This is a genomic window from Salegentibacter salegens, from assembly GCF_900142975.1.
Classification (GTDB): Bacteria; Bacteroidota; Bacteroidia; order Flavobacteriales; family Flavobacteriaceae; genus Salegentibacter; species Salegentibacter salegens.
The window spans coordinates 574,836-632,506 of record NZ_LT670848.1 but is presented as its reverse complement, the minus strand read 5'-3'; the positions used below and the strand labels follow the sequence as shown (position 1 = coordinate 632,506).

Below are 57,671 nucleotides of genomic sequence, written 5' to 3'. Positions count from 1 at the left end.
CGCTAAACTACTATGTTCAGAAATAAATGGGCAAGGCGTAATATCAATAATATCCATTAAAAGCAACGAAAATCATAATAAGAAGCTACAACTGCGTACTGAGGGTTTTAAAGAATATATTTATAACAGCGATTTTATCGATAATATTTCTTTGGTTGAATTTGATATCCATCAAGGTAGTTTAGATTGGAAGAACACTCTAAAAAATGCCTGCAGCCCTAATGGGGATACCGTTGGTATCTTTGTTCCAAGCTCAAAAGTATACTATGCGGCCGATTGTATTGTGGAAAATTTTGCGGAAATGAAGAAAATCAAACTTGTAGGTTATGATTTAATAAAAAATACCGTTTCACATTTAGAAAGTGGTGTCATAAGCTATGTCATCGGTCAGCGACCTGAAAGCCAAGGTTATGCTGCATTGGATGTTTTTTATAAACATCTTGTAAATAGGCAAGCTGTAGAATCCGAAAAATATTTACCGCTTGATATAATTACCCGAGAAAATTTGATGTATTATAATGCGAAAATAGATACGAATGAATGATGGAAAATCGTACTATTTATCTACTGTTAAATTAAGAGCATAAAGAACAGCAATGCGAATACAAAGCTCTCATGACCAAATAACTACGATCTACAAAAAACGGTGGGGAGTAGAGGCTTATCACAAATCCATAAAAAGCAATACGGGTTTTGGCAAAAGCCCAACGAAAACAATCAAGACCCAAACCAACCATTATGTGCTGTCCATCGTGGCCTACATAAAACTGGAATGGTTGAAACAGAGGACCAAAAAAAATCATTTTGCAATGAAAACCCAGATATACCTGGCCGCTCAACAAGCGGCTTATGCAGAACTCAATAAGTTATCAACACCAAGGGCAGCATAACGGCCCTTTTTGATTAATTTTTGCGTAAGGTGAGTTACTGATATGGAAACAGAGAAACTTAAGGAGAAAATCCTCTCGCTGCCCACCACAGAGCGGGATCGGCTATTGAAAAAAAATCGTGACACCATCCGCACGGCAGATTTGACCGTGCACGCTTCCCGCCGTCACGAGCTGGACAACAAGATGGGATCCTGTCCACACTGTTCGCACAAGAAGTATATACGCCAAGGCACTGACAACGGGGTGCAACGCTATAAATGCAAGTCCTGCAATAGGGGTTTTACGGAATACACGGGCACTTGGATAGCCGGCTTTCAGAGGCGCGATAAGGTGGGCGAATATCTGAAGTTAATGATAAACGAGAATAGCCTGGACAAAATAAGTGCCGCCCTCGGAATCAACAAGAAGACCGCTTTCGACTGGAGGCACAAGATACTTGCCTCGTTGGTGGGCGACGGTGGGGAGTTCACTGGGATCACCGAGAGCGGTGAGTTTTTTTCCTTCGGTCTGAAAAGGGCATGGAGGTAAAGGTCGCAGGCCCAGGGAACGGGGTGGCAAATCAAAGAAGAGGGACGTGAGCAACGAGCAGGTGGCGGTTGATGCAAGCCAATATGCTGCCACTTGTACTATTTATGAAGACCCGTTGCCTGGGAGAGTGCACGGGGATCTCCTTTATCGATTCCACTCCCGTGAGGGTCTCCAAGAACAAGCGCATAAAATCCAACAAGGTCTTTGAGGGAATAGCAACCACTGGGAAGTCCACAATGGGCTAGTCCCACGGTTTTAAACTCCATATCATAGTGAACGATAAGGGGGAAATTTTAAATTTCGTGATTACCCAGGGAAATGTGGACGATAGGGAACCTCTTAAAGAAGGGAATATATTGAACAAGATTTTTGGAAGCCTATATGCAGATAAAGGATATATATCAAAGGATCTCGCAGCGATGTTATTTGATGATGGGCTGCATCTGGTCACCAGGATACGCAATAATATGAAAAACGTACTGATGACAATGAGGGACAAGATATTGCTAAGGAAACGTTCAATAATTGAGACGATAAATGATCAGCTCAAGAATATTTGCCACGCCGAGCATTCGAGACACAGAAGCTTTGGAAATTTTATAACCAATCTGGTGGCCAGTCTAATTGCCTACTCTTTTCAAGAGAAAAAACCAGCAATAAAATTTGAAGGACAGCCTAACGCAAGTGGTCAACTCGCATTATTCTGCTAATTGCTTAGGTCGAACTCAGGTTATCAGTTAAAATACCGTGCTTTAAAACCTTAAAGTCATCAGTCACAAAAACATGGTCCAATCCCAAAATATGGACCGACCCATCTAAAAGTTTTTTCCAAATATTCCATACTAATTTTTTATTTTAACAATTAAACTCCTGAAAATGAACTAAAGCCTCCATCTACTGGCACAATTGTTCCAGTCACGAAAGACGCTGCATCGCTTAATAGGTAATGAACAGTACCATTTAATTCTGAAGCATCCCCAAATCTTTTCATGGGAGTTTTTCTAATCACGGTCTTCCCACGTTCTGTATAAGATCCATCCTCATTGATAAGTAGCTTTCTGTTTTGGTTTCCAATAAAAAAGCCAGGGGCTAAAGCATTAATCCTAATTTTATCATTAAACTTCATTGCCATTTCCATAGCCATCCACTTGGTAAATATCTCAATCCCAGATTTTGCCATAGAGTAACCTAAAACCCTGGTTATAGCCTGAGTAGAGGCCATTGACGAAATATTAATGATCACTCCAGAACCTTGTTCTGCCATAATCTTACCCAAAGCAAGTGAAGGCATTACAGATCCCATTAAATTTAAATCTAACACCTTCTTTAAATCTCCTGTGGAAATATCAAAAATAGTTTGGTCTGGATTTACCGTTGCACCTGGCATGTTTCCTCCTGCTGCATTAATTAAACCATCCAATCGTCCTTCTTTTTCTATAATTTTAGTTGCTATTTCAGCAAGTAGTTCTTCATCTAGGACATCGGCCGTATAACCTGAAGCCGAATTCGGCATTATGGCATTAAGTTCCTTTACACGTTTCTCAGTATTTTTAGGGTTATGTGCCAAAATAATTACTTTGGCTTCGTTTTGAACCAAATATTTGGCCATGGAACCTCCCAGTACTCCACCCCCACCCGTTATAGCGATGACTTTATTTTTAATTGAAAAATTATTGTTCATAATTATGTGTTTATATTATTTAATTTCTTAATTCTGACACTCAGAAAATGAAACATATTTTTTCACAACCATCCGAAAGTTGAAAAATAAAATAGCCTGAGAATCCCTTATTTTTGTTTTGGACAAAAAAAATAATTTTTATGGGACTCTTCAGGCGCACTAAAAATACAAACAAACCTCTTCTTCGACAAATAATTGACCTATGTCCTCGCTGGATGCTCACGCGTTGTGCCGATGAGCACAATGGCGACAAGGGGTGCAGCAGATATAAGACCTACGATCAATTCGTTGCCCAAACTTTCGGACAGCTGAATAAATGCTACACTCTTAGTGACATTTCCACTGGTATCGGGGTCAGCGAAACATTTATTTCGGATTTGGGTCTTGAGCAGAGCCCAGCGCGTTCTACCATGAGCGATGGCAACAAAAAGAGGAGTTATAAAGTCTTCGAGAGCTTATATTACCGGTTGTTAGGGCACTATGGCCGACTATTGTCGAAGCACGGACAGTCTCATATAATCAAGGAAATCAAAGACCGTGACATAAAATTGATCGACAGCACCACGATCAGTCTATGTCTGTCCATGTTCGATTGGGCAAAGTTTCGGACAGCTAAAGGAGGTATAAAAATACATACCTGCTGGGACGATGCCATGATGATCCCCGATATGGTCAATATAACAGAGGCAAAGCTCCATGACAGCAAAGGACTGGCCCAATCCGTTTTCCGAAAGGGAACGGTCATCGTGGAGGACAGGGCGTACTTCGATTTTCTGTTGATGCGCCAGAGGATCGCGGCAGAAAATGTTTTTGTCACTCGCATCAAGATCAATACGGTCTATCAAACCTTGGAAGAACTGGAGCTCCCCGAAGGTAGCGATCAGGATATCCTAAAAGACGAGATCATCGTTTTACCAAGCAAGAAGGCCGTGGAAACAGGCATTGCGGAACACCCTCTCCGGTTGGTGCACGTTTATAAGCAGGACGAGAACAAAGTGATAGAAATAATCACCAACAACTTGGATTGGAGCGCCAGGACCATCGCGGACCTTTATAAAAAACGATGGGATATTGAACTTTTTTTTAAGGCGATAAAACAGAACCTCCAAATAAAGACCTTCCTTGGAACCAGTGAGAACGCCGTAAAATCACAAATATACATCGCGCTCATAACCTATTTGCTGCTCCAGATAATTGTGAGGACAATAGCCAAAAAAGAACATGCATTTTCCAATTTCGTGGAAAAGATCAGGATCTGTCTATGTTTTTATCTTACCCTCGATTATGCCTGCAATACCGTAGGAGAAGGGGCGAAAAGAATAAGGGGTCAGACCAAACTCCACTATAGGGTAGATCCAGACTTATTTTCTCCCATTAGCCCTAATTGAAGCCTGAAAATAGGGGTGGCCGAAGGTTTTAGGTTTAAAGTCAAAAACTTTCGGATGAGTGTGATACAAAGAATAACATTTTTCAAAGTGGTAGAAGAAGGTATTACGGACTCAGGTGTTTCCGAAGCTTACTTTACAGCACCAATTTGCATAACGATATCATTTGGTCTACCGCGTGGACCGTCTTTTTGGAAAGCTTGCCTGTTTCCCGTATTTCGGTAAGGACACTTATGCTGCGGATTCACATCGCGTTCAGCGGGAGTTACCTTTGAAGAAATGGTATCATTGATGAACTCCTCCCCAATAGAACAATTGTAGTTTTTGATGCCCCTATCCTTCATATAGCGGCATATCCCATTTCTCCACATAGACTTGTACCATTCTACCCTGTGCTTAGTATAGCAGTTTTGCTCTAAATAGCGGGTACAATCTTCAATCATTGTCGTAATTGTTTGATTTTGTTTCATTTTATTGCTTATTAGTTTTTGTGGCAATGTTGCCACCTATGCAAATAGGCAATAATTTTATGCGCTGTGATTATAGAAAGTGAAGGCTGACCAATAGCCAGTCACACCGTTGTTTTTAAGAAAATGTTTTAGCATATACTTTGCATAAAGATATTCTTCACATAAAAGAAGCCTTCTATCACCCACCGGGTGCTGTAGATTTCCATGGTCTTATTAAAGCTCAATTTTGGTTAGTGGTAATTATGGTGTGCCAAGCCCACTCTATCGCTAGTCTCTTTGCTTGGCTATAACATAAAACCATCTTGATGTTTGAAAGGTAAAACTACGTAACGAGCTCCCGCTATTTTGAATAAGGGGTTCACTCATCAGCTTCAAATATTGAACTTTTTTCCAATATCGTAATAGGTAAAATCTTTGCCATACGCTTTAATATGGCAGTCGAACACCTCTTTTTATTGTAAAATCTCCGTTCCCAAAACTAGTTTTTCCTGCAACCATTATTGGTGCCATTCCGAATAAGCACGCTTAGACCAACAGACCGGTACCGAATAAGGCCGCAGTGAATAAAAATTCCGAATTTGATATCTTGAAACCAATCTGAGACAGGTCTGGAATCCAAAGATTTCTAGGCTGGTTATTAATGCTCTTGCACCTGTAAGGAACGATACAGACGCTCAAGCAGGCTAATAAATATAATAACATTCTTGTTTTAACTATTCGAGAAATCTTCATCCATTTTTTAATGATCTATACCACAATGAGTATTACTACTTTTACCGAGTTTTAAGATTAACATTATGCAGGAATATAAAGAATTTAATAAATGTGTTAATCCGTTCGTTTTATAACAAGCTAGAAACCTTTCAATCAAAAAATGGCAAAACTATGATTGACAATACTTCAAAGCTAAACAAGACGTCTATTTCTAAAAAAAACGAAAAACGATCTATAAACCAGTCGATTTCAAAGCAAAGTGTCTAAAAAGAATCCGTTCTTGAATAATTGAAATATACTTAAAAATAAGGTGTAAGTTTCATTAAATAAATTTCAAAGATTTCCGTGAAACGGAAGTAAACCCCATTCGGATTCAATCTGAAAATCCTATTTCGGAAATAAAATATACCTAAGGTTCTAAGCTAGCGTTTGGCGTAAAACAGCTATCTTGAAAAGAATTTGGATTATCTCTAAACCATTCAATTTATAGATATTTAGTTTTATAAATAGTAATAAATCGTGTTTTATCAGTATTTGTTACAAAATCCAGCGGTAGGATAAACTTTCATACCATATACAGCTTTCTGTAGGTTTTCTAAATCCAAATTTATATCATAACAGCAAAACTCATAAAATTTACTTGATTATAATTTGAAATATCCCGTATTCAAGGCACCTGTATTATATACTTATCTATACAATAAACTGGTATTAATTTTAAAAATATGGACTAGATATGGACTAAAATATCAAAATCAAAAACTCAACTTACTGTTTTACAGCAAATTGCGGTTTATTTAAGTGACCCCGGCAGGATTCAAACCTGCAACCCTCAGAGCCGAAATCTGATGCGCTATTCAGTTGCGCCACGAGGCCATTATTGTTAGCTGTTAGCAAAAATTAAAACTGCTAAACTTAAACTTCTAGATTAATTTTCTTTTTACAATTGTAGAAATCGTTCTACCGTCAGCTCTACCGGCTAGTTCGTTGCTGGCCATTCCCATTACTTTTCCCATATCCTGCATTCCGCTGGCTCCGGTTTTAGCGATAATCTCGTCTACTTTAGCTTCAATTTCAGCTTCGCTTAACTGCTCCGGTAAAAAAGATTCAATTACTGCGGCCTGTTTTTCCTCAGGTTCAGCTAAATCAGCCCTATTCTGTTCCCTGTAAATCGCAGCGCTTTCCTTACGTTGCTTTACAAGTTTCTGTAAAATCTTAAGTTCTTCATCTTCACTCAAACCGTCTTTTGCAGCGCTCTCCGTATTGGCTAATAAAATAGCACTTTTTACCGATCGTAAAGCTTCCAGTTTTTCACTGTCTTTAGCTTTCATAGCAGCTTTCATCTCTGCCATTACTTTATCCTGTAAACTCATAAATACATCATTGTCATTTCCGCGAAGGCGGTAATCTAAGCAGCGAAGATAAAATATTAAAATTAAAATCCCCACTTATTCTCCCTGCAAAATTAAGTATCTTGAGACGCTAAACTATAATTCACTTATGAAAAACCTAATTTCAATTATCCTCTTATTGCTAAGTTTTTCAATTTCAGCGCAACAGCGATTTATAGACAGTTCTTTTCAGTTAAAAAACACTGAAACTAAAACCTACGCCACCAAAAACGGCGAAGCTTTAAAGCTGGATATTTATCAACCTGAAAAAGATACCTTGCAACAACGGCCGGTCATTATTTTTATGCACGGTGGTGGCTTTGCAGGTGGAACCCGCACAAATTCGGCCGAAGTAAAATTTGCTGAGACTGCGGCAAAAAAAGGCTATGTCGCTGTTCAGATTTCATATCGGTTAACCCGAAAAGGACAATCTTTTGGTTGCGATTATAAAGCCTCCGGAAAAATGGAAACCTTTAGACTGGCTGCAGAAGACTTTATGGATGCCGTTCATTTTATGGTAAAAAATAAAGAGGAATATCAAATTGATCTAGACAAAATAATCGTTGGCGGAAGTAGTGCAGGGGCTGAAGCGGTTCTAAACGCTGTTTATAACGAAAATCTGATGTTTGATGATTTCTCAAAATATGAGAACATCAATTTTGCAGGTGTTTTCTCCCTGGCCGGCGCCATTGTAGATGCACGCTATATTACTGAAGAAAATGCAGTTCCCGGGGTATTTTTCCACGGAACCGAAGATAACCTAGTCCCATACGCTACCGCCCCACACCATTGGTGTACTCCTGACCAACCGGGTTATATTATGCTAGACGGCTCCAAAACAATTACTGAAAAACTGGAAAATTTGAATACTGCTTATATGCTTTATAGTTTTAAAGACGGAAAACACGAACACTCAGGAATGCCTTTTGACTATTTACCTGAAGTCTTCGAATTCTTTTATTCGGTGTTCCTAAATGAAGAAAACCGTCAAATTGAAGTCTGGAAATAATATTCTTTTAATGAAAGCATAATTTATGAAAACCGCATATCACCTTTTCGTTCTCTCCTTCTTTTTGAGTTTGAATCTTTTTGCCCAAAGAAATATTCAAACCATAAACTCAGCCTGGGAATTTTCTTCGGAAAAAAATGAGAAAACCGAAATTGTAAATATTCCCCACACCTGGAATGATGAAGATGCTTTCCGCGATGGGAAAGAATATTTCCGCGGAAAAGGGATTTATCAAAAAACGCTATTTGTACCGCAGGAATGGCAGCAACAACAGGCATTTTTAAAGTTTGAGGGCAGTAATCAAATCACCACTGTTTTTGTAAATGATAAAAAGATTGGTGAACATCGCGGCGGTTACACAGGTTTCGTTTTTGATATTTCTGAAGCACTAAATTATGGCGAAGCTAACCAGCTAAGAATTGAGGTTGATAATGCGCACAACACCGATATTCCCCCGCTGGATGCCGATTTCAATTTCTACGGCGGAATTTATCGCGATCTACAACTCATTCTCACTAACAAAATCCACTTTGAACTCGAAAATGAAGCTACCGGGAATATGATTATTAAAACTCCTGATGTTTCTGCGGAAAATGCCCAGGTTACTTTTGAAAGCCAAATCGTAAATCATTCTGAAACTACAAAAAACCTACAGGTGAGTGTAGATATTTTCAGTCCAGAAAAACAGAAAATCGAAACTTTATCCAAACAAGTTCAGCTTTCGCCTGCTGAAAATAAATCGGTTAGTTTCAGCAAAGAAATCAATCATCCGGAATTATGGTCGCCAGATGCGCCCAGTTTATATTATGCCGTAGCGAAGATTTCCGAAGAGAATTCCGAAGAAATTTTAGATGAAATAGATTCCAAATTCGGATTGCGTTGGTTTGAAGTGAGCACCGAAAAAGGCTTTGTTTTAAACGGAAAACCCATAAAACTCATTGGCGCCAACCGTCACCAGGATTTTAAAGGTTTAGGCAATGCATTGCCCAACAAGATCCATAAATCAGATTATAAAACCATAAAAGAAATGGGCGCTAATGTGATTCGTACGGCGCATTATCCGCAGGATCCAGAAGTTTACAAAATATGCGACGAACTTGGTTTATTGGTGTGGACTGAGGTTCCTGTAATCAACGATGTCACCGATACCGATGCTTACCACGATGTTTCACTTAAAATGCAACGCGAGCAAATTCTGCAGTTTTACAATCATCCTTCCATAGTAATGTGGGGCCTAATGAATGAGATCTTTATCAGGTTAGTTTTCAATAATCAGATCACTGAGGAAGAAAAAACTGCCAAGATCAAAACCTCGGTGGAACTGGCCGAAAAGCTGGAAAAAGAAACCAAACGCCTGGACCCCGATCGATTGACCGTGATGGCTTTGCACGAAAACGAATTATACAACGAATCTGGAATTGCTGACATTCCCGATGTAATTGGCTGGAACCTTTATTTTGGCTGGTATTCTCCCGGTTTGGATAGTTTCGGCGAGTTTTTAGATGATCAGCACAAACGTTATCCCGACAGACCCCTCTTCATTTCGGAATATGGTCCGGGTGCCGATTCCAGGATTCAGACCGATGATCCCAAACCCTGGGATTATTCTGAAAGCTATCAATTAAAACTCCATAGAAGTTATTTAAACCAGGTGCAGGAGCGGGATTTCGTATTTGGAATGACCGCCTGGAATTTCGCCGATTTTGGTTCTTCATTTCGGCAGGATTCTCGCCCTTATATCAATCAGAAAGGTTTGGTTAATATAGACAGGAGCAAAAAAGACATTTACCATTATTACCAGGCGAGATTACTGGAAGAAGCTTTTATATATATTGCCGGGAAAAATTATGAAAAACGCTATCCGAAAGACCAAAATGATAGTATAACAATTACGGTTTTTTCAAATGCTGAAGAGGTAAAATTGAAAGTAGATGATTCTGAATTCACCTCGGAAGTTGATGATGGTATTGCAGTTTTTGAACTTTCCCTTTCGGAAGGAAAACATCAATTAACCGCTACAGACGGAACAGTTTCACATTCCCGGGAAATTGAGGTGAAATACCGAAAAAACCTTGTTCCTGAAATTGATCAAAACGCGATAATGATAAACGTGGGAACCCACGTGAATTTCACCGATGAAATTACCGGCGAAACCTGGATTAGTGACCAGGAATATAGTGATGGTAGCTTTGGTTATGCTGGCGGAGAGGTTTACCAGAAAAACAGCAGCAAATTCCAGGGAACAGCTTCAGATATCCAAGGCACCGAAGACGATCCGCTTTTTCAAACGATGCGGGAAGGAATTGAAGCCTATAAATTTGATGTAAAAGAAGGAAATTACCGTGTGACACTACTCTTCGCCGAACCTGAATATAATGCTTCCGAAGAAAATATTTATAACCTGAGTGAAGCTGAGAAAAAGGAAATTTCCGGCTTAAGAAGTTTTGATGTAAAAATTAATGGAAAAACACTTTCCAGAGACTTCAACCTGGCTCGGGATTTTGGCAGACTTCGGGCAGTTGAAATTTCTTATGAGGTAATAACCGAGGATGGGATTTCAGTAGAATTTAAAGAGAATTCAGGAAAAGCATTATTATCCGGAATTAAATTAGAAAAATTGTAAGGGAATTATGCCGCTCCGATGGAGCTCTTTCTTTCTAATGAATATGTTGGTTATAAATATACCGCCTCGCTGAGGCTTGTTTGCAGATTCCCCAAACAATTTTTTAAACCGAAAAAAGTCTATCAGAACTCCATAGGAGTGGCATATTTATAGAAAAATGACAGTTAGATTTTTTTAAAAAAGCTCCAGCGGAGCGGCACAACTCAAAGCCTATATTTCTCAAATCACTCTGGAAACAAAAAATCCCGCCGAGGCGGGATTAATAACCTCCAAGACAGTAGGGTATCTTAGGGTTTGTGCATCAATAAAAAACTACTCCTCTACCGTAAATTCATTCGTAAATTCGTGGTCTGAACTTCCGGCAACGAAAAATTCGAATTCGCCGGGTTCTACTACAAAATCCAGATCTGCATTATAAAATTTCAGATCTTCAGTAGTGATCTCAAAACTCACTTCTTTAGATTCTCCTTTCTTTATTTCCACTTTTTTAAAGGCTTTTAATTCCTTCATTGGCGGTGTAATACTGCGAACTTTGTCGTGAATATATAGCTGCACCACTTCTTCCCCATCAAAATCACCGGTATTGGCAACTGTAGTGGTAATGGTGATACTTCCGTTTTCGCTTAATTTATCAGCGCTCGTTTCAGCTTCACCATATTCAAAATCGGTATAAGACAACCCATAGCCAAATGGCAATTGCGGGGTATTTTCAACATCTAAATAATTAGATTTGAATTTCTCGAATTCCGATGGTGATGCCGCCGGTCTCCCGGTAGTTTTCATTCGGTAATAAATTGGAATTTGTCCAACATTCCTAGGCCAGGTAGCGGTTAACTTTCCTGAAGGATTATAATCACCAAAAAGCACATCGGCAATTGCATTACCTGCTTCTATGCCTGGATGCCAAACCTGTAGGATACTCACCGGCATTTCCATCTCTTCCGAAATCACTAATGGACGACCACTCATTAATACTAAAACTACCGGCTTCCCGGTTTTCACAAGTTCCCTGACCAATTTTTTCTGACTATCAGGAATATTTAGATCGGTACGGCTGGCAGCTTCCCCGCTCATTTCGGTAGCCTCTCCCACCACAGCAACAATTACATCGGCATCTTTTGAAACCTCTAAAGCTTCCTCAATCATTGTTTCAGGAGTTTCTTCTGAAATCTCGATACGCGGTCCAAATACATTTACGTTTTTGGCAAAAGTTGTGTCATTACTAATATTGGCGCCTTTTGCATAAGTGATTTGAGCATCTGGAGCAACATTTTTTATTCCTTCTAAAACCGGAATTGAAAGTTGTGGATCACCTGTTGGCGCCCAGGTTCCCAACATATTATTCTTATTATCAGCCAAAGGTCCAACCAATGTAATTTTAGCATCTTTAGCTAAAGGCAGTGTATTTTCGTGCTTTTTCAACAGCACAAAAGAACGTCTTGCAGCTTTTCTTGCTACCGCCCTATTTTCTTCGGAAAGAATATCTTTTTCGGGCCTGCTTTCATCTGAATATAAATATGGATCGTCTAAAAGTCCCAGTTTATGTTTTGCTTCCAGAATTCTGCGAGCCGCTTTGGTGATCTGTTCTTCGGAAACCCTGCCTTCTTCAACAGATTTCTTCAGGGTGGTTAAAAAACCTTCACCAACCATATCCATATCGAGACCGGCGTTTATAGCCAATGCCGAAACATCCTGCAAATCTCCCATTCCGTGGGCGATCATTTCATTTACCGAAGTATAATCTGAAACCACAAAACCTTCAAAACCCCAACGCTCCCGGAACAAATCGGTAATCAACCATTTATTTCCTGAAGCAGGAACGCCGTGAATATCGTTAAAAGAAGTCATTGCGCTGGCAACACCTGCATCTACAGCTGCTTTATATGGTGGCAAGTATTCATTGAACATTTTAATCTTACTCATATCTACCGAGTTGTAATCTCGCCCGGCTTCAGAAGCTCCGTAAAGTGCCAAATGTTTCACCGTGGCGATCATCGTATGTGGCGCAGTAAAATCGTCGCCCTGGTAACCTTCTACCATCGCTTTTGCAACCTGGGAACCCAAATAAGGATCTTCCCCGGCACCTTCAGCAATTCGTCCCCAACGCGGATCGCGAGCGATATCTACCATTGGCGAGAAGTTCCAGTTGATTCCATCAGCCGTGGCTTCTTTAGCCGCAATTTGCGCGGTTTCCTTTATTAACTCCATATCCCAGCTGGAAGAAAGTCCCAATGGAATAGGAAACGTAGTTTTATACCCGTGAATAACATCAGACCCGATAAGCAATGGAATTCCCAAACGTGAATTCTCTACAGCAAGCTTCTGGGCCTGTCTAACTTTTTCGGGGCTGGAAACACCAAAAACTCCACCTACATTTCCGGCTTTGATCTTCGCTTCCACATCTTCACTTACTACTGATCCCGTAGCAACGCCACCACCCGGAGTAAGCAAATTAAGCTGACCAATCTTTTCTTCCAGTGTCATTTTTTCCAGTATATCCTCTACCTGCTGGATCTTTTCCTGTGCGTACAAACTTGAAAGTCCTATAAAAAACAGCAAAGCGACTGACAGATTAAAATTTTTCATATTGGTTATTCTTTAAAATTGATAATTTTCTTTATTTCACTTCCTGAACTTCAGTTTTTTCTGAAATTCCATTTTCGTTAAAGGCTTCAATTTGGAAGTAATACTTTGTATCACGGTCCAGGTTGCGCATAAAATGTTCATTTTCATCATAAATTAACCAGGCGTGGTACAATTTATCTGGCGCAATCCCCCAGCGAATGTTATAGCCCTGGGCTCCTTTAACCGGATTCCAAGAAAAAGCAGCATCCCTCCGGTCTTCCTGCCGAGAAATTTCAAAGTCTTTAACCTTAGCAGGCTTCTTACCTAAACCTTTCCCAAAAACCCTTATCTCAGATAAAGCCAGGTTATTACCCGGAACTTCAATATTATTATAACGCACATATTTTCCTTTTACAGGTTGATTAAGGGGGATATAGGCATTCGGTGTATCTTTAAAACTTTTGCTTCGGTCTACAACTGTTTCCCAGTTTTCACTATCTTCTGAAACTTCCAGGGTGAATCGGTGTCGCAAACCTTCGGTACGGGTATAAATGCCCGATTCTTCATCGTGAAAATTCAGTTGAAAAGCATAAATATTTCCTGGGGAAAGCATTTCGATCTCTACCCATTGCTTATCATCATTGGCTTCAGCAACCCAATAAGATTTCGGACTTTCATCGGTTAACAACTTCGAAATAATTTCACCTTCATTATTTCTTTCCAGCGGCATTTCGGTAATATCAAAATCATCATAAGTAGAAGTACTTTTCCTCACCTGCATTTGCGAAGAGGAGACTCTTGTTTTTCCTTGATAAGAAAGCAACATCCAGCCATTATGCAGTCCTGCTTTTGTAGGGTGATCTGGACCGTATAAGGGATAATCACCATAGCTTGTAATGGTGTACATTAAACCTTCATCATCAAAATAAGTTGGAAACATACTTAACCGACGTTCCCAATGAGAATTGGAAGCCAATGCCATGGTCGCAAAATGCCAGTATTGCCCATTTGTTTGTTTCATAGTAATCCCGTGGCCTGCTCCATTCGCGAAACCGCCCGGCTTAAAACTCATGGGATTATTTTTCATGTATTTAAACGGACCAAGCGGACTTTTTCCAACATAAGCGGCATCGGCATACACATTAAACTGTGTCCCGGGCGCCGCATACTGTAAATAGTATTTACCATCGTGTTTGGTCATTGAAGCACCTTCCATATAACCTTCCTTTAAAGTTGGATGGTAATTATTTTCGCCAAAACGTTCCCAACCGTGTTCTTCTTCAACCAGGTTGAAAAGTTCTTTTTCAACTCCGGTTTCTATAAAACGATCATCTTTATCCAGCATTTTCACACGCAGCGGATGTACATTTGACGAGCCCCAATACAGATAGGTTTTCCCGTCATCGTCAATAAATAATTCGGAATCCTGGATATTATTGGAAATTGATGCCGTTGGTGTCCACTCACCACTTTTGGGATCATCGGTGTACAGAATACTTCCATAGCCTGCCGGATCTCCCGCAAAATATACCAGCGAATCATTATAATTAAAAGCGGTTGGTGCATTGGAGCCTTCGAAAAACCATTGATCTGGCTTTATAAATTCCCAATTAATCAAATCTTTAGAATGCCAGTACCCAAAAGAACGGGTAACGAACATATAGTATTCGCCTTGAAATTCAATTACCGCGGGATCGGCACCCGAACGATAGGAAATATTCTTACTGGAATTATAAACCATATAGGTATAATCAATATCCAGCGGATTGATATAGGTTTCCGGGACTACTTCTTGTGCATTTAAAATTGCACCAAAAAGTATAGCTGTAATTGTAAATACCTTTTTGAAATTTTTCATCATTTCTTTTTTATATTACTTCCCTATTCTTCCTTATTATGAGAGAATAACCAGGGCAATAAATTAGGTTCTGCAAAGGCTGAATCCCAGCTGTTATGGTTATCATTTGGATAAAGCGAAAGTTTAGCATTTCCTCCGTAATGATTAATGGCGCGGGCCATTGCTTCTGAATATTCCGGGAGTACTACATCATCCTTTTTTCCATGGAAAAGCCAAATATTGAAACCTTCAGGATATTCTTTAGCGATTTCAGGATTGGCACCACCACAAATAGCAAAAGCTGCGGCAAACATTTCAGGTTTTTTGTAAATGAGTTCAAAGGTTCCCATTCCTCCCATTGAAAGTCCACCCACATAAATTCTATCAGAATTCACAAAGGCTTCAGCCTGCATTTCATCCATTAAATCCATTACTAATTGTAAAGATTTTGTTGCAGGTTTTTTATTCATAAAATCGAATTGGAAAGGCACGGTATCCCGATTCACCTCAACTTTTGCCCAGTAATCTTCTTTTGGTGCCTGCGGAAAAATAACTATCGCTGGAAATTCTTCCTGATGCTTCAGAAACAATTCACTGCCGTGTGTTAATTGTGATTGGTTATCGTCGCCCCTTTCTCCTGCACCGTGCAGAAACAATACCACAGGATATTCTTTATCTTCAGAAAAATCCTTCGGAAAAAGAATACGGTAATTCAAAGTATCAGCATTTTTAATAAAATGTTCTTTTTTAAAGGATTCCTTCTCCTGTGCATTTACTGAAAATGGAACTACGAGTAGAATCACCAGAAAAACAACCAATACGTATAAAAATCTTTTTTTCATTTTTTATTATTTAAACCTCACAGGTATTGAAAACCTGTGAGGTTTGTTTTTAATAAGAAAAACCAAGTTTATCTAATCCATTTTGAACTTCAGGGGCACCCATAAATAGATCCCAGATTAATCTTGATCTATAATTCTCTATCATTACTACTTGCGGTCCCTGATCTATCGCCAAATATTTTGGTGCTACCCAATCTTCACCTTCCAGGCTATAGGCATCATAAAATCCAGCTGGGCCCCAAAGCAATTCGTTTTGGTCCTCAAAGAAGTAACGCATTGCATTTAAAGAGAGCTCTGGCGTATAGGGAATAGAACTAATGGCTGCAGTTGGAGAAACCACACCGCGATCGGTGTCTGGGGAATGAGCAGTGTAACCTATTCCATCATCTTCATTACGGGTATAACTGGCCGTTAAGCCCCAGGAATTTTCGTTATAGGTTGCAGAATTATTCGGATTTTCCTGCGCGTACTCATAATTGATTTTTGTGTGGTTTACATTCAAATCCCAATAATTAGCGTATTTATCTTCAAGTCCCTTCGGATTCAATCCTAAATAAGAATAATGTGCCCAAAAAAGCGGACCGGCTTTATCACCACGGGTGTTATGCTTCAGTATTAACGGAATTCCGTAGGCTTCTTTATCGCTTACAATATTACCGCTACGAGCCCAACCATCGTGATAAGCTTTAGCATCAATCGCGTGATCTGGAGAAGAAGCAGCCATTACGTAAGTGATCAAACACTCATTATAGCCTTCGATCATAAAGTCCATTTCCCATTGATAATCTGGTGACCAGTGCCAGTAGAGTCCGTTTTTATTATTGGTGTACCATTCCCATTCTATGCCTTTCCAAAGCTCATCATATTTTGCAGCAACTGCTTTTTCTTCTTCATTTCCATTTTTTAAATATTCACGAACTACGATAAATCCCTGGGCTAAAAATGAAGTTTCCACAAGGTCTCCACCATTATCTTTATCACTAAAAGCTTGAGTTTCCCCAGTTTCACCGTTTAACCAGTGTGGCCAAACCCCGTGAAATCTTGGAGCATTATCTAAAAAATCGGCAATTTTATCTAAGCGGGAAACCGCTGAATCTCTTGGAATAAATTCTCGTTCTATACCTGCAACAATTGCCATTAACCCAAACCCAGACCCACCTGTTGTGACTACGTGCGAATCGTTTTTTGGGTAATCCCCATCTGGATGATAGCGTTCGCGGGCCATTCCGGAATTTGGTTCTGCATAATCCCAGAAGTATTTAAGGGTTTGCTTCTGAACCGTATCTAATAATGCTTCTTCTGAAAGGGTTCCAGTTTCTGCCTTTTCTAGCTCTCTCTCTTTTTTATCGGCTTCATTTTTACAACTAGAAAGTAATAAAGTGAATATAAAAAAACTTAGAATTGATTTATAGTTAGTCATTTTGTATAATTTTTAATTTTCGGAATTAATAATTAAACCCCAGTTTTTCTAAACCGGCCTGTATTTCTTCATCTTGCATAAAAAGATCCCAAAGTAAACCAGTTCTATGATTTTCTATCATTGAAATTATTGGCCCCTGGTCTATAGCGAGGTAACCATCGGCCACCCAGTTTTCTTCCTCAGAAAACGCATCGTAGAACCCATAAGGTCCCCATAGTTCATCACCCATTTCTTCATAAAAATAGCGTAGAGCTTTCATAGATTCTTCCGGGGCATATGGGAAAGAAGATAAAGCTGCCGTAGGCGTAATTACCCCCAAATCGTTTGCCGGGCTGTGTGCCGAATAACCTTCATAATTATCACTGGCGGTAAAACCCCAGCTGTTTTCGCCATATCCTTCAAAGTTTTTAGGATTATCTATCGCATAATTATAATGAATAAGACTATGCGCAACATTTTGTTCCCAATAATTAGCGTATTCATCGCTTAGATTTCGAGGATCAAGGCCAATAAAAGAATAGTGTGCAAAGAATAAAGGACCGCCATATGATGGCCCAAGCGGTAGATCAAGTCCGTAATGCTGACGATCATTTACCATAGCGCCATTTGATGCCCAGCCCTGGTGATAAACTTCAGGTTCAATGGAATGAGTAGGTGATGATGCAGCAAGCACATAAACCATAAGAGATTCATTCCAACCCTGAATTTTTAAATCTTTCTGAAAATTATAAGTTGGGGACCAGTGCCAGTAAAGCACATTTTCTCCCTGGGTGTACCAATCCCATTCTACAGCTTCCCACAGTTCAGTGATTCGTTCTGAAATACTTGTTTCTTCGGAAAAATACTGTCGGTTAATTAGTAAGCCCTGCATAAGAAAAGCAGTTTCTACAAGATCACCACCATCATCCATATCCCCGAATTGCCGGGTTTGAGCAACATCGTCTAAATACCAGTGAGAAAACGCGCCGTGATAGGTGGGAACTTCTTCCAAAAAGTCTAAAATTTTTTCCAGTCTTTCAACTGCTTCAGCTCTGTTTATCCAGCCGCGCTCTACAGCAACGGGAAAAGCCGCCAGGCCAAAACCGGAGCCTCCGGTGGTAACAATATTTCTTCCTTCACCTCCATAAGCATCGTCCTGGGAGCGTTCTCGGGCTAACCCGGAATTAGTGCCGGCAAAATCCCAGAAATATTTAAAGGTTTGTTCCTGAACTTTTTCCAGTAATTCTTCATCTGTCAATTTTTCTTCTTCTTCATTTTCTGAATCAGGATCAAAAGGTTCCTGGTAGCCGGGACCATCATCACCCGAGCAGGAAGAAAAAATAAGTACTAATCCTATAAAATATAAGGTTCTAAACATCACGAAGTTTTGATTATGGAAGAATATAAATTATGATTTCTAATTATTTTTTAGCCAATATCGCTTAGCTCACTAAAACTATATTAGCAAGACAAAAAGATGAAGCTGTCTGAAAAGATTGATTTTCGTCAAGCTGTCCCAAAGTTCTGGGACAGAATGACGATTTTTAAATTTTTTCAGACAACTTCGCTATTTTTATGTCTATTCTGCCATTGCAGTCTGGATCTCATCCTCAGTAAGCGCTTTATTGTAGAAACGCAGGTTATCCATATAACTTTGGTCAGCAAGGTGGCCCCATTCTGTAAACCTTGGAGCGCCAGACATAATGGAAACAATATCGGTTCCCGTCCAGTCTATTCCTCCTGAAATAGCACCGGTATTCACTAATTCACCATCTAAATAAATTCGGCTTTCAGAATCTGTGATCACAAGGGCAACGTGCACCCATTCTCCTGCAGCTACATCTATCACTCCACCATCATTCCAACTATCAGCAGAGCCATTTCCAATATTGGCCTTAATACGTTGTTCGTCGGCACTTCCTTCTCTAAAGAGACGGAAACCACTGGTTCTATTATTTTGTGCATCAGGATTATTTTCATCTTCCGGACTAATAGTTATAATTCCTGCACGATCTGGATCGGCATTAACTTTATACCAGAAAGTAGTACTGAATTCTTCGCTTAAAAGTCCATCAGAAGGTAATTGAAGATATGCACCTTCGGCACCTGCGTAAGCATTATTACCTTCTACACTTTCTCCTGCAAACCCTGGAGAACCTACTTCTGTAACTTCCCGATTGGAAACCATATCTCTATAATCTCCATTAAAAGGCATATCGAGGGTAATTGATGAGGCATTAATCAAGGCCTGAATATCTTCCTGAGTTAAGGTAGTATTGAAAAGTCTAAGTTCATCAATGTTACTGTTAATATCAGATCTGTGATCCCAATAGCTAAAGGTATCTCCACCTGCACCTATGGTAAGTTGTTCTACCCCGGTCCAGTCTATAGCTGCGGTCATGGTTCCTGTATTTACTGGCATTCCATTAATATAAAGCACAGTTTCTGTAGGAGTTACGCTGAACGCGATATGAACCCATTCGTTATTAGTAACATCTATTATTCCACCGTCATTCCAGCTTTCACCGGTACCGGTTCCAACGTTCATCTTTATGGTTTGCTCTTCAGCTGAACCTTCTCTAAATAGACGGAAACCCTGCTGACGGCTTTCACTATCCCCAGAACCTTCGGCGCCGGCTACAAGTATTCCTGCCCGGTCAGCTTCATCTGTATTTACTTTATACCAAAAAGCACCACTAAATTCACTACCAAGATTCTCATGGTCCAATGGCACATCTATATAAGATTCAGCTACCCCTTCATAGGCACCTGTTCCCAGATAAGCTTCACCGGAAATAGCCGGATCTCCTGTTTCATCGGCCATATAAATGTTTACCAATTCGGTAAAATCTGCATCAAAAGGCATATAAAAAAACTCTCCCGCATATTTTGGAGTATAAGGAGGTTCTTTACTAAAATTCACTGTTTTGCTTGTCGTATTTCCGGCAATATCTGTAGCATTAATGGTTAAGGTGTGTTCCCCATTGGTAACGTTATCAAAACTCACTTCTTCGTTTACGATACGATAGTCAAGAAACTCATTAAAAGTTGCAATTTGATCTCCGTTTACCAGCACTTCAATCATATCTACCTCGATATCATCAACTACCTCAAACCTAATATTTATTGAGGCTACCGCTTCAGGTACCTGGATTGTAGTGCCTTCGTTAGGATAGTTAATTGAAACCTCGGGGGCACCGGCATCCTCACCCGGATCTACCTGGGTTAGCGGATCTATTCCATCATACTCACAGGAAGTGAGCAGCAGGATGAATGAAAATATTCCGAAATAATATTTATTGATTTTTTTCATTGTTTTTTAGTTTAATTCAGACAAAATATCGTTCATCACAGTATTTCTGTCTACTGCTGTGGCCTCAATAGGTAAGGCGTCTAATTGTTCCTGCGGATATGGTAAATATTCCTTATCGGCAGAAAAATTTCTTCCGTCGTAGCTTAACTCTCCATATTTATCATGGCGAATCATATCATAATATCTAATTCCCCATTCCATCGCTAATTCAGCAAATTTCTCATCCAGAACATCTTGGTGCGTAACACCGCTTAAAGGCGACATACCAGCACGATCGCGCACTATGTTCACAGCCTCATCGGCAGAAATACTGGAACCGTTTGCTCCTAATGTTATAGCTTCAGCATACATTAGCAAAACTTCGGCATAACGAATTACAATCATATTTTTTCCTGCACTATATTGATTTCTTCCATCGGTAAGTTGAGTAGAAGGCAGGTAATGTTTTCCACTGGCAAATTTAGCACGGGCATAGTCGTTAATAACATCTCCTGAAGGAGTTATATTGGAGACGAATCCCGGTACTTCAACACCATCGGCTTCAAGTTCTGCTATTCCTCTATCGGTAAACAAGACACTTGTTTGCAGCCTGGTTTCCTCATCCCTATCTATCATGAATTCTATCCATTTATCACTTGGTTCGTAGAATCCCCATCCACTCTCGGCATTAGCACGAGCAGGAGACCAGTTTTGTGGACCAAAAGGAGCTAAAAGCTGATACAGTTCACCTCCCGCTTCAGTTCCATAATCTGAATATTGTATTTCAAGTAAACTCTCATTACTTAATTCGCCAGGTTTCTTAAAGAGCTGATAGAAATCTGGATGTAGAGAAAATTTTCCTGAGCTTATAATAGCTCCGGCAGCATCAGCTACTTCCTGGTAATTCTCTAATTCCTGATGTGCTAATGCTTTAAGGGCATAAGCTGTGTATTGAGTAACTCCTCCCTGGATATCGGTACGCTCATTTGGACGTGCGTCTGGAAGATTTTCTATGGCCATATCCATTTCATCAGAAATAAACTGCATTACATCTGCTTTTGAAGATACACCTTGTTCCAGTTCTTCTTCCGGCTGATTGGACGTAATAATAAAAACATCTTCCCAGGTTCTGGCCAGGTTAAAATGAAGATAGGCTCTCAATACTTTTATTTCAGCAATATATTGATCGGCTCTTGCGATATCATCAGCATCAGCAAACTCCTTAAAGCTTTCAATTTGCAGGATAGCGCTATTCATATTAACAATATCGTTGTAATGAACATTCCACAGCGAATTGTACATCCAGTAATCTTTATTGTACTCATACCTATCGGTATCTGCAAAGGGTTGCTGGTCTCCCAAACCACCTGCATTTACGTCATCACCTCTTACACCTAATAAGAGCGGTTCTTCCCAGCCACGGGTTGCAAATTCGTAATAAGCACCAATTAGGGGCTGTACCATATTGCTGGCATCGGTAACATCAAGATCACCGGTATCTAATTGTCCCTGGCGTTCATCAAGTTTTTCGGTACAGGAACTAACTCCAAAGCCTATAATGAGACACAGGAGGAAAATTTTTGTGAAACTATATCTTTTCATAATCATTTTTTTAGAATTTTAAATTAACACCCATCGTGTAAATTGCAGGAACCGGGTATGTTTGTCTATCTACCCCGTCTGATACTTCTGGATTAAAACCATTGTAGCTAAAGAATGAAAATGGTTTTTCAGCAGTGAAATAGATTCTTGTTTCCGGTAAACCTTTTGCTTCAATATTATAAGCTACCTGAATATTCTGAATGCGGAAGAAATCTCCATCTTCTACCCAGAAATCACTTAAACGCTGGTTCCAGGCTTTACGTAATCCTGCTGATGAAGGATAGGTATTACTCGTTCCTTCCCCGTGCCACCTGTTAATTGCAAGATCGGCATCAATATTTGTATCCTGGGTATAAATAATTTCCCCTCGTTTTCTATTTAAAATCTTATTACCGGTCTGGCCATAAAAGTCCATTGAAAAATCAAAGGCTTTATAACTAACCCCAATATTACCACCAAAAGTATATTTAGGTAAGAAAGATCCAAGGATCACCCTGTCGGAATCATCTATTACTCCATCGCCATTTTGATCCCTATAAATTAAATCACCAGGAACAAGGTCGTTTTCTACAGCTACAGGATCGGCATCAATTTCCTGCTGATTCTGGTAAACACCAACTCTTTCATATCCATAAAAGCCAAGTAATGGACCACCAACAGTAGTTCTTTGCCTAAATTCAGGTGTACCGGAATCGATATATCCTCTTTCATCTTCTATTTCAAGAGCTTCATTTTTAAGAGTCGTGAAGTTTGCACCTATTCTAAAACTAAAATCTTCGGAAACCTGTTGACTCCAGTTTGCCACAAGCTCTAGCCCTTCGTTTCTTATTACTCCCGAGTTCCTATCTATACTTCTATTTACAATAGGAATAAAAACAGGAAGAATTGCATCGTGGGTATCACGTATATAATAGTCGGCATCTATAGAAAGCCTTCTATCAAATGCTTCAAGATTTAACCCGAAGTTATACTCTTCAATTACCTCCCAGGTATTGTTAGAAAACACACTGGTAGAAGTTAAACCTGTACGGGGCTGATCGGCTATTGGTGCAGTTACGACTTCAATAGTGTTAGATCCGGCACTTGCCTCTACATTATCATTACCCAATTTACCCCAACCGGCTCTTAATTTAAAGAAATCTATAAGGTCGTTATCTACGAGAAACTCTTCTTCAGACACCACCCAACCCAGACCAACGGAAGGGAAGTAACCCCAGGGATCTAAGGTGAATTTTGAAGATCCGTCAGCTCTAAACGTACCATAAAAAATGTATTTATCTTTAAATGTATAGGCTACCCTACCAAAGTATGAAAGCCCGTAAAATCTTCTACCTACTTCCTCTACATTATTAGCAAAAGAATCAGGATCGGCAAAATCCAGGTACCAACTAGTTTCGAGGCCGATTCCCGATATATCAAACCCGGTAGCTTCAAATTCGTTGCTGGCTTCATCTCTAAATGAGGTACCAGCCATTAAGGTTAGATCGTGATCACCAAAAGTATCTTCATAAGTCAGCACGTTATCCCAGTATTGGTTAGAAAAATTGTTGTTTTCTCTTTTAATACTAGAACGTCTTTCAAAATTATTCCCAAGTGTATAAGGAAGATTCACTTCGCGTACTTCTAAACTAGAGTAATCATGACTGTAAGTAGTTTTAATGTCTAATTTATCTTCTATTAGTTCATATTGTAAAAATGCAGAGGTAAGTTGCTTTCTTATCTTTAACCTGTTCTCATTATACGCAAGATCCTGAAATGGGTTTTGCGTACTTCTATATCCTAAAAGTTGAGCATTAGAATAGCGCGTAGGACCGGCTTCTGTATTTGTCTCGTCTATAACCGGCATTGTTGGCACTGCGAAATAAGCCCTAAACCAGGCTCCATTCTCTGGAGCATGTTTAGTAGCGTTACTAAAAATAGAGTTCATACCAATTTTTAAACGATCGGTTAGATCTATATCTACTTTAGAACGAATATTAAAACGCTCGTAGTCATTTTTCATATCAAGAATACCTTCCTGACCAGTATAGTTGGCTCCAACAGCGTAAACCACGCTTTCGCCTCCACCTGAAGCAGAAATACTATGATTTTGGATCAAACCTTCTCTAAGAATTTCCTTGTACCAATCGGTATTTACTGCAGGAACATTAGGATTAATACGGCTACGGCCATAACGTTGAATTGCATTCTCAATAAATTGAGCATCCGGTGCAGACCCAGATTCTCTTGCCATAGTAGCAAATTGCTCTGTATTGGCAAGTTTCACAACATTCTGTGCTCGTTGAAAACCGGTGTAACCATCGTACTCAAATTGAGGTTTCTGGTTTTTTCTACCAGATTTTGTTTCAATAATCACAACTCCATTCGCTGCCCTAACTCCATAAATAGCCGAAGAAGAAGCATCTTTTAGAATGTTTATAGATTTTATGTCTTTTGTATTTAGAAAGTCAATATTATCATATAAAACGTCATCTACTACATATAGCACATTGGTCCCGTCTCCAAAGGTGCCCAGTCCTCTAATTCGCACGGTAGGAGAATCACCAGGAGAACCGGAGTTAACAATTTGCACTCCGGAAACTTTTCCCTGTAAAGATTGCATTACATTAGCGGTAGGTGTTTTTTCAATTTCTTCAGCAGACACAGTACTAATGGAACCCGTTAAATCTCTTTTCTCCTGGGTACCGTAACCAATCACAACAACTTCTTCAAGCTGATCGGCATCTTCTTCCAGTGAAATGGTATATGCAATATTCGCACCCACCGTAAATTCCTGCGGAAGAAACCCGAGGAAAGTTACTCTCACGGCATCACCAACTTCAACATTATCAAGACTGAAATTTCCATCAAAGTCGGTTACATCAAAAATCTCTTTGTCAATAACCTTTACTTCGGCTCCCGGTAAAGGCATATCGTTTTGGTCTGTTATTATCCCTGAAATAGATTTGGTTTCCTGAGCGAACCCAAAACTGGATAATAAGACCATACAAATGGCAAATAATTTTAATTTCATACGGTTGAATTTTTACTGAATTTTAACAGAAAGATACAACCAAGCTTAGTTTTAACGCAAACGATGTAGTACACTACTGCTACATCAAAAAAATTAAGGTTTTATAATGTTGGTTTACAGTATTTTAAAAGGTTTTTGAAGTAAAATTTTAACATTGCATTAAATCAATGATGTAGTAATGATGTATTCCTTGTATGTTAATTTTGGAGGTTTAAATTAAGAACTTAGAAATTTTTTATAAGAAAATTTGTTAGATTCTCCTTTTTATCCAAATCCATTTTCTTCCGAAGGCGATAACGATGTACTTCTACCCCACGTACCGAAATACCCATTAATGGAGCAATTTCTTTTGAGGTAAGATTCATTTTTAGATAAGAGCACAGCTTTAAATCTTTGCTGGTAAGGTGAGGGTAACTATCTAGGATATCTTTAAAGAAATCCTGGTGCAATTCATTAAAGTTGGTTTCAAAAACCTGCCATTCATCCTTGTTTTTAATAGCCCGGTTTATTTTATTTAAAATATGTTTCATTTTAAATTGATTGGGGAAACTACTTTTATCCTTATTCAATTCATTTTGAATTTCCATTAGCATTTCATTCTTCTTTGCAGCTACCATGGTGGTATTAGCCAACTCTTTTCTTTTTAAAGTAATTTGGTTTTTTAATCGTTCCTTTTCAAGATTATTAAGTCGTTCCTGGTGTTCCTTTTCAAACTTCTCCTCCAACACACGTTGGTGTTTCCTTAGTTTTAGTTGATTATACCAATAAACTAAGACCACCAGCGACAAAATGATAAGCATATAAACCAGTTTCATTATGTTAGACAAGTACCAGGGAGGATTAATACTAAAATTAAAACTGTTCTTTTTTGCAATTTTAGCTTGTGGCCCTACAGCCAGGAGTTGTAGCTGATAATCTCCATGGTTAAGATTCTGAAGATTTATAATTCCATTCTTAACCTCACCGCTTAAAGTATCTTCACCTCTTAAGCGATACCGTAAACCCATAGCTTCAGAAACCGGAAAAGAAGTGTAAATATTTAAATCTCTTGAACTTTTATAAGGAACCTCTGGATAATTTTCAAGAGAATGACGCCCATCAATATCTAAAAAACCTTTTACCGTGGGCGTACTAATGTGAACATTGTTCAAATTCTTTATAAATTTTGCCAGGTCTAACCTCGCAAAACCATCGTTTAAAGCAATATAGTAGAGCGAATCGCCATTTTTTAAAATCTTTTCGTAATTCTTTACCAGTCGGTTATTCAAATTACCGGGCGCAACTACGATATTATTATCGTCAAAATTGGTAAACTTAAGGGAATTGTTTTCGGTATGGCTAAACCAATAGGAATCTAAATCTTTGAGTAACATTTTATGCTTTCTAAAAGCCTGCAACTCTTCAAAAACAAATAATGAGTCTTTGAACGAGTTGTATTTAAACCATTGGTCTCCATTAAAAACAGCTACCTGATTGTTAATTATAAAAACATTTGTATTAATACTGTTTCCGCCATCTGGAATATTGATTTTATCAATAAACTGAGTATCCTTAAAATTATTTTTTAAACCTACCCTGTAGAGCCCTTCATACGGGTGAGCTGCCCAAAGGGTGCTTTCATTTTCAAAAACGATGTTTTTAACTGGAAAATTTAAACTGTCAAGGCTATAAATACTATCTTCCTTTCTACTAAAATTGCGAATTCCGGTATAGCTGCTAATTAGATATTCATTCCTGCTGTAGGGTAAATCACTAATTTTAAAACTTCCGGTAGAGGTTTCCACTGGTTCTAACTTATCCTCAAGCAGGTAGTAAGTTCCTGTGTTGTGATTTACGTATAAGGTATCGTTTAAGATTTCAAGGTTCCAGGTATGCCCTTCGGCCCCTTCAATAATTTCTAGCTGATTATTATTAAAAGTATAAACCCCGGTATTACTGGCCAGGAACATTTTATCATTATAAAAAACCAGATCATAAACAGCTCCTAATTCGCCGGTATCATCGGTGTAAAACTCTACAGGTGAATCAATTTCAATACGGTCTATTCCGTTATCCAGTCCTAACCAGATATTACCGTGTTTCTCAACAAAACCCAGGATAGTATTATTCTGAAGTCCGCTATTTCGATTAAAAATAGAATAAGTTTTGCTGGTTTCATCGTAGTTTATAATTCCATTCTTAACTGTACCCAGAAGTATTCTATAGTCACCTGAAGTCATTACATGGTTAAGTTCAGAACGTTCTAATTCCTCTAATAACTGAGGATCCTTAAGCAGTGTACAGCCTTCCCAGTTATACTTAAAAAGCTTCTCCCGGGTACCAATAATGAGGTTTTCTCCCTGTATGGCCATATCTACAATAACTTCATCATTTAAAATATCCTGATTTGGAAGTTTTTGTAATTCATTATTATCATCCAAAAAATAGATACCTTTCTTTCGCACGGCCAACAAAAGTTTGTTTTTATAAATCAACATTTTATTACTTACAATATTTTGAACGGGTTTGATGGCTTTATTATCGTACTTGTAAATGGCACCAAAAGATCTAAAATAAATATCTCCGTTGAATTCGAGAATTTCCCAAAACTCTTCGCTTTGCATTGCATATTTTCCCAGTTTTGGAATAAGAGAGGTATAATACAATTCTCCAGTATTATCCTTCTTCCAATATCCAAATTCCTTATAAGATCCTGTGAAGATTTTGTCCCCATAAACAAAAACTGAACGAATAATACTGCCGTTTGGCAAAGGAGATAATTCCCAGGTCTGTCCATCAAAACTTAGTAAGCCCTGATTATTTGCAGCGTAAATCACCCCTTCTTCATCTACATCAATATCCCAGTTCTGGCTGGCGGCTTTATAATCTGTAGAAGAATAGTTATGTATAGGCGGGGTAAGCTGCTGTGAAAACAGACTATAAGACTGAAAACCAATTAATAGTACAACTAATATTTTCAGTTTAAAATACTTCATAAAACGGAATTGAGCAGTTTGTGTATAGGTCTAATTTAAGACAAAATTACATACTTTTTGTACATTAGTCCTTACTCATCAAAATCTTCCTTTATGATTTCTAAGAAAATTTTCCTTTTATTTTTCAGCCTATTTATAATATCTGTTTCTTTTATTTCCTGTAAAAATAATACTCCCGAAAAAGAAGAAAATAGAGATCAGGAAACACAGCGTCCAAATATTGTCTTCATAATGACCGACGATCACGCTGCCCAGGCGATTAGTGCATATGGTCATCCGGTGAGTAAATTGGCCCCTACTCCAAATATTGATCGCATTGCACAAAATGGGGTGAAATTCAATAATAATTTTTGCACAAATTCTATTTGTGGTCCCAGCAGGGCGGTAATCCTAACCGGAAAGCATAGCCACGAAAACGGCTTTAGAATGAACGGAGAAGTATTTGATGGTTCCCAACCTACCCTCCCAAAGTTTCTTAAAGAAGTTGGTTACCAAACTGCACTGGTAGGAAAATGGCATCTCCACGGTTTACCTGAAGGTTTTGATCACTGGAATATACTTGTAGATCAGGGGAATTATTATAATCCAGATTTCATAAAAGGAAAAGATACTACCAGGATTGAAGGCTACGCCACCGATATTATTACCGAAATGGGCTTAGACTGGTTAAGAAATAACCGATCTAAAGAGAAACCCTTTATGCTTATGGTTCAGCATAAAGCACCACATAGAAACTGGATGCCGGCATTAAGACATATAAATAAATATGATTCTATTGAATTCCCATTACCTGAAAGTTATTTTTCAGATCACGAAGGGCAGGTAGCAGCACAGCAACAATTGCAAACCATTTATGAAGATATGTACGAAGGACACGATTTAAAGATGAGTGTAGCGAAAGGCAGCGATTCTTTAAGGCATAATCCCTGGAAAACAGATTTTGAAAGAATGACGAAAGAACAGCGCGATACCTGGAACGACTCCTACCGACCTAAAAATGATGCTTTTCACGAAGCTAATTTAAGCGGAAAAGAACTGGCTAAATGGAAAGGCCAACGTTACCTAAGAGATTATCTTGCCACCGTGGCTTCGGTAGATGAAGGGGTTGGGGAAATTTTGGATTATCTGGAAGAATCTGGTTTAGCTGAAAATACTTTACTTGTTTATACCACAGATCAAGGATTTTATCTCGGTGAAAAAGGTTTTTTTGACAAACGCTTTATGTACGAAGAATCTTTGGCTATGCCCATGTTAATGCAATTTCCCGGCGAGATTGAAGCAGGAAGCGAAATAAATGCACTAACACAAAACCTGGATTTTGCTCCAACTTTTCTCGATTTTGCCAATGCTGCAATTCCAGAAGATATGCAGGGAAAATCTTTACGAACTTTATTGAATAATTCGGTTTCAGATGCAGATTTTAGGAATGCCATTTATTATCATTATTACGATTTTCCGGCCTTCCATATGGTAAAACGACATTACGGCATCAGGACCAATCGTTTTAAATTAATACACTTTTATGATGATATTGATGAATGGGAACTATACGATCTCAAAGAAGATCCGAAAGAAATGACCAACATCTATAATCATCCTGATTATGCTTCAATAAGAGAAGAAATGCATAAGAGTTTAGATTCCTTGCAACAAGAATACAAGGTTACCGAAACCGAATTTAAAACCACCCCGGAAAAACAGGTAGAAAGAGCCTATCGCAACTTTGCAAAACTAGCCGGTGAAGATCCCGACACCTATCCAGATTTTAAAAATTAGTATTTAATCCATATTATCGGATTTTTTCCTATTTTTGAATCAAACTTCAAATAATATGATGTTTGATAGAATTAAGGAAAAGCTGGAAATTCTGGCCGATGCGGCAAAATATGATGTTTCCTGTTCCAGCAGTGGCAGCAAACGCTCCAACAAAAATAAAGGTCTTGGAAACTCTGACGGGATGGGAATTTGCCATTCCTATACCGAAGATGGGCGCTGTGTTTCCCTGCTTAAAATCCTGCTAACCAACCATTGTATTTTTGATTGCGCTTATTGTGTAACCAGGAGAAGCAACGACATAAAACGTGCTGCTTTTAAGGTGCAGGAAGTTGTAGATCTCACCATTAATTTTTACCGGCGCAACTATATTGAAGGCTTATTTCTAAGTTCTGGGATTTTTAAAGATGCCGATTTTACGATGGAACGATTAATCCAGGTAGCAAAAAAATTACGCCTGGAAGAAAATTTTAACGGCTATATTCATTTAAAATCAATTCCCGGCGCCAACGATGAGTTGATGTACGAAGCCGGACTATACGCTGATAGATTAAGTGTAAATATTGAAATTCCTACAGTTTCAGGATTAAAGAAATTGGCTCCAGAAAAAGATCACGCTGATTTTATAAAACCTATGGAAAAGGTGAAAAATGAAATTATTCAATATAACTCAGAGAAAAAATTAATTAAAAGCACTCCAAAATATGCACCCGCAGGCCAAAGCACGCAAATGATTGTGGGAGCAACAGGAGAAAGTGACCGGGAAATTATGCTTTCGGCAAATCATTATTATAAGAATTATAATATGAAACGGGTGTATTATTCGGGATATGTGCCTATTCGGAATGATCCGCGTTTACCTTCGCTTAGTTCGCAAGTGCCCATGCTTAGGGAAAACCGACTTTACCAAACCGATTGGTTAATGCGCTTTTACGGTTTTAATGTAAATGAATTATTAAACCAGCAATTTCCAAATTTAGATGTGGAAGTAGACCCAAAATTAAGTTGGGCGTTGAGAAATCCGCAGCATTTTCCGGTAGATATTAATCGTGCTGAAAAAGAGACTTTACTAAGAATTCCCGGGGTTGGTTTAAAATCGGTAAGTAAAATCTTAAATGCCCGTAAGTACCAAAAATTAAATTACGATCATTTAAAAGCAATTGGAGTGGCCCTAAACCGCGCAAGGTATTTTATAATTTGCAATTCCCGGGGTTGGGAAACACGAGATTTAGATTCTGCAAAAATTAAATCGCTTATTCTTCGAAATTCCGTAGGAAAATTCAGAAAAGAATATAGCAGTCAGTTAAGCTTGTTTTAAATGCACCCTGCAACTTCACTAAATTACGACGGCACTTTTAATGGTTTACTCACCTGCATTTTTATAAGCTTTGAAGAAAAACTAAGTGTAATTTCAATTAATCCGCCAGATGCGATTAATATAGATTTATTTAGTGAAAATATTCAGATTATTACCGATAGAATGAAAGCCAATCGCGTTTGGAAAGGCTTTAAAAATTTAGCCAGTGCTCGTGGTCAAAACGCAGTTTACTATGCTTATTTAAGTGAAGAACCGGGAATTGAATTAGAAATATTAAAATACTTTCAGCATACTTTTCAGCATAAAAAAAGTATAGATGGTGATTTTGCAAATCCGCACGTTCTAAAAATTGCTCAAACCGCTAAAAAGGTAAGTCGGGAAAAACACCGTATGGAAGCTTTTGTGAGGTTTCAACTTACAAAAGACACTATCTATTTTGCGACGATTGAACCCGATTTTAATGTGCTTCCTCTTATAAAGAAACATTTTTCCACCCGCTATAGCGATCAGGAATGGATAATATATGATTTGAAGCGCAAATTCGGTCTCTATTATAATCTAACTACCACCAATATTATCAATATTGATTTTGCTAAAAATTCGGGTTCTTCAGAAGAAAATGATTATTTTTTTGATTCCCACGAACAGGATTTTCAGAAATTATGGAAAAATTATTTTAAGGCCACCACCATTAAATCCCGTATAAACACAAGGCTTCATCAACAACATGTACCCAAACGTTACTGGAAATATTTGATTGAAAAGAATCCCTTGCATAATTAAAAAATAGTTTAAATTTGTTCTTTCAACTAATTAACATATTCTAAAATGAAAAAATTATTTTTACTTTTTGCTGTTGCAACAATGTCACTTTCTATCTACTCTTGTAGAGAAACTACCGAAGAAAAAACAGAAGACGCTATGGAGTCTGCTGGTGAAGATATCGAAAACGCTGCTGACGAGGCAGGAAATGAGATGGAAGAAGCTGGTAACGAAATAGAAGCTGAAGCTGAAGAAGCTGAGCAAGAAATGGAAAACGAAAACGACGATATGTAATCGTTTCTTTCAAAGAAAATCTAAAGCTGCTTTCTTAACCGAAAGTGGCTTTTTTTAGTTTAAACCAAAATCAAATTACAATGAAAAAGTTAGTTTTATTATTAGTTAGCATTTTTGCACTTAGTTTATATTCCTGTCGCGAAACTACCCAGGAAAAAACAGAAGATGCAGTAGAAGCCATAGGTGAAGACATTGAAGACAATGTAAATAAAGCCGGGGATAAAGTAAAAGAAGGTGCCAAAAAAGTAGAGGAAGGCGCAGAAAAAGTAGAAAGAGAAATAGATGAAGAAATTCACGAAGACGATAACTAATCTATAATTTTTCTAAAAACTAATAAGGCTGTTTCATTACTTCGTTAAACCTACTAAACAGCCTTATTTTTTACGTTCTATTACGTAATTTACCATAAGTTCCAGCGATTCACGATAAGGTGATGAAGGGTAGTCTTCCAGGATCAGCAAAGCTTCCCGCTGAAATTCTTCCATACGTTTTACTGCATAATCAAGGCCATTTTTGTCTTTCACAAACTGAATCACCTCTTTTACCCGTTTCTTATCTTTATTGTGATTTTTAACCGAATTAATCACCCAGTCCTTCTCTTTTTTCGTTGAATTATTTAAAGCGTAAATTAAGGGCAAAGTCATTTTTTGTTCCTTAATATCTATTCCGGTTGGTTTACCTATCTGTTCATCGCCATAGTCAAAAAGATCATCTTTAATCTGGAAAGCCATCCCAATTAATTCACCAAATCGTCTCATTTTAGCAATCGCATCAGAATCGGGTTTAACCGAAGCAGCGCCTAAACTGCAGCAAGCGGCAATAAGTGTAGCTGTTTTTTGCCTAATAATATCGTAGTAAACGGCTTCAGTAATATCTAAACGCCTGGCTTTTTCTATTTGAAGCAGTTCACCTTCACTCATTTCGCGAACAGCAACTGAAATAATTTTCAGTAAGTCAAAATCATTATTATCTATAGAAAGCAGTAAACCTTTAGAAAGTAAATAATCGCCCACCAAAACGGCAATTTTATTTTTCCATAAAGCATTTATACTAAAGAATCCCCGGCGGCGGTTAGAATCGTCTACCACATCGTCGTGAACCAAGGTAGCAGTGTGAATAAGCTCTATAACCGAGGCGCCTCGATAAGTACGTTCGTTCACGCTCCCGTCTGAAACCATTTTGGCAACCAGGAAAACAAACATAGGCCGCATCTGCTTTCCTTTGCGGTTAACAATATAATGTGTTATCCTGTTGAGCAGTGCAACTTTGGACGACATAGATTCCAGGAACTTCTTTTCGAAAAGTTCCATCTCTTTCTCAACCGGAAGTTTTATTTGGGAAATTACTTTCATTAAGCCACCAAAGATAATTATTTATAGAGAATATTCATCAGTGGTTTTTCTTTTGAAAAGAAAGTAATTTTAAAGATCAATTAAGCCGATTTATTTGCTAACTGACCACAGGCAGCATCGATATCTTTTCCGCGCGAACGTCTTACGGTTACTGTAATCCCATTGCGCTCCAAAATTTGTTGATACATATCTGTAGCATTAGAAGATGCCTGCTGAAAGTTCCCATCGTCTATAGGGTTGTACTCAATTAAATTTACTTTGCACGGCACATAGTTGCAAAAGCGCACCAGGGCTTCAGCATCTTTACGGGTATCGTTAATATCTTTCCAAACAATGTACTCGTAAGTAATTCGGCTTTTGGTTTTAGAATACCAATATTCCAAAGCTTCCCGAAGATCGTCTAAAGGAAAAGTAGCATTAAAAGGCATTATTTGTGTTCGTACTTCATCTATTGCAGAGTGAAGGGAAACTGCAAGTTTTATCTTCGCTTCATCATCGGCCAGTTTTTTTATCATTTTTGGAACTCCTGAAGTAGAAATCGTAATTCGTTTTGGGGACATTCCCAGGCCTTCGGGTGAAGTAATTTTTTCTACCGCTTTCATTACATTCTTGTAATTCATAAGCGGTTCTCCCATTCCCATAAAAACAATATTGCTAAGCGGCCTGTCAAAATACAAGCGGCTTTCATTGTCTATAGCAACTACCTGATCATAAATTTCATCGGGATTCAGGTTTCTCATTCTTTTTAATCTTGCGGTAGCGCAAAACTGGCAATCTAAGCTACATCCCACTTGTGAAGAAACACAGGCTGTAGTCCTGCTGGCTGTTGGAATTAAAACCGATTCAACCGTGAGTTGGTCGTGAAGTTTCACAGCATTTTTAATGGTACCGTCGCTGCTACGCTGCATCCGGTCTACCCGAATATGGTTTATCACAAAATTCTCGTCCAGCATTTCACGGGTTTCTTTAGAGATATTGGTCATCGCCTCAAAACTGTGCGCGCCTTTATTCCAAAGCCATTCGTATACCTGACTTCCGCGGAAAGATTTATCGCCATTAGCCACAAAAAATTCCTGCAGTTGTGCTTTTGTAAGTGCCCGTATGTCTTTTTTCTTATTTTTCACGCTGCAAAAGTATGAAGAATTAAAGGATTTTTAAGTTAAGCTGAAGCTAAGTGTTTTAGATTGTGGTGATAAGAGAAATTTGAAGTTGAAAAACTCCTAAATGTACAGGATTCTTGAAACCTTTTAGGAATATTATTGTTCTTTCTGAAAAGAAAAAAGCCACGAATTCACCAATATTATTAGTGAATTCATGGCCTAAGATTATATCAAATTAAAAATTAGATGATCAACATCGCATCTCCATAAGTATAGAAACGGTATTTTTCTTTTACCGCTTCCTCATAAGCACGCTTCATAAAATCGTGACCGGCAAAAGCCGAGATCATCATAAGCAGTGTAGATTTTGGAGTATGGAAGTTGGTAATCATGCAATTCGCAATACTAAAATCGTAAGGAGGAAAAATAAATTTATTAGTCCAACCTCCAAATTCGTTTAAAGTATGGTTTGAAGAAACCGCACTTTCTAACACGCGCATTACGGTTGTACCTACAGCACAAACGCGGCGGTTTTCCAGTTTTGCTTTGTTGATGGTTTGCGTAGCTTTCTTTTCAATAAAAGCTTCTTCGCTATCCATTTTATGCTTGCTAAGGTCTTCTACCTCAACCGGGCTAAAAGTTCCCAAACCTACGTGTAAAGTAACTTCAGCAAAATCTACTCCTTTAATTTCCAAACGCTTTAACAGGTGTTTAGAAAAGTGAAGGCCCGCAGTTGGTGCCGCTACAGCTCCTTCTTCTTTCGCGTAAATTGTTTGATAACGTTCCTGATCTTCAGGCTCAACATCACGTTTTATATATTTTGGAAGCGGAGTTTCCCCAAGATCCTTCAATTTTTTTCTGAAATCTTCATAAGAACCATCGTAAAGAAAACGAAGCGTTCTTCCGCGGGAAGTAGTGTTATCTATCACTTCTGCCACTAAACTTTCATCGTCACCAAAATAAAGTTTATTCCCGATTCTAATTTTTCTCGCAGGATCTACAAGTACATCCCAAAGTTTGGTTTCAGGATTTAATTCCCTTAAAAGAAAAACCTCAATTCTGGCACCGGTTTTTTCTTTATTACCATATAATCGCGCCGGAAATACCTTGGTATTGTTCAATACCATAACATCTTCAGGCTTAAAATAATCCAGAATATCTTTAAATTGTTTATGTTCAATTGTTTGTTCTTTCCTGTTTAGAACCATTAGCCGTGCTTCGTCCCTATTCTCTGAAGGGTACTCTGCCAAAAGTTCATCCGGAAGTTCAAAATTGAAGTGTGAAAGTTTCATTCCCATAATTGCATTTTTAGAAGCGGCAAATATACAATCTCAAGGTAGGGGTTGTCAAGTAATTAAAGGTTTATTTAAAAAAAGCTTTTAAATTGAGGTTTTTTCAATCTCAAAATTGAGTTTTTCAAGATCTTCCCAAAACCCGGGATACGATTTTGAAACCACTTCGGCATCTTCAATTTTAAATTGAACTTTGAGCCCCAACGGCGCAAAAGCCATCGCCATTCGGTGGTCGTTATAAGTTGCTACCGAAACATTTTCTGAAAAATCTTTCTGCGGAAGAAGCTCGAGGCTGTTATGGGTTGCTTTCACTTTACTGCCAAACTTTTCAATTTCCGTTTTTAAAGCTTCCAGCCTGTCGGTTTCCTTAATTTTCAAGGTATGCAAACCGGTTAAATAACAAGGCACATTTAAAGCTAAACAGGTTACTGCTATGGTTTGTGCGATATCGGGTGAATTTTGAAGGTTTTCTTCTATATGTTTTGGTTTGCTGCCGGGACGTTTTTCTAAAATAACATGATCGCCTTCAAATTTTGTAGTAACCCCAAATTGTTTATAGATTTCAGCCAAACAGGAATCTCCCTGGAGACTTGTTTTTCTATAAGTACTCAATTTAAGTTCAGCAGATTCACTTATTGCCGCCAAACTATAATAATAAGAAGCCGAACTCCAATCTGATTCTACCGCCAGGGTTTGCTCTTCTAATTTATTAGTCGGTTCGATTGTAATAGTATTTCCTTCAAAAGTTCCTGTAACGCCAGCTCGCTGCAAGATTTCTAAGGTCATTTTAATGTAGGGTGTAGAAGTAATCTTACCTTCTAAATTAATTTCGAGTCCATTGGGTAAAGAAGGCGCGATAAGCATTAAGGCTGAAATATACTGGCTGCTAATATTTGCTTCCAGGCTTACCGTTTTAGCTTCTAACTTCTTCCCTTTAATTCTAATTGGAGGATAGCCTTCATTCTTTTCATAAGAAATATCGGCTCCCATTTTTTTAAGAGCATCTACCAATAATTTCACCGGACGCTCCGTCATTCTTTTACTTCCGGTTAAAACTACTTCTCTTCCTTCTAAAGTAGAGAAATAGGCGGTTAAAAAACGCATTGCGGTACCAGCGTGATGAATATCAATTAATTCATCTTCATTCTTCAGAGCTTTTTGTAAATAATGGGTGTCGTCACTATTGGAAAGGTTGCTGATCTTTAAACTGGGATATAAAGCCTGCAAAATAAGTAAACGGTTAGATTCACTTTTAGAGCCGGTAACTTTTATAGTTCCCGTAAGATGTTTTTTGGTATTTGAAATCTTTAAGTTCATTAATTGCTAATATTAATTTTCAACATCTTTCTTTTGTTTTGCTCTAAACTGCCCAAACGAAATGATAAATCCATACGCAAAAGCTGCAAGCAATTGGCCTACTATAAAGCGAAATAATTTACCATCTTCTGTACGGTCAGTAAAATAGGCTTCAAAATGAAATCCGCCGTATTCAAACAGCATACTTACAATATCATATACAATTAAAAAGCCCAGCCCTAGAAATAAAACTGATTTCCAGAAGGCTCTTTTCGAAATCATTTCTTTGAATTTCATTATTTTAACTTTTCGTTATTATGATGCCTGTCGTGATCTCTTTTTGTTTTAATATCTAGTTTTTTATCAAAAGCTTCCTGGAGATTAACTCCCGTTTGATTGGCAAGACAAAGCACTACAAACATCACATCTGCAAGCTCTTCTCCTAAATCTTTATCTTTATCTGATTCTTTTTCGCTTTGCTCTCCATAACGGCGCGCGATAATTCGGGCAACTTCGCCTACTTCTTCGGTAAGTTGCGCCATATTGGTAAGTTCGTTAAAATACCGAACTCCGTGTTCATTTATCCAATCGTCTACAGCTTTTTGAGCGTTTTCTATGTCCATTTTATTCCCTTTGTTTTGAATCTATACTTATTGTTACCGGCCCGTCGTTAATTAATTCCACTTTCATATCGGCGCCAAATTTTCCCGTTCCTACCGGTTTCCCTAAAGATTCTTCCAGTTTTTTAATGAATTTTTCATAAAGCGGAATAGCAATATCTGGCTTTGCTGCTTTTATAAAACCTGGGCGGTTTCCCTTTTTTGTAGAAGCGTGTAAAGTAAACTGACTTACAACAATGGCATCGCCATCTACGTCTAATAAAGAAAGATTCATCGCATCATTTTCATCATTAAAAATGCGCATTTTTACAATTTTGTTACAAAGCCAGTCTATATCTTCCTGGGTATCTTCTGCCTCTATTCCCAGTAAAATTAAAAGGCCTTTACGCATCACGGCGTTGATCTCGTGGTTTATTTGTACCGAAGCTTTTGAAACCCTTTGTAAAACTACTCTCATTTTTTTGGATAAATATCTGTTCTATAATTGTCTTCCTCCCCTTCTAAAATCTGGAGATAACTTTTATAACGGCTCCAGGCAATAGAACCTTCTTCCAGGGCGTCCTTTACAGCGCATTTTGGCTCTTCCAGGTGTAAACAATTATGAAATTTACAGTCTTGTTTAACTTTAAAGAATTCAGGAAAATAATTACCCAATTCTTCACGTTCAATTTCTACCACACCAAAACCTTTAATTCCCGGGGTGTCAATAATTCTTGCATCAAAAGTAAGATCAAACATTTCTGCAAAAGTAGTGGTATGTTGTCCCTGCTTATGCTGTTCAGAAATCTGGGAAGTTTTTAAATTTAAACCCGGTTCAATCGCATTGATCAAAGTAGATTTTCCCGTTCCACTATGGCCGGCAAACATACTGGTTTTGCCCAGCATCATATCCTTAACTTTATCTACATTTTTACCGGTAGTTGCTGAAATCCCTATACAATCGTAACCCGCATTTCTATAAATTGCGGCGAGATATTTGATCTCTACCAACTCGTCTTCGTTATAGCTATCAACTTTATTGAAAAGCAACACCGCCTTTACATGGTAAGCTTCAGCAGTAACCAGAAATCGGTCTATAAAAGTGGTAAGCGTGGGCGGATTATTAAGGGTAACCAGTAAAAAAACCTGGTCTATATTGGCCGCGATAATATGGGTTTGCTTAGAAAGGTTAACCGATTTCCGAATAATATAATTCTCTCGTTCATCAATCTTTTTAATCACTCCCTGCTCTGCTCCTTCCTTATCTTCAATATCAAATTCTACGCGGTCACCCACAGCAACAGGATTGGTACTTTTAATACCTTTAATTCTGAATTTTCCTTTGATTCGGCAATCATAAAACGTTCCCGCCTCACTTTTCACCTGGTACCAGCTTCCGGTAGATTTATAAACGGTTCCTTTCATTCACATTGTGGTTTTTAAGTGGCTGTTTGAAGTTTTTTAAAACCGTCATCCTGAACTCGTTTCAGGATGACGGTTGTTAACATATTAGAAGCTGAAACAAGTTCAACTTGACGGAAACAATCTCGAAGCCTCGGGACAGGATGACGTCCATAAGTTAACCTCCAAACAGCCACTTTGCTAAAATAGCAAAAGCAGTTTTCACTAGTTGCTTTTAAACCAAAAATCATGGAAAACAAGATTCTTAAGCTTTCATAATTTTTTCCTGGTGGTTAATGGATTCCTGGTGAACCGCTTTAAACAAACGCAGAATAAATTCTTCGCTTAATCCGTGCTGTTCTCCTTCTAATACCATATTCCCAAGAATTTCGTTCCATCTTTTCGTTTGTAAAACAGAAACATTCTGTGATTTTTTCACCTGTCCAATTTCGTCTGAAATTTTCATTCTTTTTGAAAGTAGCTCGATCAATTGATTATCGGCTACATCAATTTTAGCTCTTAAAGTGCTCAGTTTATTCTGAAATTCTTCACTTTCTGAAACCTCTTTTCTAATCTTCAAATCTTTCATAATCTGAACAAGTGTTGCGGGGGTGATTTGCTGTGCAGCGTCACTCCAGGCATCATCGGGAGTGTGGTGGGTCTCAACCATAAGTCCGTCGTAATTAAGATCTAAAGCTGTCTGGCAAAGATCAAAAATAATGTCTCTACGCCCTGCAATATGCGACGGATCTAAAATTAGCGGAAGATCTGGAAATTTATTCTGAAGCTCAATCGCGATCTGCCATTCAGGGTTATTTCTGTATTTCGTTTTTTCGTAAGCTGAAAATCCACGGTGAATTACTCCTAAATTTTTAATATCGGCAGTATGAAATCTTTCAACCGCGCCCAACCAAAGTGAAAGGTCTGGATTAACCGGGTTTTTCACCAAAACCGTTTTATCGGTGCCTTTAAGAGCATCAGCGATATCCTGAACAATAAACGGCGAAACCGTAGTTCTGGCGCCAATCCAAAGAATATCAACATCGTTTTCTAAAGCAAGATCTACGTGGTTTGCGTTCGCAACTTCGGTGGTCGTCATCATCCCGGTTTCTTCTTTGGCTTTTTTCAACCATTTTAAACCTAGCGCTCCAACACCTTCAAAATTTCCCGGTCTTGTTCTGGGTTTCCAGATTCCGGCACGTAAAACAGTGGCATCGGTATCTTTTAATTGGTGAGCGATCTTTAAAACCTGCTCTTCGGTTTCAGCGCTACAAGGGCCAGCGATTACCAACGGATGATCTAATCCGAAATCGTCTAGCCACTTTCTTTGTTCTTTGTTGTTTTCCATAATTTTAAATTTTAATCCTGATTTTTAATTTATTCCGTTTAAAATTGATTTGATATGATTGGTGCGTTGCATTTCATTATAAACTTCCTGGAAATCATCATTTTCCAGCAAGTCTTTAAAATGCGTAAGATTATTAATATATTCAGTTAAAGTTTCTAACACATTCTCTTTATTTTCTTTGAATATCGGAGACCACATTGCCGGAGAACTTTTTGCAAGTCTTACCGTAGAAGCAAATCCACTGCCTGCCAAATCAAAAATATCGCGCTCGTTTCGCTCTTTTTCCAAAACTGTTTTCCCCAACATAAACGAGCTTATATGAGATAAATGTGAAACATAAGCAATATGCCTATCGTGGGAAACTGGATCCATATATCGAATTCTCATTCCCAGTTTCTGAAAAATATCAAGCGCCCGCTCCTGAAGTTTAAAAGCTGTTTTTTCAACTTCACAAATTATATTTGTTTTATTCCTATACAGGTTAGAAATTGCCGCTTCGGGCCCGGAAAACTCGGTTCCTGCAATAGGATGGGCCGCTAAAAAATTCCTTCTGTTTTGATGATTCGCGATCTCTTTACAAAGTCCCGATTTGGTAGAACCGGCATCAAAAACCAGGGTGTTTTCACCTACCAAATCTAAAACTTCAGTTACCACTTTATTGGCAACATCTACCGGAACAGCCACCAAAACAACATCGGCGTGTGGAACATCTTCCATTTTCGAAAAATGATCTATAATCCTGAGCTCCTTCGCTTTTTTTAGGTTTTTATCATTGGCATCGCTCCCATAGATTTCCGCTTCGGGAAAAGCCGATTTAATATCCAGCGCAAAAGAGCCGCCTATAAGTCCTATTCCTATTATTTGAACTTTCATTATTGTATCCGTTTAATTGCCCGGTTTATATTTTCTTCCGTAGCGCAAAGTGAAAACCGAATGTAACCTTCGCCATTACTACCAAAAATAAAACCCGGCGCGGTAAAAATGTGATATTTATTTAGCAGAAAATCTACAAAAGCTTCAGCGTTTGTGCCCTTTGGAACCTTTGCCCAAACAAACATTCCTGTTTGATCTTTTTCAGGTTCACATTGTAAAGCTTCAGCAAGCTCCAGTACTTTTTCTTTTCTGCTTTGATAAACTTTATTTTGGGCAGAAAACCAATCTCCGTTTAAGCGTAAAGCAGCTGCCGCTCCAGCTTGTAGCGGATAAAACATTCCGCTATCCATGTTGGTTTTTACTTTTAAAACCGTGTTTAGGTTTTTCTCGCTTCCACAGAGCATTCCTATTCGCCAGCCGGCCATATTAAAACTTTTACTTAAGGAATTCAGTTCTAAAACCACGTCTTTCGCTCCTTCAGCTTTTAAAATACTTTTGGGATTGTCGTTCAGGATAAAACTGTATGGATTATCGTTTACAATTAGGATGTTATTTTCCTTTCCAAACTTCACCAAATCATCAAAAAGCGTTTTATTAGCCGAGGCTCCTGTAGGCATATGCGGATAATTAACCCACATTAGTTTTACCCTGCTCAGATCTTTCTTCGCCAATTCTTCTAAATTCGGCAACCAATTTCCTTCAGCATTTAGATCATAAAAAACTGCTTTTGCGCCCACAAGTTCAGTAACCGAAGAATAAGTTGGATACCCGGGATTTGGGATAAGTACCTCATCACCTTCATTTAAAAAAGCCATAGAAATATGGGTGATTCCCTCTTTACTTCCCATAAGCGGAAGGATCTCGGTCTCTGCATCCAAAGAAACCTGGTAATGATTTTGATAAAATTTGGCGATAGCATTTCTAAAATCGGGTGTGCCTTTATAAGGCTGATATTGGTGAGCACCGGTATTTACAAGGGCTTCGTTTAAAGCCGAAATCACCTGTGTTGGTGGCGCCAAATCTGGGCTGCCAATACCAAGATTTATAATATCTTTCCCGGCAGCTGCCATTGCACGCACTTCCTTCAATTTTGTGGAAAAATAGTATTCTTTTACGTTGCTCAACCTTTTGGCCTGCTCTATCATTACAAACTGTTTTTGTAGGTTCCTAAAATTGTTAATCGCTCGGTCATTACTTCCAAAATATCCATTGCTTTTTGGAATTCTGCATAGTCTTCAAAAGTTACATCGATAAAAAATGAATATTTCCACGGAAATTCTATAATAGGCATACTCTGTATCTTAGTCATATCCAGGTCAAAATCCCTTAAGATATTTAATACTGAAACCAGGCTGCCACGCTTACTTTCCAGTTCAAACTTTAAAGAAGCTTTATCTATTTTATCGCCATTTGGCTCTTTCTTTTTGGTGCTAATAATCAAAAAACGCGTCGCATTGCTTTTCTTGGTATGAATGCTTTCTGCTAAAATTTCCAGTCCGAATAACCGCGCTGCAGCTTTACTGGCCACCGCCGCAACTTTTGTACTTCCTTTTTCTGAAATTCTCCTGGCAACTTCCGCGGTATCGGCATCTTCAATTAATTTAATATGCGGATGCTTTTTAAAGAATTCCTTGCACTGCAAAAGCGCCATGGGATGCGAATAGACCTTTTTAATGTTCTCTATTTTTTGTCCCGGCATTGCCATAAAATTCATATCTATCGGGATATAATGCTCACCTACCACTTTTAGATTATTTTCATCTATAAGTGCATAATTTGGTAGAATCGAGCCCGCAATAGAATTTTCTATAGCCATCACACCTTCATTAGCTTCACCCTTTAAAAGGCTTTTGGTTAGTTCAGCAAAAGACATGCATTCTAAAACCTTAACCTCCTGGTGGTAATATTCCTGGGCCACCAAATGATGAAATGACCCCTGCACTCCCTGAATTGCAATAATTTTCTCCATTAATTTTTATAATAATCTCGATAATTGAGTAAAAAAAAAGTCCCGATGTTTATCGGGACTTTTTTATATAATTTCTTACTTAATTACATAGCATTCCCGTTCCTATCTCTGAAATAGAAATAAAAAAAGTAAAATGCGTTCCAGCTAATTAAGTGATTCATTGTTTCGTTGTTCTGGGGCTAAAGTAGAATATAATTCCTTAATGAAAAACCATTTTTTAGATTTTTTTAGGCTTTTATATGCTTTTTACAGACTTGATTTTTTTTCTAAAGAATCGTCGAAATATTTATAATAGCTTTTAAAATAATCACTTAGTAATTCCGAAATCTCTAATGAGATGGCGCTTCTGAAACCTGATATATCTAATTTCGGACTATTATTGGCGAGTTAAAAATACTTACTTTTGAAAAAATGCTTGCTATGTCTATTCATGTTGAAGGAATTTCAAAATTTTATGGCGAACAAAAAGCGCTGGATTCAGTTTCTTTTAAGCTGAACAAAGGAGAGATTGTTGGTTTTTTGGGCCCAAACGGTGCCGGAAAATCTACTTTAATGAAGATCCTTACCGGTTATCTTTCTGCATCAGAAGGTAAAGCTGAAATAAATGGAATTTCTCTTGAAGACGATTTACATAAAATTCAGCAGCAAATTGGCTATTTGCCGGAGCATAATCCACTATACACTGAAATGTACGTGCGAGAATATTTGGAATTCCATACCAAAGTTTATAAAACCGATAAATCACGCATAGAAGAAGTTATAGAACTTACCGGCCTAAAACCGGAAGCCAATAAAAAGATAGAGCAGCTCTCTAAAGGATATCGGCAACGTGTTGGGCTGGCAACGGCATTGCTTCACGATCCACAGGTTTTGATCTTAGATGAACCTACCACGGGATTAGATCCCAATCAATTAGTGGAAATCCGGAATCTTATTAAGAATATTGGAAAGGAAAAATCGGGAAAAACCATATTTCTTTCCACTCACATTATGCAGGAAGTTGAAGCTGTTTGCGATAGGGTGATCATCATCAATAAAGGAAAGATAGTTGCCGATAAAAATTTAAAAAATTTACGCGAAGAAAATGAACAGGTGATTTTAGTGGAATTCGACTACCGCGTTGAAGAAATCGCGCTCCAAAAAATGCCACATTTACTTTCAGCAAAAAATGTTGGTGGATTTGCCTATGAACTCACTTTTGACACCAAAAAAGATATGCGTCCTGTAGTATTCGATTTTGCCCATGACAACGGATTAAAAACACTCCAGTTAAATCAAAAAACGAAAAATTTAGAAAGTTTGTTTGCGGAACTTACTCAAAAATAAGTCGGCCGGTGTAGTGTTCTTCAATATCAACCTCTGTTGGACGGTTTTTTGAAATTATATCTCCAAAACCAAAAATATCGCCCTTCAAAGATTGCTGCGGATTGATAATTAATTTGTTGGTGCCTCGATGTAAAATGTCGTAATGCTGAACGATTAAATCTTCGGCTTCCAGCCTGCCATCACCATTTGCAAAAAAGAGGTTTACATTTTCTGCATTTCCGGTTAGAAAATAATTAGAAATATTATCGTTGGTAATTCTTAGATTTTCAACCTCAAGATCAAGGATGAAATCGCCATTAGTATGAATATTCGGGTCGCGCTCCTGGTTAAAAGATCGCAACCAAAGCTCTGGGAAATTTAGGGTGCCAACACTTTCAATAGCACTACCACTGCTATTTTGCAACCAGTTTAAAGTTGGCGTAGTTACATAAATTTTGGTGATCTCGTAATCCCGAAAAAGGTTACAGGAATTTTCATTCCGTAGTTGAAGTCGGTTATTTTCTACTTCAGCAAATACATTTTCACGAAGATTTTCTCCAGTTTCGATCTTCACTTTATATTCATCGCCCTGTTCAATAAAAAGTTTTACACGTTCATAAACTATAATTTCTTCAAAGGAATCTACGCTAAACTCTTCAAAAATAATTTCCCCGGACGTCTTTACACAGGTTGGTACTTCTTCAGAATCACATCCTAAAAAGACAAAAATCAATATCAATATGCTGAAAATTTGCTTTCTCATAGTCGATATCCAATTGAAATTTCTACGGCCTCGGCATTCGCATAATGGGAACGTACTGTAAGTGAAGCCCAAAGATTTTCGGTGATTTTTCTTTGCAGACCAACCCTGTTATACAGCTGATCTACAAAATGCTCGTATGGATAATACGCATAATATCCCAAATGTGTGATCACCGATAACTTATTGAAATTTAGCTGATGCCCAACAAAAACCCCAACCCGTTTAGAATCTTCATCCCCGGTGGTATTTCCGGAAGGAAAAGCTACCGACTGATAATAAATACGTTCTTCCATAGCTTTGGAAAAGAAAACTTCAGTTCCCGCCTGAAGCGTACTTTTATGATTAAGCACCTTATCGGCATAAGCTGAAAAGGTTAAAAACGGATACTGTTTAGAACCAATAATTCCCATCGTATTAACGCCGCTTCGTAATGCAAAATTAAAATTAATGGGTTCTGTATATTTTTCTTGTGAGCCTTTTGGAATATAATTAGACTGGTTTTGATGGTCTAAAGCATAATTTACGCCCAGGTTAAAGGTGATAGTATTTGTGCTGGCATTAGGCGATTTAAAATCGGCGTTGGAATAATGAATCAAGGAAAGCCCGGCCTGCACTCCCAAACCTTCAAAAATATTTTCCTTTTTATAATTCGCCATCAGGTAAGTGGAACTTAGCAAGCGCGAACCGTAGGCATTATTTTTATAATTATCATCTGGGTGATATGGATTGGAAGCATATGCAAGCCCCTGCCCTATTCTAAACATTAAATTTCTTTTGAAAAGGTAGAAATTCATATGCGCATAGAGTCCGTAATTTTCACCTAAGTTGGGATTTTTCATATCCTGATAGGTAAAAGAAGCGCCAACATCGGGATAATTATAACGCTTTTCCCAATCTTCCAATCCGAAGCTTTTTTTATTAAAACCAAGAATTAAACCCGTAGGATGCCCGGTAATTAAATGAGCGATATCGGGATTGTGTTCGGCAATTGTTCCGTAAAAATAGCTGGCATCAAAAGAATAATAATTCTTCCCGGGTTCCTGGGCAGAACTATTATAAATGCTGAAAAGAAAAATAAGGGCAGTAATTTTCTTCATTATCGGCAAATGTAGCCTAATATTTTAAAAAACCGCCTCGGCAATTTTCTGAATATTGGTACTTCTTCCCATAGAATAGTAATGTAAAACAGGAACTCCAGCAGCTTTCAGCTCCTTAGATTGTGCTATAGCCCATTCAATACCAACTTTTCTAACCTCAGCATTATTTTTACAGGATTCAACATTTCTAATTAATTCTTCAGGCATATCTATGCTAAAAACCTGAGGCAATAATTGTAGATGCCTTTTAACGGCTATGGGTTTTATCCCTGGAATTATAGGCACAGTGATTCCTGCTTCCCTTGCCTGATCTACAAAATCAAAGTATGCTTTGTTATTAAAAAACATTTGAGTAACCACATAATCTGCCCCGGCATCAATCTTTGTTTTCAACCTTTTTAAATCGGTTTGCAATGATGGGGATTCCAGGTGTTTTTCTGGGTAACCGGCCACTCCAATACAAAAATCGGCGTTATTATCAGATTCAATAACTTCGTTTAGATATTTTCCTTCTCCCAAATCTTTAATTTGTGCTACCAACTCACTGGCAAAACAGTTCCCGCCATGAGTAGGTTCAAAATAACGTTGGTGTTTCATGGCATCCCCACGCAAAGCCATTACATTTTCTATACCCAGATAATGACAATCTACCAATAAATACTCGGTTTCCTCACGAGTAAAACCACCACAAAGCACGTGCGGAATAGTATCTACATTATATTTTTGCTTTATTGCAGCACAAATGCCCACCGTACCGGGACGCATACGGGTTATCTTTCTTTCCAGTAAACCATCTTCTTTTTTAATATAAACGTGTTCCTCCCGGGAGGTAGTCACATCTATAAACGGCGGTTTAAATTCCATTAACGGATCTATATTATTATAGAGATCCTGTATATTTCTTCCTTTTTGCGGCGGAACAATTTCAAAAGAAAACAATGTTTCTCCTTTTGCCCGGTTTATATGCTCTGATACTTTCATTTAAAATTTATTGTATGCTGTAAACTGTATATTGTAAATTGGTATTTCATCTGTTTATAATTTTGGCACCAAAATGGGGATTTATTACAGCCCTATAAACATAGCCCTGTGTGTTGCTGTTTTTGTGTCCAGCATCTTGCTGATTTCATTATACTATTAATCTGCAATATTTGGATTAAGCCATTTTTCGGCTTTTTTCAACGGAATTCCTTTTCTTTCAGCAAAATCCCTCACCTGATCGTCTTTTATTTTTCCAAGGCCAAAATATCGAGCTTCAGGATTGGCAAAATAATAACCGCTTACGCTCGCAGCCGGCCACATCGCTAAACTTTCGGTAAGTTCTACGCCAATTCGCTCTTTAACCTTTAAAACTTCCCAAATACTTATTTTTTCTAAATGATCTGGACAGGCGGGATAACCCGGTGCCGGGCGAATTCCCTTATAAGTTTCCTTTATTAATTCCTGGTTACTTAAATTTTCTTCGGGCGCATAACCCCAGTCTTCACGTCTTATTTTTTTATGTAAATATTCAGCAAAAGCTTCGGCAAGTCTATCAGCTAAGGCTTTTATCATGATCGAGTTATAATCATCGAAATCTTCCTCAAACTTTTTAGCTAATTCTGCGGTTCCAAAACCTGTAGTTACACAAAAACAGCCTATATAATCCTGGATTCCGGTTTCCTTTGGCGCAATAAAATCGGAAAGTGCAAAATTTGGTTTTCCACCGTGTTTTTTTAATTGCTGCCGAAGGGTTCTAAAAAGAATAGTTTTTTCTTCGGAATCTTCTTCATAAGCAACTTCAATATCATCATCGTTAACCGTATTCGCTGGAAACAATCCGTACACCGCTTTTGCTTTCAGTAATTTTTCGTCAAGAATTCTTTTCAGCAAAACTTTTGCATCGGCAAATAATGAAGTTGCCTGTTCACCCACCACTTTATCGGTTAAAATATCGGGATACCGGCCGTGTAAATCCCAGCTTCTAAAGAAGGGACTCCAGTCTATAAAAGCTTTAAGTTCTCTTAAATCGAAATCATCTATCTGCTGAATTCCGGGTTTATTAGGCTTGGTTATTTGGGTGGTTTTCCAGTCTATGGCATACTTGTTCTTTCTCGCGTCTTTAATAGAAAGAAAAGATTTTACTTTACTTCGTTTCTTAAAATTAAGCCTGAATTTATCATATTCCGCCTTTAGATCGCTCATATATTTTACGCGCGTATTTTCTTTTAAAAGATCACCAATTACCGTCACCGCACGAGAAGCATCATTTACGTGAGCTACCGCATTTTTATACTGCGGATCTATTTTTACTGCCGTATGCGCTTTTGAGGTTGTGGCACCTCCAATAAGTAAAGGCACATCAAAATTTTGCCGTTCCATCTCTTTGGCCAGAAAAACCATCTCATCTAAAGAAGGTGTAATTAAGCCACTTAGCCCGATAGCATCAACGCCTTCTGCTTTTGCAGTTTCAATAATTTTTTCTGGCGGCACCATGACGCCTAAATCTATAATTTCATAATTATTGCAACTTAATACCACACTTACAATATTTTTCCCAATATCGTGAACGTCTCCCTTTACTGTAGCCATTAAAACTTTTCCCGCCCCTCCCGCACTCGATGGCAGGGCCTTTTTAAGCATTCTGGAAATTTTATTTAAAACGCTGTCCAGATTAGAGCGTATATCGTCATCGTTAAACCTAATAACCCGGAACTCGTGCTTTTTTAGCCAGGCCGTTCTTTCTTCATCATTCTTTTTATCCTCGGGCAATTGATGTATTAGGCCATCAATTTCTACTATAAGTTTCTCTTCAAGACATACAAAATCGGCTATATAATCCCCTATAATTTGTTGCCTTTTAAATTGGTAAGACTTCAATTCCCCAGTATCTAAAGCATCCCCCAAAATGGTCTCAGCTTCACTAATATTATTATAGCGATGTTTTTCGGCAAATTCCTTCATGCCACCAAAAAATTCCGGATCGGTTTTTTCCCAATAATCCTCACCTTTTGGGGGTTGCGGGGCTTTTTTTGCAGCTTCTATATAGGGTAAAAGGTAAGCTACCGCTTTCTTCATTACTCGCGCCGATTTCACTACCTGCGGAAGGAACATCTTTCCGCTTCCAAAAAGATCGCCCACTACATTCATACCTATCATTAAATGGCCTTCTATTACCTCAATAGGTTGTTCGGCTTCCTGACGCGCCTGTTCAATATCCTCTAAAATATAAGCATCGATTCCCTTTACAAGTGCGTGAGTAACCCTATCCTGCAAGGGTTTTTCCCTCCAGGAAAGATCTACTTTATTCTCTTTTTTAGAACCTACTACTGTTTCTGCAAATTCAAGCAAGCGTTCGGTAGCATCTTCTCTCCTGTCCAGGATTACATCTTCCACATGCTCTAAAAGGTCTTTCGGGATATTATCATAAACTTCCAGAAGTGCAGGATTTACAATCCCGATATTCATTCCTGCTTTAATCGCGTAATACAAAAACACCGAATGCATGGCTTCCCGCACCGGGTTATTTCCACGGAAGGAAAACGAAACATTGCTAACTCCCCCACTAATACTACAATGAGGAAGATTTTCTCTTACCCAACGCGTGGCTTCAATAAAATCTATGGCATTGCGTTTATGCTCGTCCATCCCGGTACCTACCGGAAAAATATTAAGGTCAAAAATGATGTCTTCTGGTGGTAGTTTTACCGTATTAACCAAGATATCATAAGAACGCTTTGCAATTTCAATTCGGCGGTCATAATTATCGGCCTGCCCCACTTCATCAAAAGCCATTACAATTACCGCTGCCCCATAACGTTTTATTTTCGTGGCGTGTTCAATAAATTCTGCTTCACCTTCTTTTAGGCTTATAGAATTTACCACACATTTTCCCTGCACCACCTGTAAACCGGCTTCGATGATCTCCCATTTAGAGCTATCTATCATGATAGGCACACGGGCAATATCGGGTTCGGCCACAATTAGATTAAGGAACTTCACCATAACCTCTTTGCCTTCAATAAGGCCATCGTCCATATTAATGTCGATAATCTGGGCACCACCGTCTACCTGGTCTCGGGCGACTTCCAGGGCTTCTTCAAAGTTTTCTTCTTTAATTAACCGAAGGAATTTTTTGGAACCCGCTACATTAGTCCTTTCCCCAACATTTACAAAATTGCTATCGGGGGTAATTATTAAAGGTTCCAGGCCTGATAACTTTAAAGGCCTAACCTCTTGTTGTTCTTTTTCCGGGGAAATTTCTTCCTGTTTATTTTCTTGATTCACTGTTTCTATCATAAAGCGGTGGAAAATTCAGGTTTCACTATTTTTCTTGGATTATAATCTTTGGCAATTTCAGCAATAGCTTTAATATGCTCTGGTGTGGTACCACAGCAACCACCAAGAATATTCACCAAACCTTTTTCTAAATATTCCCTAATCTGTCTTGCCATTTCTTCAGCATCCTGGTCGTATTCTCCAAAAGCATTTGGCAATCCTGCATTAGGATAAGCCGAAACTCCACAGTTCGCAAATCGGTTTAAAACTTCCAGGTGCGGAGTTAGTTGTTTAGCGCCCAATGCGCAGTTAAATCCAACACTCAATAATGAAATATGTGATACTGAAATTAGAAAAGCTTCAGCGGTTTGCCCCGAAAGAGTTCTTCCTGAAGCATCGGTAATCGTCCCACTTACCATTATTGGAATATCTAACTGCAATTCTTCTTTAAGTTCATCCAGGGCAAAAAGTGCTGCTTTAGCATTTAAAGTATCAAACACGGTTTCTACCAGAAGAATATCTGCGCCGCCTTTTATTAAAGCTCTGGCCTGTTGTTTATAAGCTACCCGCAATTCTTCAAAAGAAATTGCACGAAATCCGGGGTCGTTTACATCTGGGCTCATACTGGCAGTTTTGTTAGTTGGGCCAATGGCGCCGGCTACAAAACGAGGTTTTTCCGGGTTTTCTTCAGTCATTTTCACGGCAACTTCTTTGGCAATCCTGGCCGACTCATAATTGAGTTCGTCTACCAGCTCTTCCATTTTATAATCGGCCATGGCGATCGTGGTTGCAGAAAAGGTGTTAGTTTCTACAATATCGGCTCCGGCTTCAAAATATTTGCGATGTATTGTTGCGATTGCTTCAGGCTGCGTAAGAGACAAAAGATCGTTATTTCCCTGCACGGAAACCGGCCAATCGCTAAAACGTTTTCCACGGAAGTCTTCTTCAGAAAATTTGTATTCCTGAAGCATCGTGCCCATGGCACCGTCTAAAATGAGTATATTTTTTTGAAGTTGTTCTTCTAATTTCGACATATAATTTTATCTAAAATCACTATCAAAAAAAGAAGCGGGAAAGAATTCTTTCTTGTTATCTATCTTCGCCAAAAGCGAAGTAGAAGGTAGCACCTTCTCCCATTACAGGAGGGTTGCCAAGGTTTCAACGGGTCTATTCCCTCAACCTTTCTTGATAACGATGTTATAAACAATGAACTTGAACCAGCAAATATACGGCACAGCCTTTTAAATGCAAGGCCTAAGAGTAATTTTTATGGATAATGTATTTTATATGATTTACTGAATTATATTTTTAAGAAAACAGAAAAAAGAAGGGATAAAAATTAAAGATTATTCCCAAATACGGCTTTAATTTCCAAAGTTTCTATTGACTTAAAAAGCCGAATTACCAAACTTCTTAATTTCAATAGAATCAGTTGCATTTAATTCGTTTAGAAAATATTTCAGCGCTTCTTTCTTCTGTTTATTCTGAAGAATAATTTCATAATTATATTTATCACCTGAAATCGTAGTAAAATAAATATGGTTTTTATTGCCGTACAAAGTATACTTCCAGAAACTGGCGTAACCACCATATTTAAAACCGATTTCCTGTAATTCAGAAATAAAAAATTCCTTCCTGGAATTGGCTAAAATCACTTCTACGCTATTTTCATCTATCGTAATTTCACCGAGATTCTTTGGCTTAATAAACGACTGACTTAAAGCTCAGAACATTCCCAGCATAAAAGCAATACTACCGGAAATTCGAAGCCAGGCTTCTTCTACTTCAAAAATAGATGTTAGCGCACTCCCTCCAAGAAGGAGAATAATAAAAAGAATTCTTAGAAGCACCGAAGGCTTCCAGGTTCTAACTATTCTGGTTTCGAAAGATTTCATTAATTGATAAGCTCACCATTTAAGGTGATAGCATAATTAATTTCAGCTGCCTTTTCCAGCATTTTAGAAACCGAACAGTATTTTTCCATAGAAAGATCTACTGCACGTTTTGCTTTTGCCGCGGGCACATCTCCTTTTAAAAGAAAATTAAGCTGAATTTTCTTAAAAACATTTGGCACTGCACCATCTTCCCTAAAGCCTTCAACCTCAACCTGAAGATCTTCAAGTTCCAGGTGTTGCTTTTTGAGAATCATAACTATATCAATACTGCTGCAACCCGCAATAGCTCTTAGCAATAGATCCATTGGGCTGGCACCCTTTGGTTCGGCATCGGTTTTATTGTCTAAGTGAACAATGTCTCCTCGTTCATTTACGGTTTCAAAATGATAATCTTTATTAAGTCTTTTTAGGCTGATCTTCATGATAAATCTTGTTTTGAACAAATTTAGCTAAAGCTTATTAAAAAACCTTACGGTTCTTTAGCTTATAACATGTTAGGGTTTTCCGTAAATGATAGTAGCAAATTTTTAATAGATTTACAGGGACGCTTAAAATTAAAAATGTTTTTATCCTGAATACGAACTTTGCTATAGTTTGAAACGCTACGGGTATTAGGAGTTATAGCCAATTTTAAAGAAAATAATGATTTTAAAAGATTCCAAATTAGAAACAAGTATTACAGATTTTTTCAATTCAATAGAAGATCTTTTCGATTATAGGAAAAAGAACAAATGGAAATCTAACCTTTTTAAATTCTTACTCTTTTTAAGTTTTGTTTTTGTAACATTTAGTGTCATACCAGTTTTCCCAAAAGTTATGGATGACCAATTCCAATCTCTATTCCTGTGGTTAGATGCTGTTTTTCTCCATTCTAATATTAAATTTTCATTCTGGATTAGTTGGGGTCTCAGTGTATTAGTTAGTTTAGTTATTTTAGGGATTTCATATCTACCCTATTTATACTGGAAAAGTAGAGAAAACAAATTTCTGAAACCGTTTCTATTAAAATTCTGTTATGCTTACATATTAAGAAAAGAATTGAAAAGTTATTTACTCAATGAAAATGAAGTACATCTAGAGAAAGGGACAAAATATTTTGAAAAAATTAGCGAACCCCTTCAAACACTGCATATTTCTGGAGAAAAAACACCTGTTGGCTCATTTACATTTGCAGAAATTCAGAAAAGCCTAGAAAAGCAAAATGGGTTAATAAAATTTACAGATGATTCTAAAGAGATAATCGAATCAACAAATACAATAGATGAAAAAATTTATAGCAGACTAGAAAAAAGAATTGAAATTGATAAAATATTACCACTTATAGAAATAATCACGTTATATGAGTTCGCAAAAGTAAAACCTGAAGAAAAAAATCAAAATGGTGAAAAACTAAAAGAATATAAGAATGTAATTCTAAGAGAATTTTATCAAGAACTGACAAAAATTGAAATATTAGATAATAATAACGATGTTGATAGTAAAACATCAAAAATTAAAACCTTCTTTTCTAATATCGAGGGTGTAATCTCAAGTCTGTCTAGACTTTGAAAATTAAATTAAAATTTTTAGACTAGATTATGACACAAGAAGAGATTAAGGAATTAAAGGAAAAAGCATTAAAACAATTTTTATCAGGAGAATCCCTAACCGGCAAAAACGGCGCTTTTGCTCCAATGCTTAGGGAGTTTATGGAAGAGGCCCTGGAAGCAGAAATGTCTTCGCACCTTTCCGATGAAGAAAAAGGCTCAAAAGCAGGTAATAAGCGTAATGGCAAAGGCAAAAAGACCCTAAAGAGCAGCCAAGGGGACGTCACCATTAACACGCCCCAGGATCGTAACAGTACCTTTGAGCCGGAGATCGTAGCGAAACGCCAGCGTATCCTGGCCGATAATTTAGAAAAGCAGATTATAGGCATGTACGGGATGGGCAATAGCCTGCGGGATATCTCAGCTCATATAGAGGAAATGTATGATTCCAAGATATCCACACACGTTCTAAGTGATATTACGGACCGGGTGATTCCCAAGGTTAAGGAATGGCAGGATCGCCCCTTGGAGCCGGTATATTGCATCCTATGGCTCGACGCGATGCACTTCAAGGTACGCGAAGAAGGCAAAGTAAAGCACAAGGCCTTGTATAATATTTTAGGAATAAATAAAGCTGGAAGAAAGGAAGTGCTGGGTATGTATATCTCGGAAAGTGAAGGGGCCAATTTTTGGCTTCAGGTGCTGACCCAATTAAACAACCGTGGCTTAAAAGATATTCTGATTGCCTGTACGGATAATCTTACGGGCTTTAGTGAAGCCATTCATTCTGTTTATCCCAAGACTGATATTCAGCTATGTATTGTCCACCAGATCCGCAATAGTATGAAGTATGTGGCCAGTAAGGATCAAAAAGATTTTATGAAAGACCTTAAACTGGTGTACAAGGCTGACACCAAAGACCAGGCTGAATCGGCTTTACTGGATCTGGAAGAAAAATGGGGCAAAAGATATCCCATAGTGATCCGTTCCTGGAATGATAACTGGGACCGATTGAGTGCTTATTTTGAATATACCGCACCCATTAGAAAACTCATATACACCACAAATGCCGTAGAGGCTTTTCACCGGCAGGTAAGAAAAGTAACCAAGACCAAAGGCGCTTTTACCAATGATATGGCACTATTGAAGCTGGTTTACCTAGCTACCAGAAGAATTGAAAAGAAATGGAACGCCCCACTGCAGAACTGGGGTTTGGTAGTTCAACAATTAGCTATTAAATTTGAAGGTCGGCTAGAGTTGGACTTAGCCACCAATGAAACGAAAAACTAAAATTTTCTTCTCCCGGGGGTACCCCCGGGAGAAGAAGCAGACAGAGTTGAGCTAACACTCCCCTAATATCTCAGATTTTTTCTCTAGTAGCAACATATTTATCTTATTCATAAGTTGGCTAATTTTCTTTATTATTTTATTCGTTCCAATATCAATTCTCATAATCAATATTTTATCATTTAAAATTGACTCAACAATATTAATGGGACTTTTAACTGCTCCATTCATTGGAGCAATCACGATGGTGGCAACTATTTCGAACAAAAGCAAGAAATAAAAATGGCTACAACGTCTTTAATCTCAAATAACGGGTTTAGTCGAAAAGTGTAATTTTAGAAACCAGGAAAGAAAATAGTTAAGCAGACAAGTCCGCGTCCCTACTCCCGCAACTTGCGATAACCGTAAACGTTGGGCGCTATTTAAAATTTTGTTTTGAGTTAATTAAGCAAAACTATTGACAAAAGATAGGAATGCAATTACATTTGAGGAAACAAAATATTTTATGAAAAAAATTAAAGCATTTATATCATATACGTGGGATAGTCCTGAACATAAAGAGTGGGTCCTTAACCTTGCCAACAGATTAGTCGAAAATGGAATAGATATTATTCTTGATCAATATGATCTGTCAGTTGGTAATGAAATGACGTATTTTATGGAGAAAGGAATGACTGCTGATAAGATAGTCGCAATAATGACTCCTACCTATAAAAAAAAAGCTGATAACCGTGATGGTGGCGCCGGATACGAATATTCTTTAATTACAAAAGAGTTATTTGACAGTAAACCTGATCAAACTCGGATAATTCCTGTTTTAAGAGCTGGAGAAAGAAAGGAAAGTTCACCTTTTTTTATGCAAACAAAAATATCGCACGATATGCGAAAAAATGAAAAGTTTGACTCAAGACTTTTTGAACTAATAAAAATATTAGCGGATCAACCACCAGTTATAAAACCACCCCTAGGCAAACTACCTGATTTTGAAGATAAAATTCCAGACGTCGAAAAGACAATTTCAGATTTTCAGCAAAAGGAATCTTTTTTAAAAAACAAAAATAGAATTATACAAAGCGAAAAAGGGGTGAAATTATTTGAGGATTCCGTAAATACAATAGTTGAACAAATCTCTGATACACTAGAAAATTATAAATCCAATTTTGGCCTACATTTTCATATTAAAAAGGATCATCGATTGACAAGTATATTATTTTCTACGGTAAATTATACTTTTTATTTTAGCTCGGAGGGGATTTACACGAACTCTGCACAAGATGCAAAATTAATTTTAAATTTCTTTCGAGGCCCGGTTGGACTCGATCAAGGAATAGATTACGATGGTCAGCAAGAAGTTATTTATAGATCAAAATATAAATTTGACCTAGATAAAGAAATGAACCCAATTTTTACCAAAATTGATAATAAAAATATAAGTCTCCAAACAAAAGAAATTTCGACCATTGCCGTCAGGGAAGTTGTCGTAAACGAGATTAAGTTAAGAGAAGACAAACTGGATTAAATAGCGCCTAACATCGGTTATCGCAAATAGCGGGCTTTCGCCGAAAAAGTGTAATTTAGAAAGCCCGGAAACAAAAGGTTAAGCCGACAAATCCGTGTCTTTACTCCCGCAACTTGCGGAAACTTGGTGATTTAGATTTTATACTCCTTCCCTTCTCAAGGGAAGGTGGCATTCCAAAATAATCATGGAATTTAACCACCCCGGCCTATCGGCCACCCCTCCTTAAAAAGGAGGGGAGCTAATAAGCTTTAAAAAACATCTTACTTTATTCTAATTAATTCCCCCTTCGGGGTTCGGGGGACTTACACCCCGATACTCTGTACCACTTCCTTTTTAGCTTCTTTTTTACTACCGTCAAATCCGGTTACGCCGCCTACCGTGGTGTATTTAAGCACATACTTTTTATCAGGAAAAATTCGCTGATAAGCA

Annotated in this window: 48 protein-coding genes, 1 tRNA gene, 2 pseudogenes and 1 riboswitch (2 of these 52 cut by a window edge); of the genes and pseudogenes, 16 read left to right on the top strand and 35 right to left on the bottom strand. The window is 38.1% G+C overall.

Going from position 1 to position 57,671, the window contains the following annotated elements; genetic code table 11:
- From B5488_RS02755 to B5488_RS02735, 4 genes and pseudogenes are all read left to right on the top strand, one after another.
- A protein-coding gene (locus B5488_RS02755; RefSeq protein WP_079733882.1) for a LacI family DNA-binding transcriptional regulator crosses the window boundary here: on the top strand, nucleotides 1–544 show its 3' portion. 521 nt of this gene lie to the left of the window's left edge; the window shows 544 of its 1,065 coding nt (coding positions 522–1,065); its start codon lies beyond the left edge, outside the window; it ends in the stop codon at nucleotides 542–544.
- Between the two features lie 52 nt (nucleotides 545–596).
- The gene (locus B5488_RS02750) at nucleotides 597–890 is read left to right on the top strand and encodes a transposase (RefSeq protein WP_079733881.1); all 294 of its coding nucleotides are present in this window, start codon (nucleotides 597–599) and stop codon (nucleotides 888–890) included.
- Between the two features lie 42 nt (nucleotides 891–932).
- Nucleotides 933–1,500: pseudogene (locus B5488_RS02745) on the top strand (transposase); the annotation flags it as partial.
- Nucleotides 1,487–2,128 (top strand): annotated as a pseudogene (locus B5488_RS02735) (IS982 family transposase); the annotation flags it as partial. The pseudogenes B5488_RS02745 and B5488_RS02735, both read left to right, overlap by 14 nt.
- 152 nt (nucleotides 2,129–2,280) lie before the next feature.
- Here B5488_RS02735 and B5488_RS02730 read toward each other — a convergent pair.
- Nucleotides 2,281–3,099 (bottom strand): SDR family oxidoreductase, encoded by an 819-nt coding sequence (locus B5488_RS02730; protein ID WP_079733877.1) that lies wholly within the window; start codon nucleotides 3,097–3,099, stop codon nucleotides 2,281–2,283.
- Nucleotides 3,100–3,239: 140 nt separating this feature from the next.
- Between B5488_RS02730 and B5488_RS02725 the strand changes: the two genes are divergently transcribed.
- The gene (locus B5488_RS02725; RefSeq protein WP_079736478.1) at nucleotides 3,240–4,487 is read left to right on the top strand and encodes an IS4 family transposase; all 1,248 of its coding nucleotides are present in this window, start codon (nucleotides 3,240–3,242) and stop codon (nucleotides 4,485–4,487) included.
- 128 nt (nucleotides 4,488–4,615) lie between these two features.
- Here B5488_RS02725 and B5488_RS02720 read toward each other — a convergent pair whose 3' ends face one another.
- The 4 genes from B5488_RS02720 to B5488_RS02710 all read right to left on the bottom strand — a co-directional run bounded on the left by B5488_RS02720 (nucleotide 4,616) and on the right by B5488_RS02710 (nucleotide 6,999).
- Nucleotides 4,616–4,927 (bottom strand): hypothetical protein, encoded by a 312-nt coding sequence (locus B5488_RS02720; RefSeq protein WP_079733876.1) that lies wholly within the window; start codon nucleotides 4,925–4,927, stop codon nucleotides 4,616–4,618.
- Between the two features lie 505 nt (nucleotides 4,928–5,432).
- A complete protein-coding gene (locus B5488_RS18375) occupies nucleotides 5,433–5,573 on the bottom strand; it encodes an alpha-L-fucosidase (protein ID WP_146128763.1) in 141 nt (46 codons plus the stop codon).
- Nucleotides 5,574–6,470: 897 nt separating this feature from the next.
- Nucleotides 6,471–6,544: transfer RNA gene (locus B5488_RS02715), tRNA-Arg, on the bottom strand.
- Nucleotides 6,545–6,591: 47 nt separating this feature from the next.
- Nucleotides 6,592–6,999 carry a GatB/YqeY domain-containing protein gene (locus B5488_RS02710; RefSeq protein WP_407690215.1) on the bottom strand — a complete coding sequence of 136 codons (408 nt, stop codon included), beginning with the start codon at nucleotides 6,997–6,999 and terminating at the stop codon, nucleotides 6,592–6,594.
- Between the two features lie 169 nt (nucleotides 7,000–7,168).
- Here B5488_RS02710 and B5488_RS02705 point away from each other — a divergent pair, with 169 nt between their 5' ends.
- Both B5488_RS02705 and B5488_RS02700 read left to right on the top strand, forming a co-directional pair.
- Complete coding sequence (locus B5488_RS02705; protein WP_079733875.1) at nucleotides 7,169–8,068, top strand: alpha/beta hydrolase; 900 nt, start codon at nucleotides 7,169–7,171, stop codon at nucleotides 8,066–8,068.
- 25 nt (nucleotides 8,069–8,093) lie between these two features.
- A complete protein-coding gene (locus tag B5488_RS02700; protein WP_079733874.1) occupies nucleotides 8,094–10,691 on the top strand; it encodes a glycoside hydrolase family 2 TIM barrel-domain containing protein in 2,598 nt (865 codons plus the stop codon).
- A gap of 312 nt (nucleotides 10,692–11,003) precedes the next feature.
- On the opposite strand, the gene bglX is transcribed toward B5488_RS02700, so the two are convergent.
- The 9 genes from bglX to B5488_RS02655 form a co-directional block, all read right to left on the bottom strand.
- Nucleotides 11,004–13,277: a beta-glucosidase BglX gene (bglX, locus tag B5488_RS02695; RefSeq protein ID WP_079733873.1), complete on the bottom strand. Its 2,274-nt coding sequence runs from the start codon at nucleotides 13,275–13,277 to the stop codon at nucleotides 11,004–11,006.
- Between the two features lie 31 nt (nucleotides 13,278–13,308).
- Nucleotides 13,309–15,117 (bottom strand): family 43 glycosylhydrolase, encoded by a 1,809-nt coding sequence (locus B5488_RS02690; RefSeq protein WP_231919796.1) that lies wholly within the window; start codon nucleotides 15,115–15,117, stop codon nucleotides 13,309–13,311.
- 20 nt (nucleotides 15,118–15,137) lie between these two features.
- Nucleotides 15,138–15,935 carry a carboxylesterase family protein gene (locus B5488_RS02685; RefSeq protein ID WP_079733871.1) on the bottom strand — a complete coding sequence of 266 codons (798 nt, stop codon included), beginning with the start codon at nucleotides 15,933–15,935 and terminating at the stop codon, nucleotides 15,138–15,140.
- Between the two features lie 49 nt (nucleotides 15,936–15,984).
- Nucleotides 15,985–17,355 carry a glucoamylase family protein gene (locus B5488_RS02680; RefSeq protein WP_079733870.1) on the bottom strand — a complete coding sequence of 457 codons (1,371 nt, stop codon included), beginning with the start codon at nucleotides 17,353–17,355 and terminating at the stop codon, nucleotides 15,985–15,987.
- A gap of 25 nt (nucleotides 17,356–17,380) precedes the next feature.
- The gene (locus B5488_RS02675; protein WP_079733869.1) at nucleotides 17,381–18,712 is read right to left on the bottom strand and encodes a glucoamylase family protein; all 1,332 of its coding nucleotides are present in this window, start codon (nucleotides 18,710–18,712) and stop codon (nucleotides 17,381–17,383) included.
- Nucleotides 18,713–18,913: 201 nt separating this feature from the next.
- Complete coding sequence (locus B5488_RS02670; RefSeq protein WP_079733868.1) at nucleotides 18,914–20,647, bottom strand: LamG-like jellyroll fold domain-containing protein; 1,734 nt, start codon at nucleotides 20,645–20,647, stop codon at nucleotides 18,914–18,916.
- Nucleotides 20,648–20,653: 6 nt separating this feature from the next.
- Complete coding sequence (locus B5488_RS02665; protein WP_079736505.1) at nucleotides 20,654–22,228, bottom strand: RagB/SusD family nutrient uptake outer membrane protein; 1,575 nt, start codon at nucleotides 22,226–22,228, stop codon at nucleotides 20,654–20,656.
- 10 nt (nucleotides 22,229–22,238) lie between these two features.
- Complete coding sequence (locus tag B5488_RS02660; protein WP_079733867.1) at nucleotides 22,239–25,241, bottom strand: SusC/RagA family TonB-linked outer membrane protein; 3,003 nt, start codon at nucleotides 25,239–25,241, stop codon at nucleotides 22,239–22,241.
- 224 nt (nucleotides 25,242–25,465) lie between these two features.
- Nucleotides 25,466–28,216, bottom strand: a complete 2,751-nt coding sequence (locus tag B5488_RS02655; RefSeq protein ID WP_079733866.1) for a helix-turn-helix and ligand-binding sensor domain-containing protein — start codon at nucleotides 28,214–28,216, stop codon at nucleotides 25,466–25,468.
- A 93-nt stretch (nucleotides 28,217–28,309) separates the two neighbouring features.
- Here B5488_RS02655 and B5488_RS02650 point away from each other — a divergent pair, with 93 nt between their 5' ends.
- The 5 genes from B5488_RS02650 to B5488_RS02630 all read left to right on the top strand — a co-directional run bounded on the left by B5488_RS02650 (nucleotide 28,310) and on the right by B5488_RS02630 (nucleotide 32,674).
- Nucleotides 28,310–29,992, top strand: a complete 1,683-nt coding sequence (locus B5488_RS02650) for a sulfatase family protein (RefSeq protein WP_079733865.1) — start codon at nucleotides 28,310–28,312, stop codon at nucleotides 29,990–29,992.
- A gap of 55 nt (nucleotides 29,993–30,047) precedes the next feature.
- A complete protein-coding gene (locus tag B5488_RS02645) occupies nucleotides 30,048–31,307 on the top strand; it encodes a putative DNA modification/repair radical SAM protein (protein ID WP_079733864.1) in 1,260 nt (419 codons plus the stop codon).
- Nucleotides 31,308–32,090: a TIGR03915 family putative DNA repair protein gene (locus tag B5488_RS02640; protein ID WP_079733863.1), complete on the top strand. Its 783-nt coding sequence runs from the start codon at nucleotides 31,308–31,310 to the stop codon at nucleotides 32,088–32,090. It begins immediately after the preceding gene.
- 45 nt (nucleotides 32,091–32,135) lie between these two features.
- Nucleotides 32,136–32,363: a hypothetical protein gene (locus B5488_RS02635; RefSeq protein WP_079733862.1), complete on the top strand. Its 228-nt coding sequence runs from the start codon at nucleotides 32,136–32,138 to the stop codon at nucleotides 32,361–32,363.
- An 80-nt stretch (nucleotides 32,364–32,443) separates the two neighbouring features.
- Entirely contained in the window at nucleotides 32,444–32,674 is a 231-nt protein-coding gene (locus B5488_RS02630; RefSeq protein ID WP_079736504.1) for a hypothetical protein, read from the top strand.
- Between the two features lie 63 nt (nucleotides 32,675–32,737).
- Here B5488_RS02630 and B5488_RS02625 read toward each other — a convergent pair whose 3' ends face one another.
- From B5488_RS02625 to B5488_RS02565, 12 genes are all read right to left on the bottom strand, one after another.
- Entirely contained in the window at nucleotides 32,738–33,715 is a 978-nt protein-coding gene (locus B5488_RS02625; RefSeq protein ID WP_079733861.1) for a polyprenyl synthetase family protein, read from the bottom strand.
- Nucleotides 33,716–33,795: 80 nt separating this feature from the next.
- Nucleotides 33,796–34,839 carry a 23S rRNA (adenine(2503)-C(2))-methyltransferase RlmN gene (rlmN, locus tag B5488_RS02620; protein WP_079733860.1) on the bottom strand — a complete coding sequence of 348 codons (1,044 nt, stop codon included), beginning with the start codon at nucleotides 34,837–34,839 and terminating at the stop codon, nucleotides 33,796–33,798.
- A 218-nt stretch (nucleotides 34,840–35,057) separates the two neighbouring features.
- Nucleotides 35,058–36,113 (bottom strand): tRNA preQ1(34) S-adenosylmethionine ribosyltransferase-isomerase QueA, encoded by a 1,056-nt coding sequence (gene queA, locus B5488_RS02615; protein ID WP_172839994.1) that lies wholly within the window; start codon nucleotides 36,111–36,113, stop codon nucleotides 35,058–35,060.
- A gap of 81 nt (nucleotides 36,114–36,194) precedes the next feature.
- Entirely contained in the window at nucleotides 36,195–37,424 is a 1,230-nt protein-coding gene (gene aroA, locus B5488_RS02610; RefSeq protein WP_079733859.1) for a 3-phosphoshikimate 1-carboxyvinyltransferase, read from the bottom strand.
- 12 nt (nucleotides 37,425–37,436) lie between these two features.
- The gene (locus B5488_RS02605; RefSeq protein ID WP_079733858.1) at nucleotides 37,437–37,700 is read right to left on the bottom strand and encodes a hypothetical protein; all 264 of its coding nucleotides are present in this window, start codon (nucleotides 37,698–37,700) and stop codon (nucleotides 37,437–37,439) included.
- Entirely contained in the window at nucleotides 37,700–38,026 is a 327-nt protein-coding gene (locus B5488_RS02600; protein ID WP_079733857.1) for a nucleotide pyrophosphohydrolase, read from the bottom strand. Before B5488_RS02600 ends, B5488_RS02605 begins: the two co-directional genes overlap by 1 nt.
- Nucleotide 38,027: 1 nt before the next feature.
- Nucleotides 38,028–38,480 carry a D-aminoacyl-tRNA deacylase gene (gene dtd / locus B5488_RS02595; RefSeq protein ID WP_079733856.1) on the bottom strand — a complete coding sequence of 151 codons (453 nt, stop codon included), beginning with the start codon at nucleotides 38,478–38,480 and terminating at the stop codon, nucleotides 38,028–38,030.
- The gene (rsgA, locus tag B5488_RS02590; RefSeq protein WP_079733855.1) at nucleotides 38,477–39,427 is read right to left on the bottom strand and encodes a ribosome small subunit-dependent GTPase A; all 951 of its coding nucleotides are present in this window, start codon (nucleotides 39,425–39,427) and stop codon (nucleotides 38,477–38,479) included. Before rsgA ends, dtd begins: the two co-directional genes overlap by 4 nt.
- Nucleotides 39,428–39,668: 241 nt before the next feature.
- Nucleotides 39,669–40,751 carry a bifunctional 3-deoxy-7-phosphoheptulonate synthase/chorismate mutase type II gene (locus B5488_RS02580; RefSeq protein WP_079733853.1) on the bottom strand — a complete coding sequence of 361 codons (1,083 nt, stop codon included), beginning with the start codon at nucleotides 40,749–40,751 and terminating at the stop codon, nucleotides 39,669–39,671.
- 24 nt (nucleotides 40,752–40,775) lie between these two features.
- Nucleotides 40,776–41,624: a prephenate dehydrogenase gene (locus B5488_RS02575; protein WP_172839993.1), complete on the bottom strand. Its 849-nt coding sequence runs from the start codon at nucleotides 41,622–41,624 to the stop codon at nucleotides 40,776–40,778.
- Nucleotides 41,624–42,769: a pyridoxal phosphate-dependent aminotransferase gene (locus B5488_RS02570; RefSeq protein WP_079733851.1), complete on the bottom strand. Its 1,146-nt coding sequence runs from the start codon at nucleotides 42,767–42,769 to the stop codon at nucleotides 41,624–41,626. The genes B5488_RS02575 and B5488_RS02570 overlap by 1 nt, the downstream gene beginning before the upstream one ends.
- Nucleotides 42,769–43,593 (bottom strand): prephenate dehydratase, encoded by an 825-nt coding sequence (locus tag B5488_RS02565; RefSeq protein ID WP_079733850.1) that lies wholly within the window; start codon nucleotides 43,591–43,593, stop codon nucleotides 42,769–42,771. The genes B5488_RS02570 and B5488_RS02565 overlap by 1 nt, the downstream gene beginning before the upstream one ends.
- Nucleotides 43,594–44,013: 420 nt before the next feature.
- Here B5488_RS02565 and gldA point away from each other — a divergent pair, with 420 nt between their 5' ends.
- Complete coding sequence (gldA, locus tag B5488_RS02560) at nucleotides 44,014–44,919, top strand: gliding motility-associated ABC transporter ATP-binding subunit GldA (RefSeq protein WP_079733849.1); 906 nt, start codon at nucleotides 44,014–44,016, stop codon at nucleotides 44,917–44,919.
- Here the strand turns inward: gldA and B5488_RS02555 are convergent.
- The 8 genes from B5488_RS02555 to B5488_RS02525 form a co-directional block, all read right to left on the bottom strand.
- Nucleotides 44,906–45,661, bottom strand: a complete 756-nt coding sequence (locus tag B5488_RS02555) for a head GIN domain-containing protein (protein WP_079733848.1) — start codon at nucleotides 45,659–45,661, stop codon at nucleotides 44,906–44,908. The genes gldA and B5488_RS02555 overlap by 14 nt on opposite strands.
- Nucleotides 45,658–46,758: an acyloxyacyl hydrolase gene (locus tag B5488_RS02550; protein WP_079733847.1), complete on the bottom strand. Its 1,101-nt coding sequence runs from the start codon at nucleotides 46,756–46,758 to the stop codon at nucleotides 45,658–45,660. The genes B5488_RS02555 and B5488_RS02550 overlap by 4 nt, the downstream gene beginning before the upstream one ends.
- 24 nt (nucleotides 46,759–46,782) lie before the next feature.
- Nucleotides 46,783–47,739 carry a methylenetetrahydrofolate reductase [NAD(P)H] gene (gene metF / locus B5488_RS02545; RefSeq protein WP_079733846.1) on the bottom strand — a complete coding sequence of 319 codons (957 nt, stop codon included), beginning with the start codon at nucleotides 47,737–47,739 and terminating at the stop codon, nucleotides 46,783–46,785.
- Between the two features lie 156 nt (nucleotides 47,740–47,895).
- Complete coding sequence (locus tag B5488_RS02540; RefSeq protein WP_079733845.1) at nucleotides 47,896–51,036, bottom strand: vitamin B12 dependent-methionine synthase activation domain-containing protein; 3,141 nt, start codon at nucleotides 51,034–51,036, stop codon at nucleotides 47,896–47,898.
- Entirely contained in the window at nucleotides 51,033–52,049 is a 1,017-nt protein-coding gene (locus B5488_RS02535) for a homocysteine S-methyltransferase family protein (RefSeq protein WP_079733844.1), read from the bottom strand. The genes B5488_RS02540 and B5488_RS02535 overlap by 4 nt, the downstream gene beginning before the upstream one ends.
- 52 nt (nucleotides 52,050–52,101) lie before the next feature.
- Nucleotides 52,102–52,210: riboswitch (SAM riboswitch) on the bottom strand.
- A 193-nt stretch (nucleotides 52,211–52,403) separates the two neighbouring features.
- Entirely contained in the window at nucleotides 52,404–52,670 is a 267-nt protein-coding gene (locus B5488_RS02530; protein WP_079733843.1) for a hypothetical protein, read from the bottom strand.
- A gap of 69 nt (nucleotides 52,671–52,739) precedes the next feature.
- The gene (locus B5488_RS17815) at nucleotides 52,740–52,910 is read right to left on the bottom strand and encodes a hypothetical protein (RefSeq protein ID WP_154045341.1); all 171 of its coding nucleotides are present in this window, start codon (nucleotides 52,908–52,910) and stop codon (nucleotides 52,740–52,742) included.
- A complete protein-coding gene (locus B5488_RS02525) occupies nucleotides 52,910–53,332 on the bottom strand; it encodes an OsmC family protein (RefSeq protein WP_079733842.1) in 423 nt (140 codons plus the stop codon). The genes B5488_RS17815 and B5488_RS02525 overlap by 1 nt, the downstream gene beginning before the upstream one ends.
- A 220-nt stretch (nucleotides 53,333–53,552) precedes the next feature.
- Here B5488_RS02525 and B5488_RS02520 point away from each other — a divergent pair, with 220 nt between their 5' ends.
- From B5488_RS02520 to B5488_RS02505, 3 genes are all read left to right on the top strand, one after another.
- A complete protein-coding gene (locus tag B5488_RS02520) occupies nucleotides 53,553–54,458 on the top strand; it encodes a hypothetical protein (RefSeq protein WP_079733841.1) in 906 nt (301 codons plus the stop codon).
- A gap of 29 nt (nucleotides 54,459–54,487) precedes the next feature.
- The gene (locus tag B5488_RS02515; RefSeq protein ID WP_079733433.1) at nucleotides 54,488–55,726 is read left to right on the top strand and encodes an IS256 family transposase; all 1,239 of its coding nucleotides are present in this window, start codon (nucleotides 54,488–54,490) and stop codon (nucleotides 55,724–55,726) included.
- A 502-nt stretch (nucleotides 55,727–56,228) separates the two neighbouring features.
- The gene (locus B5488_RS02505; RefSeq protein WP_146128746.1) at nucleotides 56,229–57,242 is read left to right on the top strand and encodes a toll/interleukin-1 receptor domain-containing protein; all 1,014 of its coding nucleotides are present in this window, start codon (nucleotides 56,229–56,231) and stop codon (nucleotides 57,240–57,242) included.
- A gap of 302 nt (nucleotides 57,243–57,544) precedes the next feature.
- Here B5488_RS02505 and B5488_RS02500 read toward each other — a convergent pair whose 3' ends face one another.
- Nucleotides 57,545–57,671, bottom strand: partial view of an NAD(P)/FAD-dependent oxidoreductase gene (locus B5488_RS02500; protein WP_079733838.1) — the 3' end only. It continues 938 nt past the right edge of the window; the window shows 127 of its 1,065 coding nt (coding positions 939–1,065); its start codon lies off the right edge, out of view — the gene reads right to left on this strand; its stop codon occupies nucleotides 57,545–57,547.

Excerpts from the sequence above, each read along its gene's own strand:
- B5488_RS02640 (WP_079733863.1), top strand. The coding sequence starts at position 31,308 with ATGCACCCTGCAACTTCACTAAATTACGACGGCACTTTTAATGGTTTA.
- B5488_RS02750 (WP_079733881.1), top strand. The coding sequence starts at position 597 with ATGCGAATACAAAGCTCTCATGACCAAATAACTACGATCTACAAAAAA.
- B5488_RS02690 (WP_231919796.1), bottom strand. The coding sequence starts at position 15,117 with ATGATGAAAAATTTCAAAAAGGTATTTACAATTACAGCTATACTTTTT.
- B5488_RS02635 (WP_079733862.1), top strand. The coding sequence starts at position 32,136 with ATGAAAAAATTATTTTTACTTTTTGCTGTTGCAACAATGTCACTTTCT.
- B5488_RS02550 (WP_079733847.1), bottom strand. The coding sequence starts at position 46,758 with ATGAAGAAAATTACTGCCCTTATTTTTCTTTTCAGCATTTATAATAGT.
- dtd (WP_079733856.1), bottom strand. The coding sequence starts at position 38,480 with ATGAGAGTAGTTTTACAAAGGGTTTCAAAAGCTTCGGTACAAATAAAC.
- B5488_RS02645 (WP_079733864.1), top strand. The coding sequence starts at position 30,048 with ATGATGTTTGATAGAATTAAGGAAAAGCTGGAAATTCTGGCCGATGCG.
- B5488_RS02570 (WP_079733851.1), bottom strand. The coding sequence starts at position 42,769 with ATGATAGAGCAGGCCAAAAGGTTGAGCAACGTAAAAGAATACTATTTT.
- B5488_RS02600 (WP_079733857.1), bottom strand. The coding sequence starts at position 38,026 with ATGGACATAGAAAACGCTCAAAAAGCTGTAGACGATTGGATAAATGAA.
- B5488_RS02730 (WP_079733877.1), bottom strand. The coding sequence starts at position 3,099 with ATGAACAATAATTTTTCAATTAAAAATAAAGTCATCGCTATAACGGGT.
- B5488_RS02540 (WP_079733845.1), bottom strand. The coding sequence starts at position 51,036 with ATGATAGAAACAGTGAATCAAGAAAATAAACAGGAAGAAATTTCCCCG.
- B5488_RS02720 (WP_079733876.1), bottom strand. The coding sequence starts at position 4,927 with ATGATTGAAGATTGTACCCGCTATTTAGAGCAAAACTGCTATACTAAG.
- B5488_RS02555 (WP_079733848.1), bottom strand. The coding sequence starts at position 45,661 with ATGAGAAAGCAAATTTTCAGCATATTGATATTGATTTTTGTCTTTTTA.
- B5488_RS02675 (WP_079733869.1), bottom strand. The coding sequence starts at position 18,712 with ATGTTTAGAACCTTATATTTTATAGGATTAGTACTTATTTTTTCTTCC.
- B5488_RS02655 (WP_079733866.1), bottom strand. The coding sequence starts at position 28,216 with ATGAAGTATTTTAAACTGAAAATATTAGTTGTACTATTAATTGGTTTT.
- metF (WP_079733846.1), bottom strand. The coding sequence starts at position 47,739 with ATGAAAGTATCAGAGCATATAAACCGGGCAAAAGGAGAAACATTGTTT.
- B5488_RS02565 (WP_079733850.1), bottom strand. The coding sequence starts at position 43,593 with ATGGAGAAAATTATTGCAATTCAGGGAGTGCAGGGGTCATTTCATCAT.
- B5488_RS02515 (WP_079733433.1), top strand. The coding sequence starts at position 54,488 with ATGACACAAGAAGAGATTAAGGAATTAAAGGAAAAAGCATTAAAACAA.
- B5488_RS02630 (WP_079736504.1), top strand. The coding sequence starts at position 32,444 with ATGAAAAAGTTAGTTTTATTATTAGTTAGCATTTTTGCACTTAGTTTA.
- B5488_RS02725 (WP_079736478.1), top strand. The coding sequence starts at position 3,240 with ATGGGACTCTTCAGGCGCACTAAAAATACAAACAAACCTCTTCTTCGA.
- gldA (WP_079733849.1), top strand. The coding sequence starts at position 44,014 with ATGTCTATTCATGTTGAAGGAATTTCAAAATTTTATGGCGAACAAAAA.
- B5488_RS02535 (WP_079733844.1), bottom strand. The coding sequence starts at position 52,049 with ATGTCGAAATTAGAAGAACAACTTCAAAAAAATATACTCATTTTAGAC.
- bglX (WP_079733873.1), bottom strand. The coding sequence starts at position 13,277 with ATGAAAAATTTTAATCTGTCAGTCGCTTTGCTGTTTTTTATAGGACTT.
- B5488_RS02665 (WP_079736505.1), bottom strand. The coding sequence starts at position 22,228 with ATGAAAAGATATAGTTTCACAAAAATTTTCCTCCTGTGTCTCATTATA.
- rsgA (WP_079733855.1), bottom strand. The coding sequence starts at position 39,427 with ATGAAAGGAACCGTTTATAAATCTACCGGAAGCTGGTACCAGGTGAAA.
- B5488_RS02685 (WP_079733871.1), bottom strand. The coding sequence starts at position 15,935 with ATGAAAAAAAGATTTTTATACGTATTGGTTGTTTTTCTGGTGATTCTA.
- B5488_RS02670 (WP_079733868.1), bottom strand. The coding sequence starts at position 20,647 with ATGAAAAAAATCAATAAATATTATTTCGGAATATTTTCATTCATCCTG.
- B5488_RS17815 (WP_154045341.1), bottom strand. The coding sequence starts at position 52,910 with ATGAAATCTTTCGAAACCAGAATAGTTAGAACCTGGAAGCCTTCGGTG.
- B5488_RS02525 (WP_079733842.1), bottom strand. The coding sequence starts at position 53,332 with ATGAAGATCAGCCTAAAAAGACTTAATAAAGATTATCATTTTGAAACC.
- B5488_RS02575 (WP_172839993.1), bottom strand. The coding sequence starts at position 41,624 with ATGAAAGTTCAAATAATAGGAATAGGACTTATAGGCGGCTCTTTTGCG.
- B5488_RS02705 (WP_079733875.1), top strand. The coding sequence starts at position 7,169 with ATGAAAAACCTAATTTCAATTATCCTCTTATTGCTAAGTTTTTCAATT.
- B5488_RS02710 (WP_407690215.1), bottom strand. The coding sequence starts at position 6,999 with ATGAAAGCTAAAGACAGTGAAAAACTGGAAGCTTTACGATCGGTAAAA.
- B5488_RS02520 (WP_079733841.1), top strand. The coding sequence starts at position 53,553 with ATGATTTTAAAAGATTCCAAATTAGAAACAAGTATTACAGATTTTTTC.
- B5488_RS02700 (WP_079733874.1), top strand. The coding sequence starts at position 8,094 with ATGAAAACCGCATATCACCTTTTCGTTCTCTCCTTCTTTTTGAGTTTG.
- aroA (WP_079733859.1), bottom strand. The coding sequence starts at position 37,424 with ATGAACTTAAAGATTTCAAATACCAAAAAACATCTTACGGGAACTATA.
- queA (WP_172839994.1), bottom strand. The coding sequence starts at position 36,113 with ATGGGAATGAAACTTTCACACTTCAATTTTGAACTTCCGGATGAACTT.
- B5488_RS02580 (WP_079733853.1), bottom strand. The coding sequence starts at position 40,751 with ATGGAAAACAACAAAGAACAAAGAAAGTGGCTAGACGATTTCGGATTA.
- B5488_RS02625 (WP_079733861.1), bottom strand. The coding sequence starts at position 33,715 with ATGAAAGTAATTTCCCAAATAAAACTTCCGGTTGAGAAAGAGATGGAA.
- B5488_RS02605 (WP_079733858.1), bottom strand. The coding sequence starts at position 37,700 with ATGAAATTCAAAGAAATGATTTCGAAAAGAGCCTTCTGGAAATCAGTT.
- B5488_RS02660 (WP_079733867.1), bottom strand. The coding sequence starts at position 25,241 with ATGAAATTAAAATTATTTGCCATTTGTATGGTCTTATTATCCAGTTTT.
- B5488_RS02680 (WP_079733870.1), bottom strand. The coding sequence starts at position 17,355 with ATGACTAACTATAAATCAATTCTAAGTTTTTTTATATTCACTTTATTA.
- B5488_RS02650 (WP_079733865.1), top strand. The coding sequence starts at position 28,310 with ATGATTTCTAAGAAAATTTTCCTTTTATTTTTCAGCCTATTTATAATA.
- B5488_RS02505 (WP_146128746.1), top strand. The coding sequence starts at position 56,229 with ATGAAAAAAATTAAAGCATTTATATCATATACGTGGGATAGTCCTGAA.